The 56,203-nt window shown below is 64.7% G+C and carries 52 protein-coding genes and 1 pseudogene (1 of these 53 only partly in view); 28 read left to right on the top strand and 25 right to left on the bottom strand.

Annotation, left to right across the window (positions count from 1 at the left end; all coding sequences use genetic code 11):
- Both B3E91_RS15865 and B3E91_RS15870 read left to right on the top strand, forming a co-directional pair.
- A partial coding sequence (locus B3E91_RS15865) for a DUF4129 domain-containing transglutaminase family protein (protein WP_287030419.1) occupies positions 1-906 on the top strand: 906 nt, incomplete at its 5' end.
- A 105-nt stretch (positions 907-1,011) separates the two neighbouring features.
- Complete coding sequence (locus tag B3E91_RS15870) at positions 1,012-1,809, top strand: acyl-CoA thioesterase (RefSeq protein ID WP_287030421.1); 798 nt, start codon at positions 1,012-1,014, stop codon at positions 1,807-1,809.
- A gap of 12 nt (positions 1,810-1,821) precedes the next feature.
- Here B3E91_RS15870 and B3E91_RS15875 read toward each other — a convergent pair whose 3' ends face one another.
- From B3E91_RS15875 to B3E91_RS15885, 4 genes and pseudogenes are all read right to left on the bottom strand, one after another.
- Positions 1,822-2,169, bottom strand: coding sequence for an Mpo1-like protein (locus B3E91_RS15875; protein ID WP_286784983.1), 348 nt, complete (start codon positions 2,167-2,169; stop codon positions 1,822-1,824).
- A 102-nt stretch (positions 2,170-2,271) separates the two neighbouring features.
- Complete coding sequence (locus tag B3E91_RS22320) at positions 2,272-3,156, bottom strand: methyl-accepting chemotaxis protein (protein ID WP_414708279.1); 885 nt, start codon at positions 3,154-3,156, stop codon at positions 2,272-2,274.
- A pseudogene (locus tag B3E91_RS22325) lies at positions 3,142-3,750 on the bottom strand (HAMP domain-containing protein); the annotation flags it as partial. The pseudogene B3E91_RS22325 and the gene B3E91_RS22320, both read right to left, overlap by 15 nt.
- Before the next feature lie 140 nt (positions 3,751-3,890).
- Positions 3,891-4,727 carry a TatD family hydrolase gene (locus B3E91_RS15885; RefSeq protein ID WP_287030424.1) on the bottom strand — a complete coding sequence of 279 codons (837 nt, stop codon included), beginning with the start codon at positions 4,725-4,727 and terminating at the stop codon, positions 3,891-3,893.
- A 184-nt stretch (positions 4,728-4,911) separates the two neighbouring features.
- Between B3E91_RS15885 and B3E91_RS15890 the strand changes: the two genes are divergently transcribed.
- Entirely contained in the window at positions 4,912-6,330 is a 1,419-nt protein-coding gene (locus tag B3E91_RS15890; RefSeq protein ID WP_287030425.1) for a transglycosylase SLT domain-containing protein, read from the top strand.
- 1 nt (position 6,331) lies between these two features.
- Here B3E91_RS15890 and B3E91_RS15895 read toward each other — a convergent pair whose 3' ends face one another.
- Entirely contained in the window at positions 6,332-6,748 is a 417-nt protein-coding gene (locus B3E91_RS15895; protein WP_287030426.1) for a lipase secretion chaperone, read from the bottom strand.
- A gap of 430 nt (positions 6,749-7,178) precedes the next feature.
- Here B3E91_RS15895 and B3E91_RS15900 point away from each other — a divergent pair, with 430 nt between their 5' ends.
- A complete protein-coding gene (locus B3E91_RS15900; RefSeq protein WP_090231009.1) occupies positions 7,179-7,487 on the top strand; it encodes a hypothetical protein in 309 nt (102 codons plus the stop codon).
- A 22-nt stretch (positions 7,488-7,509) separates the two neighbouring features.
- On the opposite strand, the gene greB is transcribed toward B3E91_RS15900, so the two are convergent.
- The 3 genes from greB to B3E91_RS15915 are packed head-to-tail and all read right to left on the bottom strand — an operon-like array spanning position 7,510 to position 11,235.
- Positions 7,510-8,007 (bottom strand): transcription elongation factor GreB, encoded by a 498-nt coding sequence (greB, locus tag B3E91_RS15905; protein ID WP_273231566.1) that lies wholly within the window; start codon positions 8,005-8,007, stop codon positions 7,510-7,512.
- A 40-nt stretch (positions 8,008-8,047) separates the two neighbouring features.
- Entirely contained in the window at positions 8,048-10,552 is a 2,505-nt protein-coding gene (locus B3E91_RS15910; protein ID WP_287030427.1) for an ABC transporter permease, read from the bottom strand.
- On the bottom strand, positions 10,552-11,235 hold the full coding sequence (locus tag B3E91_RS15915; protein ID WP_287030428.1) for an ABC transporter ATP-binding protein: 684 nt from the start codon (positions 11,233-11,235) through the stop codon (positions 10,552-10,554). The genes B3E91_RS15910 and B3E91_RS15915 overlap by 1 nt, the downstream gene beginning before the upstream one ends.
- 10 nt (positions 11,236-11,245) lie before the next feature.
- On the opposite strand from B3E91_RS15915, the gene B3E91_RS15920 reads away from it, so the two are divergent.
- From B3E91_RS15920 to B3E91_RS15930, 3 genes are all read left to right on the top strand, one after another.
- Complete coding sequence (locus tag B3E91_RS15920) at positions 11,246-11,851, top strand: arylesterase (RefSeq protein WP_287030430.1); 606 nt, start codon at positions 11,246-11,248, stop codon at positions 11,849-11,851.
- 67 nt (positions 11,852-11,918) lie between these two features.
- Positions 11,919-12,200: a hypothetical protein gene (locus B3E91_RS15925; protein WP_273231561.1), complete on the top strand. Its 282-nt coding sequence runs from the start codon at positions 11,919-11,921 to the stop codon at positions 12,198-12,200.
- An 88-nt stretch (positions 12,201-12,288) separates the two neighbouring features.
- Entirely contained in the window at positions 12,289-13,245 is a 957-nt protein-coding gene (locus B3E91_RS15930; RefSeq protein WP_287030432.1) for a L,D-transpeptidase family protein, read from the top strand.
- 111 nt (positions 13,246-13,356) lie between these two features.
- Here the strand turns inward: B3E91_RS15930 and B3E91_RS15935 are convergent, their stop codons facing one another.
- Complete coding sequence (locus B3E91_RS15935) at positions 13,357-13,608, bottom strand: Lpp/OprI family alanine-zipper lipoprotein (protein ID WP_090231002.1); 252 nt, start codon at positions 13,606-13,608, stop codon at positions 13,357-13,359.
- 537 nt (positions 13,609-14,145) lie between these two features.
- Here B3E91_RS15935 and B3E91_RS15940 point away from each other — a divergent pair.
- Positions 14,146-14,427 carry a GNAT family N-acetyltransferase gene (locus B3E91_RS15940; protein ID WP_090231001.1) on the top strand — a complete coding sequence of 94 codons (282 nt, stop codon included), beginning with the start codon at positions 14,146-14,148 and terminating at the stop codon, positions 14,425-14,427.
- A gap of 58 nt (positions 14,428-14,485) precedes the next feature.
- On the opposite strand, the gene B3E91_RS15945 is transcribed toward B3E91_RS15940, so the two are convergent.
- Together B3E91_RS15945 and B3E91_RS15950 are read right to left on the bottom strand one after the other, a co-directional pair.
- Positions 14,486-15,562 carry a 3-deoxy-7-phosphoheptulonate synthase gene (locus B3E91_RS15945; RefSeq protein WP_273231558.1) on the bottom strand — a complete coding sequence of 359 codons (1,077 nt, stop codon included), beginning with the start codon at positions 15,560-15,562 and terminating at the stop codon, positions 14,486-14,488.
- Between the two features lie 155 nt (positions 15,563-15,717).
- Positions 15,718-16,143 (bottom strand): PilZ domain-containing protein, encoded by a 426-nt coding sequence (locus B3E91_RS15950; RefSeq protein WP_287030435.1) that lies wholly within the window; start codon positions 16,141-16,143, stop codon positions 15,718-15,720.
- Here B3E91_RS15950 and B3E91_RS15955 point away from each other — a divergent pair.
- The 4 genes from B3E91_RS15955 (at position 16,142) to cysB (ending at position 19,187) form a co-directional block, all read left to right on the top strand.
- Positions 16,142-16,525: a thioredoxin family protein gene (locus B3E91_RS15955; RefSeq protein WP_287030437.1), complete on the top strand. Its 384-nt coding sequence runs from the start codon at positions 16,142-16,144 to the stop codon at positions 16,523-16,525. The two genes, B3E91_RS15950 and B3E91_RS15955, sit on opposite strands and share 2 nt — an antisense overlap.
- Positions 16,525-17,478, top strand: coding sequence for a putative 2-dehydropantoate 2-reductase (locus B3E91_RS15960; protein WP_287030438.1), 954 nt, complete (start codon positions 16,525-16,527; stop codon positions 17,476-17,478). The genes B3E91_RS15955 and B3E91_RS15960 overlap by 1 nt, the downstream gene beginning before the upstream one ends.
- A gap of 114 nt (positions 17,479-17,592) precedes the next feature.
- Complete coding sequence (locus tag B3E91_RS15965) at positions 17,593-18,093, top strand: universal stress protein (protein ID WP_286784974.1); 501 nt, start codon at positions 17,593-17,595, stop codon at positions 18,091-18,093.
- A gap of 119 nt (positions 18,094-18,212) precedes the next feature.
- A complete protein-coding gene (gene cysB / locus B3E91_RS15970; RefSeq protein WP_090230995.1) occupies positions 18,213-19,187 on the top strand; it encodes an HTH-type transcriptional regulator CysB in 975 nt (324 codons plus the stop codon).
- Between the two features lie 57 nt (positions 19,188-19,244).
- Here cysB and B3E91_RS15975 read toward each other — a convergent pair whose 3' ends face one another.
- Positions 19,245-19,865 (bottom strand): phosphoadenosine phosphosulfate reductase family protein, encoded by a 621-nt coding sequence (locus tag B3E91_RS15975; protein ID WP_282343043.1) that lies wholly within the window; start codon positions 19,863-19,865, stop codon positions 19,245-19,247.
- Between the two features lie 150 nt (positions 19,866-20,015).
- Between B3E91_RS15975 and thrH the strand changes: the two genes are divergently transcribed.
- Positions 20,016-20,633 (top strand): bifunctional phosphoserine phosphatase/homoserine phosphotransferase ThrH, encoded by a 618-nt coding sequence (gene thrH / locus B3E91_RS15980; RefSeq protein WP_273231548.1) that lies wholly within the window; start codon positions 20,016-20,018, stop codon positions 20,631-20,633.
- A gap of 27 nt (positions 20,634-20,660) precedes the next feature.
- Here thrH and pabB read toward each other — a convergent pair whose 3' ends face one another.
- A complete protein-coding gene (gene pabB, locus B3E91_RS15985) occupies positions 20,661-22,004 on the bottom strand; it encodes an aminodeoxychorismate synthase component I (protein WP_287030440.1) in 1,344 nt (447 codons plus the stop codon).
- A 208-nt stretch (positions 22,005-22,212) separates the two neighbouring features.
- On the opposite strand from pabB, the gene B3E91_RS15990 reads away from it, so the two are divergent.
- Together B3E91_RS15990 and B3E91_RS15995 are read left to right on the top strand one after the other, a co-directional pair.
- On the top strand, positions 22,213-24,912 hold the full coding sequence (locus B3E91_RS15990; RefSeq protein ID WP_287030441.1) for a LuxR C-terminal-related transcriptional regulator: 2,700 nt from the start codon (positions 22,213-22,215) through the stop codon (positions 24,910-24,912).
- Positions 24,909-27,629 carry a LuxR C-terminal-related transcriptional regulator gene (locus B3E91_RS15995; RefSeq protein ID WP_287030442.1) on the top strand — a complete coding sequence of 907 codons (2,721 nt, stop codon included), beginning with the start codon at positions 24,909-24,911 and terminating at the stop codon, positions 27,627-27,629. Before B3E91_RS15990 ends, B3E91_RS15995 begins: the two co-directional genes overlap by 4 nt.
- 30 nt (positions 27,630-27,659) lie before the next feature.
- Here the strand turns inward: B3E91_RS15995 and B3E91_RS16000 are convergent, their stop codons facing one another.
- The 3 genes from B3E91_RS16000 to B3E91_RS16010 are packed head-to-tail and all read right to left on the bottom strand — an operon-like array spanning position 27,660 to position 30,718.
- Entirely contained in the window at positions 27,660-28,640 is a 981-nt protein-coding gene (locus B3E91_RS16000) for an alpha-L-glutamate ligase-like protein (protein WP_286785021.1), read from the bottom strand.
- 6 nt (positions 28,641-28,646) lie between these two features.
- Positions 28,647-30,176 (bottom strand): inactive transglutaminase family protein, encoded by a 1,530-nt coding sequence (locus tag B3E91_RS16005; protein ID WP_287030444.1) that lies wholly within the window; start codon positions 30,174-30,176, stop codon positions 28,647-28,649.
- 5 nt (positions 30,177-30,181) lie between these two features.
- Positions 30,182-30,718, bottom strand: coding sequence for an ATP-dependent zinc protease (locus B3E91_RS16010; RefSeq protein ID WP_090231088.1), 537 nt, complete (start codon positions 30,716-30,718; stop codon positions 30,182-30,184).
- Positions 30,719-31,010: 292 nt separating this feature from the next.
- Between B3E91_RS16010 and B3E91_RS16015 the strand changes: the two genes are divergently transcribed.
- From B3E91_RS16015 to prpF, 5 genes are all read left to right on the top strand, one after another.
- A complete protein-coding gene (locus B3E91_RS16015; protein WP_273231543.1) occupies positions 31,011-31,742 on the top strand; it encodes a GntR family transcriptional regulator in 732 nt (243 codons plus the stop codon).
- A complete protein-coding gene (gene prpB, locus B3E91_RS16020; protein ID WP_273231542.1) occupies positions 31,739-32,623 on the top strand; it encodes a methylisocitrate lyase in 885 nt (294 codons plus the stop codon). Before B3E91_RS16015 ends, prpB begins: the two co-directional genes overlap by 4 nt.
- 79 nt (positions 32,624-32,702) lie before the next feature.
- A complete protein-coding gene (gene prpC, locus B3E91_RS16025) occupies positions 32,703-33,866 on the top strand; it encodes a bifunctional 2-methylcitrate synthase/citrate synthase (RefSeq protein WP_090230985.1) in 1,164 nt (387 codons plus the stop codon).
- A gap of 5 nt (positions 33,867-33,871) precedes the next feature.
- On the top strand, positions 33,872-36,484 hold the full coding sequence (acnD, locus tag B3E91_RS16030; protein ID WP_287030485.1) for a Fe/S-dependent 2-methylisocitrate dehydratase AcnD: 2,613 nt from the start codon (positions 33,872-33,874) through the stop codon (positions 36,482-36,484).
- Positions 36,485-36,586: 102 nt separating this feature from the next.
- Complete coding sequence (prpF, locus tag B3E91_RS16035; protein ID WP_287030451.1) at positions 36,587-37,774, top strand: 2-methylaconitate cis-trans isomerase PrpF; 1,188 nt, start codon at positions 36,587-36,589, stop codon at positions 37,772-37,774.
- 35 nt (positions 37,775-37,809) lie between these two features.
- Here prpF and B3E91_RS16040 read toward each other — a convergent pair whose 3' ends face one another.
- Positions 37,810-38,448 (bottom strand): LysE family translocator, encoded by a 639-nt coding sequence (locus B3E91_RS16040; RefSeq protein ID WP_273231538.1) that lies wholly within the window; start codon positions 38,446-38,448, stop codon positions 37,810-37,812.
- Positions 38,449-38,477: 29 nt separating this feature from the next.
- Complete coding sequence (gene ppsR, locus B3E91_RS16045) at positions 38,478-39,296, bottom strand: posphoenolpyruvate synthetase regulatory kinase/phosphorylase PpsR (protein WP_090230983.1); 819 nt, start codon at positions 39,294-39,296, stop codon at positions 38,478-38,480.
- Positions 39,297-39,459: 163 nt separating this feature from the next.
- On the opposite strand from ppsR, the gene ppsA reads away from it, so the two are divergent.
- The 8 genes from ppsA (at position 39,460) to B3E91_RS16085 (ending at position 47,446) form a co-directional block, all read left to right on the top strand.
- Positions 39,460-41,832 carry a phosphoenolpyruvate synthase gene (ppsA, locus tag B3E91_RS16050; RefSeq protein ID WP_282343539.1) on the top strand — a complete coding sequence of 791 codons (2,373 nt, stop codon included), beginning with the start codon at positions 39,460-39,462 and terminating at the stop codon, positions 41,830-41,832.
- A 68-nt stretch (positions 41,833-41,900) separates the two neighbouring features.
- On the top strand, positions 41,901-42,911 hold the full coding sequence (locus tag B3E91_RS16055) for an alpha/beta fold hydrolase (RefSeq protein ID WP_287030457.1): 1,011 nt from the start codon (positions 41,901-41,903) through the stop codon (positions 42,909-42,911).
- 132 nt (positions 42,912-43,043) lie between these two features.
- Positions 43,044-43,532, top strand: coding sequence for a ribonuclease E activity regulator RraA (rraA, locus tag B3E91_RS16060; RefSeq protein ID WP_090230980.1), 489 nt, complete (start codon positions 43,044-43,046; stop codon positions 43,530-43,532).
- A 27-nt stretch (positions 43,533-43,559) separates the two neighbouring features.
- Positions 43,560-44,558: a zinc transporter ZntB gene (locus B3E91_RS16065; protein ID WP_287030487.1), complete on the top strand. Its 999-nt coding sequence runs from the start codon at positions 43,560-43,562 to the stop codon at positions 44,556-44,558.
- Between the two features lie 53 nt (positions 44,559-44,611).
- Positions 44,612-44,854 (top strand): CrfX protein, encoded by a 243-nt coding sequence (locus B3E91_RS16070; protein ID WP_090230979.1) that lies wholly within the window; start codon positions 44,612-44,614, stop codon positions 44,852-44,854.
- A 2-nt stretch (positions 44,855-44,856) separates the two neighbouring features.
- Positions 44,857-45,681 carry a mechanosensitive ion channel family protein gene (locus B3E91_RS16075; protein WP_090230978.1) on the top strand — a complete coding sequence of 275 codons (825 nt, stop codon included), beginning with the start codon at positions 44,857-44,859 and terminating at the stop codon, positions 45,679-45,681.
- A gap of 91 nt (positions 45,682-45,772) precedes the next feature.
- Complete coding sequence (gene sigX / locus B3E91_RS16080) at positions 45,773-46,363, top strand: RNA polymerase sigma factor SigX (RefSeq protein WP_273231533.1); 591 nt, start codon at positions 45,773-45,775, stop codon at positions 46,361-46,363.
- 108 nt (positions 46,364-46,471) lie between these two features.
- On the top strand, positions 46,472-47,446 hold the full coding sequence (locus B3E91_RS16085; RefSeq protein WP_090230976.1) for an OmpA family protein: 975 nt from the start codon (positions 46,472-46,474) through the stop codon (positions 47,444-47,446).
- Positions 47,447-47,627: 181 nt separating this feature from the next.
- Here the strand turns inward: B3E91_RS16085 and fabI are convergent, their stop codons facing one another.
- The 7 genes from fabI to B3E91_RS16120 all read right to left on the bottom strand — a co-directional run.
- Positions 47,628-48,422 carry an enoyl-ACP reductase FabI gene (fabI, locus tag B3E91_RS16090; RefSeq protein ID WP_273231531.1) on the bottom strand — a complete coding sequence of 265 codons (795 nt, stop codon included), beginning with the start codon at positions 48,420-48,422 and terminating at the stop codon, positions 47,628-47,630.
- Positions 48,423-48,426: 4 nt separating this feature from the next.
- Positions 48,427-50,064: an ABC transporter ATP-binding protein gene (locus B3E91_RS16095; protein ID WP_287030460.1), complete on the bottom strand. Its 1,638-nt coding sequence runs from the start codon at positions 50,062-50,064 to the stop codon at positions 48,427-48,429.
- Between the two features lie 6 nt (positions 50,065-50,070).
- Positions 50,071-51,090: an ABC transporter permease gene (locus B3E91_RS16100; RefSeq protein ID WP_273231527.1), complete on the bottom strand. Its 1,020-nt coding sequence runs from the start codon at positions 51,088-51,090 to the stop codon at positions 50,071-50,073.
- A 1-nt stretch (position 51,091) separates the two neighbouring features.
- Positions 51,092-52,177: a microcin C ABC transporter permease YejB gene (locus B3E91_RS16105; protein WP_282343554.1), complete on the bottom strand. Its 1,086-nt coding sequence runs from the start codon at positions 52,175-52,177 to the stop codon at positions 51,092-51,094.
- Positions 52,178-54,028 carry an extracellular solute-binding protein gene (locus tag B3E91_RS16110; protein WP_287030463.1) on the bottom strand — a complete coding sequence of 617 codons (1,851 nt, stop codon included), beginning with the start codon at positions 54,026-54,028 and terminating at the stop codon, positions 52,178-52,180.
- The gene (locus tag B3E91_RS16115) at positions 54,025-55,854 is read right to left on the bottom strand and encodes an extracellular solute-binding protein (RefSeq protein ID WP_287030465.1); all 1,830 of its coding nucleotides are present in this window, start codon (positions 55,852-55,854) and stop codon (positions 54,025-54,027) included. The genes B3E91_RS16110 and B3E91_RS16115 overlap by 4 nt, the downstream gene beginning before the upstream one ends.
- A 104-nt stretch (positions 55,855-55,958) precedes the next feature.
- Positions 55,959-56,203 carry the 3' portion of a lytic transglycosylase domain-containing protein gene (locus tag B3E91_RS16120; RefSeq protein WP_287030466.1) on the bottom strand. The gene runs 1,324 nt beyond the window's last position, so the window shows 245 of its 1,569 coding nt (coding positions 1,325-1,569); the start codon falls outside the window, past its right edge; the stop codon is at positions 55,959-55,961.

A 56,203-nucleotide genomic window follows, 5' to 3' on the forward strand; every position in this document is an offset into this window, starting at 1 on the left:
GACCCGCAGGCATTGGTGCAGGCGCTGCTGCAGCATTTCAATCAGGAACCCTACGTTTACACGCTGAAACCGCCGCCGACCGGTGTGGATGGCATCGATGCGTTCCTCTTCGATACCCGCCGCGGTTTCTGCGCGCACTACGCGGGCGCCATGACCTTCGTCCTACGCGCGGCCGGCATTCCGGCACGCGTGGTGGCGGGCTACCAGGGCGGCGAGGTGAATCCGGCCGGCAACTACATCTCGGTCCACCAGTTCGACGCCCACGCCTGGGTCGAGTACTGGCTTCCCGAACGCGGCTGGGTGAGCGTCGATCCCACGTTCCAGGTCGCCCCGACCCGTATCGAACAGGGCCTGGAGGAGGCGGTGGCCGGAGAGCGCAGCTTCCTGCAAGGCTCGCCGTTCTCCGCGTTGCGCTACCGCTCAATCGGCTGGATGAACCAGCTGCGCCTGTCCTGGGACAACTTGAACTACGGTTGGCAGCGCTGGGTGCTGGCGTACCAGGGCGAGGAGCAGGCCAATCTGTTGCAGCGATGGTTCGGCGCCTTCGATACACGTCTGCTGCTGATTGCCCTGATCGGTGGCGGTGGGCTGATTCTGTCGGCGGTGGCGCTCGGGCTGTTGAAACCCTGGCGTCGCGAACGCGATCCGCAGCAGCGGGTGTTTCTGGGCTTCGAGCGTCTGCTGGCGCGCCACGGCTTGCGCCGGGCGCGGGGCGAGGGGCCGCGTGCATTCGCCGAGCGTGCCGCCACGGCGCTGCCGCAACAGGCCGAAAGCATCCGCGCGTTCCTTCGCATCTACGAGGCGCAGCGTTATGCCGGCAGGCCCGCCGCCGTCGGCGAACTGCGTCAGGCACTCACCGGCTTGCGTCGGCGCCTGCCCTGGCGGTTCACCCGCAGCACCCGCTGAAGCGCCGATCAGCCAGCGCAATTGGCGCTTCAGCCTTGTCTGCCGCCCGCATCCATCCCCTAAGATGCATCCCTTTCCAGGTCGCAGTGCAATGATGAGGTGAGCATGACCCTGTTCGAACTGATCCAGGCTGTACGCACGGACCCGAACAACATCCAGGTTCCCAAGGAGTGGGGCCAGGGCCGCGCCGGCTTCGGCGGGCTGGCGGCCGCGCTGGTCTACGAGGCGATGCGGGCGAAAGTGCCGGAAGGCCGGCCGCCGAGATCGCTGGCGATCACCTTCGTTGGCCCTTTGGTCTGCGAGAAGCCGGTGCGCTTCGAGGCGGAGGTGCTGCGTGAGGGCAAGGCAGTGAGCCAGGTGCTCGGTCGCGCCGTTCAGGATGGCCAGGTGGTGACGCTGGTCCAGGGCAGCTTCGGCGCGTCCCGCGAGTCCGCGGTGAATGTTCCGGCATTGCCGGCTCCGGCCATGAAACCGGTCGAGGAGTGCCCGGAGCTGCCCTACATCAAGGGGATCACACCGGAATTCGGCCGTCACCTGTCGATGCGCTGGGGACTCGGCGGCTTTCCATTCAGCAACAATCCGTCTCGGGAAATGGGCGGCTGGGTGCGTTTGCGCGGTGAGATCGATGAGTTGCCGGTGAACGAGGCGCACCTGCTGGCGCTCGTCGACGCCTGGCCGCCGGCGCCGCTTTCCCACCTGCGCAGCCCGGTGCCGGGCAGCTCGCTGACCTGGACCATCGAATTCGTCCAGCCGATACCGCCGCTGACCACCCACGACTGGTGCCTGTACCGCGCCGAAATCGAACATGCCCGTGACGGCTACGGGCACGTCGCCGCTGCACTGTGGACACCCGCTGGCGAACTGGTCGCGTTGAGCCGGCAAACCGTCACGGTGTTTGGCTGAGCGGTCGCGCGTTCAGGGTCGGCGACGCTTCCAGGCACGCCACCAGCCGCCGCTCAGAAGGAAGCGCGGAAAGGTCACGAACTGCTCCAGCAGAACCTCCTGCAGGCATTCCTGATCGGCCTCCACGGATTGTTCCTCCCGCTTGTGCCCCTGGCGCTGCAGCGCCAGCGCGGCGACCAGCCCGATCACCCCCAGCACCACCGGCAACAGGCTCGCGCCCAGCAACCCGGCGAGCAACAGCAGGCTGGCGACGATGAACAGCGGCACGGCGATCAGGTGCAGCAGCAGGTTGGTCGGGTGACGGTGAGTGGCGGCGTAGTCCGGCGTCGAGCGGGACGGGTAGTGCAGGCGCAGGCCCATGGTCGGCATTCCTTGAAGAGATGCCTGAAGTCTAGGGTGCGGCCATGCCGGGCGGCGAATGAGGACTGCCTATGGAGGCCATAGGCAGTTATGCGGAAAGGCTCAGAGCTTCAACTGACGGATCGCACGGCTCAGCTCGCCGGCCAGCGAGGCGATTTCGCTGCTGGTGGCGGCGGAGGAGACGGTCTGCTGCACGGTCTGTTCCGTGACGTCGCGGATGCCCACTACCGAACGGGTCATTTCCTCGGCGACCTGGCTCTGCTGCTCGGCGGCGACGGCGATCTGGGTATTGCTGTCGCGCATCTGCGCAACGGCCTGGGTGATGGCCTCCAGCGCCTCGCCCGCATCGTTGGCCAGCTTCACGCAGTCATCGGCCTTCAGCGAACTTTCCTGCATGAATTCGACGGCGTCGCGGGTTCCAGACTGCAGCGCGCCGATCATGTTGGTGATCTCGTCGGTGGAGTCCTGGACGCGCTTGGCCAGGTTGCGCACTTCGTCGGCGACCACGGCGAAGCCGCGGCCCATTTCGCCGGCGCGTGCGGCCTCGATGGCGGCGTTGAGGGCGAGCAGGTTGGTCTGTTCGGCGATTCCGTGGATAACGCTGACCACGCTGCTGATCTTCTGGCTGTCGGCCGCCAGCTGCTGAATCATCTCGGCGGTCTGTTGTACGCCGGTGGAAAGCCCGGAAATCGACTGTTTGACCCGGCCTACAACATTCTGCCCGGCGCCGGCCAACTGGTCGGCCGAGCGCGACTGATCGCGGGTGTCGGCGGTGTGCTGGGCGATGTGGTGAACGGTGGCGGACATCTCGTTGATCGCGGTGGCGGCCTGGTCGGTCTCGCTCTGCTGGCCGAGCATGCCCTGGCGCACCTCACTCATGCTGGTGGCGAGGCTGCCCGCGCCCTCGTCGAGGCGCGAAGCGGCCTGGGCGACGGTGCAGACTACACGCTGGTAACCCGCCTGCATGGCGTTGAAGGCGCTGGCCATGCGGCCGACCTCGTCCTTGCCTTCGAGCGGCACGCGGGCAGACAGATCGCCGCTGCTTTCGACGTGCAGCATCACGTCCTTGAGCATGTTCAGGTGGCTGAGCAGGAAACGGATGAGCAGTTGCGAGGCGGCCAGCAACAGCAGCATCAGCACGGCCACGGCAATGGCATAGGCCGGAGCGCGTTCGATGAAGATATCCAGCAGGCTCGGCGCCCGCGCCAGCAGCGCGACGCGCGCGCCATTCAGGTCGATCACCTGGGCGCCGATCAACGGCTGGTCGCCGAACAACGAATCGTGCGGCAATTCGATCCAGCCGTTGGCGCGGGTCAGTTCGGCGCCGAGGTTGTTCTCCAGGCGGGGCGGCGCGTCCTTGCTGAAGCTCAGCAGGCTGGAAGAGGTAGGCAGGGGCTGCTGCGCCGGCCAGCTGGCGACGATCCGGGCCTGCTCCTGGGCATGGCGCTGCGCGTCGACGCTGCGACCACCCTGTTCCAGGTGCATCGCGTAGAGCACCACCAGCAAGGTGGTGAGGAACGACACTGCATTGAGCGCCCAGAATTTGTACTTCAGAGAAAGGTCGCGAATCCAGACACCCATGGCGTTCTTCTTCTATTCAAAACTGATCGATTGGCAGTGCCAGTATTTTGCCAGCAATGGCTCGTTGGCTGCTGACGATGGTCAAGCCGTCATGACAGGTTAACGGCGGCTAAACCTCAGGCTTGAGGATAGCGACCGATTTATCTCGGCGGCAGCGGAAGGCGGAAAAACTCTCGCGCACAAGCGCTGCTGTGCTCCGCCAGGAGCGCTGGCGACTCCTCGCGGTGGCGCGCCACCACGCCGAGCACTTCGCCGAGATAGCCTGGCTCGTTTCGGTTGCTCTTGGGTTTGGGCCGCAGGCTGCGTGGCAGCAGGTAGGGCGCGTCGCTCTCCAGCATCAGGCGGCCGCGGGGCACTTCGCGCACCAGCGGTTGCAGGTGCAGGCCGCGGCGTTCGTCGCAGATCCAGCCGGTGATGCCGATGTGCAGATCCAGGTCGAGATAACCGAACAGCGCGCGTTTCTCGCCGGTGAAGCAATGCACCACCGCGGCGGGCAGACGATCGCGATAGTCGCGGAGGATTTCCAGCAGCCGCTGGCTGGCGTCGCGTTCGTGCAGGAACACCGGCAGGTTCAGTTCCACGGCGAGGGACAGCTGCTCCTCCAGCGCCTTTTCCTGCTGCGGCCGCGGGGAGAAGTCGCGGTTGAAGTCCAGCCCGCATTCGCCGACGGCGCGCACACGCGGATCGCCGAGCAGCACGCGCAGCTGGCTCGCGCTGTCGGCGGACCACTGGCTGGCGTCGTGCGGGTGCACGCCGGCGGTGGCGAACAGGCGAACGGCATCCGGGTCGAGCGTCTCGCACAGCAGCAGCGCTTTTTCGCTCTCCTCGACGCTGGTGCCGGTCAGCACCAACTGGCTCACACCGGCCTCGTAGGCGCGATCCAGCACGGCTTCACAGTCACTCGCGAAACTCGGATGGGTCAGGTTGACGCCGATGTCGATCAGCTCGTGGGGCCGCGTATCAGGATCTTTACTCATCTAATATCTTCAATAAAAACATAGTGATAAGAATATTACTTAATGTGCTTTGCCCTGTCGGGCTGGCGCCTTTGCACGGCCTGTGAGACTCTCGCCGATCGAGTGGGCGGCTACGGCCGCCGACAGTCTCTCATTCCTGGACGGCTGGAGCCCCTGCATGCAGGCGTTCCGGCCGGGAGATCCGATGACGCGAGCGTTGCTCCTTCTTCTCGGCCTTCTGGCCCTGGCTCCGCTGCCTGCCGCAGCGCGCCTGGCGGGTCAGGCCGAGAACTGGCAGCCGCAGAGCGACGTGCGCGATCTCGCCGATATACGCCGCAGCGGCGTGCTGCGCGTGCTGGTGAACCAGAGCCGCAACACCTCCGGCGAGGTCGCCGGAGAGTCCATCGGCGTGGAGTACAACCGCCTGCGGGCCTTCGAGCAATACCTCAATCGTAACGCCCGCGATGGCAGGACGCTCAGCCTTAAGCTGATTCCGCGGGCCAAGGATCAGTTGTTCGGTGCCTTGCAGCGCGGCGAGGGCGACCTGGTTGTGCCAGGCGAACTGATGGGGGTGCGCAACGAGCGTGGCGTCAGCGCCAGTACCGCGGTCATCGACAAGGTGCCTCTGGTGCTGGTCGCGCGCGCGGGCAATCGCCGTTACCAACGGGTCGACCAGCTGGCCGGGCGCACCGTCGTCCTGCCCGCCGGCAGCGCGGCCGGGGAGGCGCTGGGCAAGGTGAATCAGGAGCTGGCCCGGCGCAAGCAGAAGCCGATCCTCATCGAATGGGTGGACCCGTCGCTGGCGGTGGAGGACGTGCTGGAGATGGTCCAGGCCGGCATCTATCCGCTCACCGTGGTCGAACGCCCGATTGCCGAGCGCTGGGCCAAGGTGTTGCCGAAGCTGCGCGTCGACCGCAACATCGCGCTGGGCGACGAGGGCCAGGTGGCGTGGTTCGCCAGCCACGATGCGCCCATGCTGCGCGCCAGCGTCGATCGCTTCCTGCAGGGCTATCGCGCACCGGCGAACGGCGACGCCACGTTCCAGCGTGTCTATCGCAGGCTCTACCAGGTACACGATCCATTGGCGCGCAGCGAGCGGCAGCGCCTGGAGAAGGTGCGTCCGGTGCTGCAGCGCTACGCCGATCAGCATGAGTTCGACTGGCTGAGCCTTGCTGCGCTGGCGTTCAAGGAATCGACCCTCAACCCGGCAGCGCGTGGCGCCAGCGGCGCGGTGGGGCTGATGCAGATCACTCCGGCGGCGGCACGCACGGTGGGGGTCGACAATGTGCAGTCGCTGGACAACAACGTGCAGGCGAGTGCGAAGTACCTGGCGATGCTGCGCCGCCAGTACTTCAACAGTGGCAGGCTCGATGAGCGCGAGCGGATGGCGTTCGTGCTCGCCGCCTACAACCTCGGCCCGCAAAGGGTCCAGGGGCTGCGTGCGGAAGCCAAGCGCCGCGGGCTCAACCCCAATCAGTGGTTCTTCCAGGTGGAGCGCGTGGCCGCCGAGCAGGTGGGCATGGGCGTGGTCAGCTACGTGAATGCGGTAAACAAGTATTTCCTCGCCTACCAGCGCGAGCGCGAACGGCTGGAGCCGCGGCGCACCGCGCTGAGCGCCAACTGACTCAGCGATTACCGCCGCTACGGGCCAAGGCGAGTTGCTCGGACGCTTCCAGCCAGCGTATCTCGTCGGCGGCGAAGGACGCCTCGGCCAGTCGCCGGATCGCCACCGCGCGTTCTCCCTGATCGAGTTGCTCGTTCAGCTCGATACGCGCCTTCGATTTGCGAAACGACTGCAGCCGGTGATCCCAGCGCTGAGCCTGTTCGAGCTCGGCACGCTGCTCGGCGTTCGACAGGCCCCCGCTGTTCTGTTGCAAGGGTGCGGAGTGCAGCGTGGCGGCCAGGCACACCGCAGTCAGCAGCAACACCGGCAGAAGGCGGCGAGCGGCCGTCGGTTTCGCGCGGGAGGCAAGCGCAAATCTTGGCGCCGTTCGATAAGGGCGATGCTCCGCTGGCGAAGCGACGCTGAGGTGCTTCTTCATGGATGGCGACCGATTTCGCGACGCGTCCCCATGGCGCGTCTGCCACCCTGGCATCGCAGGATGCGTGCCACGTGGCGTGTTTTAAGGCCCGATGCCTCTATGACGCGGTCCCTGGCGGCATGGCCAAATGCTGGCCAGGCCGCGCGCCAGACAACCGGTTGTTACGAGGTGGAACGCCATGTGCGGCGAGGGTTGCAGCATTACCCGCGTATGCGCCGCTTTGGTTAACGCCCGATGGTTCAGGGTGACCTGCGGGTCGTCCGGCGGTTGACAGTGGCGGGCGCGGTTCTCTAGCATTTCACCCCTGCGCCGATTTAGTCAGCTACTTGCGGGGCGCCGGGGGCCGAAGGCTTCGAAATACCGCTAAAGCGCTGGTTCGGTGATGCCTCTCGCCGCTGCCCAGCGGACCCCGAGGCAGAGATTAATAGACGTGATTCCTTCTCCTTCCAATCTGCGCCTGGCCCCGATCACCTCGAGGCTGCTGCCGCGCAACCCCAAGATCCTTCTCGCCGGCGACAACCAGCCGCGACTGCTGCGCTACCTCGATGGCTGGCCGAAGGATCGCAACAAGGCCTGCAACTTCCTCATCCAGTTCGTGCGTGCCGACGAATCCCTGGCCGACCTCGCCAGCGACAGCTTCGATTTCGCGGTGCTACCTGCGCCGGATGCGAAGAACCTGGAAGCCTGCATACATGAACTGACCCGCGTCGCGCGGCAGGGACTGATCACCCGGCGCTGAGGTCAACGAGTTCGCCGCGTGCTCACGGATAGTCGATGGCGACGATGTACCAGGTCTTCTCGCCGGTCGGGGTATGGACCCTGACTTCCGCGTCCAGCGCCTTGCCGACCAGCGCGCGGGCCAGCGGCGAATCGATGCTGATCAGGTTCTGCTTCAGGTCCAGTTCGTCCGGGCCGACGATCCGGTAGCGCGACTCGACGCCATCCTCGTCCTCCAGCGTCACCCAGGCGCCGAAATACACCTTGCCGGCATCGGCAGGGCGCGCATCCACCACCTTGAGACTTTCCAGGCGCTTGGTCAGGAAGCGCACGCGGCTGTCGATTTCGCGCAGCATCTTCTTGCCGTAGGTGTACTCGGCGTTTTCCGAACGATCGCCCTGCGCGGCGGCTTCGCTCACCGACTGGGTGACCTGCGGCCGACGCACGTGCCACAGCTCGTGCAGTTCGGCGCGCAGGCGTGCCTCGCCTTCGGGGGTGATCAGTGGGGTTCCGGCGGTGCGCGGTGGGCGATAGCGGCTCATGGGGTTCGTGGCGAGGGTTGGGGCGCGGAGTCTAGCAAGCTCAACCCTCGCGCAGAACGGTCAGCGGGCTGGCATTCAGTGCGCGACGGGTGCCGATCACGCCGGCGCCGCCAACCAGCAGCGCACCGATCATCGGCAACAGCAGCAGCCACGGATGCCGATGCCAGGGCAGGTCGAAGACCAGCCGGTAGAGCAGGGCGCTGACCAGTTCGCAGCCGAGCGCGGCGAGCACGCCCGCGCAGCCGCCGAGCAGGCCGAACTCCGCGCGGCGGGCCTTCAGCAGCAGCGACCGACTGGCGCCCAACGCGCGCAGCAGCGCGCCCTGGCGGATACGCTCGTCCAGCGTCGATTGCAGGCCGGCAAAGAGCACCGCGAGACCGGCGGCGAGAACGAACAGCAGGACGAACTCCACCGCCGCGGTGACCTGCGCGAGGATGCTGCGCAACTGCGCGAGCAGCGCCTCGACCTGCAGCAGCGTTACGGCCGGGAACTGCCGGGCGAGCCCGACCAGCGCCTTGTCGTTGCCGGGCGGCAGATAGAAGCTGGTCAGGTAGGTGGCCGGCAGATCCTGCAGCGTGCCGGGCTGGAAGATCATGTAGAAGTTCGGCTGGAAGTTGTCCCAATGCACGTCGCGCAGGCTGGTGACCTGGGCCTCGCGCTCCAGCCCACCGATGTTGAAGCGCAAACGGTCGCCAAGTTTCAGGCCGAGGCTTTCGGCCAGCTGGGTTTCCACCGACAGGCCAGGCAGCCCGCCGGCCGGTAGTGCGTCCCACCAGGTGCCGGCGGTGAGCGTGTTGTCGCTGGGCAGGTCCTGCGCCCAGGTCAGGCTGAGGTCGCGGCGCACCGCGCGATCGCCCTGGGTGTCCTTGCTCACGAGTTCGCGCACCGGCTCGCCGTTGATCGTCAGCAGGCGACCGGGAATGATCGGGAACAACGGGGCCGGATGCGGCGACAGCTCGGCAAGGCGTGCGGCGAAGGCATCCTTGTCGGCGGGCAGCACGTTGAGCGCGAAGTGGTTCGGCGCGTTCGCCGGCAACTGGTTCTGCCAGGTGTCCAGCAACTCGCCGCGCAGCAGCGCGATCAAGGACATCGCCAGCAGGATCAGCCCGAAGGCCAGCGCCTGGCCGGCCGCGGCGAGCGGATAGCGCAGCAACTGGCCAAGACCCAGTCGCCAGGGCAGCGAAGCCTTCGCCAGCAGCCGACGGAGTCCGCGCATCGCCAGCAACAACAGGCCGCCGAGCAACAGCGCCGCGGCGATTCCGCCCCCGAGCAGGGCGAAGGTGAGCATCAGGTCGAGGCTCATCCGCCACATGATCAGGCCAAGGGCGAGCAAGGCGGCGCCGTAGATGAACCAGGAACTCGGGGCCACCGGAAGCATGTCGCGGCGCAGCACGCGCAGCGGCGGAACGCGACCGAGTGCCGCCAATGGCGGCAGGGCGAAGCCGGCGAGGGCGACCATGCCGGTAGCGATCCCCGCCAGCGCCGGCCACACGCCACCTCCTGGAAGGGTGGCTGGCAGCATGCCGCGCAGCAGATGGAACAGCGCGTACTGGGCCAGCCAGCCGAGCAGCGCGCCAAGCGTGCAGGCGAGCAGACCGACCAGCGCCAGTTGCAGCGCATACAGGCCGAGCGTGCTGCGGCGCGACAGGCCGAGGCAGCGCAGCAGCGCGCTGGCATCGAAGCGCCGCGCGGCGAAGCGTGCGGCGGACAGCGCCACCGCGACACCGGCGAGCAGCACGGCTGCCAGGCTGGCGAGGTTCAGGTAGCGTTCGGCGCGACCGAGGGCATTGCCGATCTGGCGATTGCCGTCGCGGGCATCTTCCAGGCGCTGGTTGGGCTGCAGTTGCGGGGTCACCGCATCGCGGTAGCGCGCCAGCGCCTGGCTGTCGCCGCGCCAGAGCTCGCGGTAGCGCACGCGACTGCCGGGCTGGATGATGCCGGTCGCGGCGAGGTCGTCGATGTGCATCAGCACGCGTGGCGTCAGGCTGTAGAAGTCGGCGCTGCTGTCCGGCTCGTAGGTCAGCACGCGGGTCAGGTGCAAAGTCTTCTCGCCGACGTCGATGGAGTCACCGATCTTCAGGTCGAGTGCGGCGAGCAACTGGCTCTGGACCCAGGCTTCGCCGGGTTTCGGGCCGCCGCCGGCGCGTTCCTCTGTGTAGGGCTCGGCGGCGCTCTTCAGTTCACCGCGCAGCGGGTAGGCACTGTCCACCGCCTTGACGCTGGACAGCTGGATACCGCTGTCCGTGGCGATCACGCTGGAGAATTCCACTGCCTGGGCGTGGTCCAGGCCGAGCGCAGTGCCGGCCTCGACCTGCTCCGGGGACGCCGGCGAGGAGCCGCGCAGTACCAGATCGGCGCCGAGAAATTCGGTGGCGCGCATCAGCATGGCGCCGTTCAGCCTGGCGCCGAAATAACCGATGGCGCTGCTCGCCGCCACGGCGACCAGCAAGGCGAAGAACAGCACGCGCAATTCCCCGGCACGGGCATCACGCAGCGACTGGCGCCAGGCCAGGGCGAACAGGCGGGTCAGGGGCAGGCGTTTCATCAGGGCTCCCGACGATCCACCAGTAGGCCGCCCTCCAGGCGGATCGCGCTGCGGCAGCGCTGCGCCAGGCGTTCGTCATGGGTGACCAGGACCAGCGTGGTGCCGTTTTCCTGGTTCAGCGTGAAGAGCAGGTCGCTGATGTGCGCGCCGGTGTGGCTGTCCAGGTTGCCGGTGGGTTCGTCGGCGAACAGCACATCCGGTTCGGCGGCGAAGGCGCGGGCAATCGCCACGCGCTGCTGCTCGCCGCCGGAAAGCTGCCGTGGGTAGTGGGTGAGACGCTGGCCCAGGCCGACGCGGTCGAGCAGGTCGCGGGCGCGTTCACGGGCATCACGACGGCCGTCGAGTTCCAGCGGCAACATCACGTTCTCCAGCGCGCTCAGGCTGTCGAGCAATTGGAACGACTGGAAGACGAACCCGACGTGATCGGCACGCACCTGGGCGCGCTGGTCTTCGTCTAGATCGTTGAGGCTGTTCCCGGCCAGCGTCACTTCACCTGAACTGGGCAGATCGAGCCCGGCGAGCAGGCCGAGCAGGGTCGATTTGCCGGAGCCGGAGCTGCCGACGATGGCCATGCTGTCGCCGGGCTGAAGATCGAGGGAGAGGTCGTGGAGGATGGTCAGCGCGCCTTCCGCGCTGGGGACCACTTTGCTAAGGTTCTGCGCTTTGAGAATGCTTGCGCTCATGGAGAATCCAATGCCTACGTGGTTTTTCGGTACCGCCATCGCCTTGCTGCTGTGGGCCCAAGGGGCGACTGCCGGCACCCTGCTGGTCGTCGGCGATAGTATCAGCGCGGGTTTGGGACTGGATACCAGCCAGGGCTGGGTCGCCCTGATGGAAAAACGCCTGCAGCAGAAGGGCGTGGATCATCAGGTGGTGAACGCCTCGATCAGCGGCGACACCAGCGCCGGCGGGCTTTCCAGGCTTCCCGCGCTGCTCGCCGAACACAAGCCGGAGCTGGTGATCATCGAGCTTGGCGGCAACGACGGGCTGCGCGGCCAGCCCCCCCTGCAATTGCAACAGAATCTTGCCGCCATGATCGAGAAGTCCAAGGCCAGTGGTGCTCGCGTGCTGCTGCTGGGCATGCGCCTGCCGCCGAACTATGGCGGGCGCTACAACCGCAACTTCGAGCAGGTTTTCGCGACGCTGGCCGAGCAGGAGAAGGTGCCGATGGTGCCGTTCTTCCTCGAAGGCGTCGGCGGCGTGCCGGGGATGATGCAGGCGGACGGCATCCATCCGGCGGCGGTGGGTCAGCCGCGCATGCTCGACAACCTTTGGCCGACCCTGGAACCGCTGCTTTAACGCGCGGCGCCATCTTTTCCGCGCGGGGCCTTTCGGCTAAGGTGGCGGCCCCGTTCTGGAGCCCCCGATGCCGCGTCCCGCCTGGTCTCTGCATGCCTATCAACTGATCGAGCCGGACGAACAGCTCGACCTGTTCGCCTGTCGCGAGATACGCCTGCATATCGTCGAACGCCAACTCGAATTGAGCGGGCATGCCGATCGCACCCTGTGCGGTGGTTTGTTGCCGGCCATGCCGCGCTGGCGGAGCATGGAAAGGGCCGCGCTGCACGATCGGCGCCTGTGCGTGCACTGCAAGGCCATGCTGCAGCAGCACCGGCGCGGTAGCCGCCCCGAATGGCCGATGGCCTGAGGTCGGGCCGCCCCGAGGACTCCCCGAGGCAGAGGCCTGCGTGTACAATTTCGCCTCTTTCCCGTCATACCCCTCAAGGATTTTTCGGATGTCGTCGCGCGTTCCTGCGGTCGCCTGCTCATTGTTCGTCACCGCGCTGAGTGTCGCGGGTTCCGCCTTCGCACTGGAGCTGCCCCTGCCGCCGCCGGGTGAGGACGTGGTCGGGCAGATTCAGGTGGTCACCGCCAAATACGAGGACACCTTCGCCGACGTCGGCGAGGCCAACGACCTCGGCTACCTGGAAATGGTCGCCGCCAACCCCGGTGTCGACCCGTGGCTGCCGGGCGCCGGCACCGAAATCATCCTGCCGACGCGCTTCATCCTTCCGCCCGGTCCGCGCGAAGGCATCGTCATCAACCTCGCCGAGTACCGCATGTACTACTACCCGAAAGGTGAGAACGTGGTGCACACCTACCCGCTGGGCATCGGTCGCGAGGGCTGGGGTTCGCCGATCACCTTGACCAAGGTGACCGCCAAGACCGCCAACCCGGCCTGGTATCCGCCGGCCTCGATCCGCGCCGAACACGCCGCCGAGGGTGACCCGCTGCCGGCGGTGGTGCCGCCGGGACCGGACAACCCGCTGGGTCCGTTCAAGTTCAGCCTGAGCCTGCCCGGTTACCTGATCCACGGTTCCAACAAGAAGTTCGGCATCGGCATGCGCGTCAGCCACGGCTGTTTCCGCATGCTCAACCAGAACGTGCTGGAGCTGGCCAAGATGGCGCCGGTGGGCACGCCGGTACGCATCATCAACGAGCCCTACAAGTTCGGCGTCAGCGGCGGAAAGATCTATCTCGAAGCCCATCAGCCACTGGATGACCACGGTGACCCTTCGCACGTCGACAAGCACACCGCGGTGATTAACACGCTGCTGCAGCGTCAGGACATCGCCGCCAACCAGCAGATGGACTGGGAAATCGTTCGCGAGGTGGTGGCGGCCGAAGACGGCCTGCCGATCGAAGTCGCCGAGAGCGTCCTGCACGCCGCGAGCCTTCCCGGCGTTCAGTGATCTCTCTGACAAAAAAAGCCCCGCCGTGCATTGCCGGCGGGGCTTTTTATTGGGCAAATCGCGGGCATTAAAAAGCCGACCCAGGGGTCGGCTTCGATAGTCCGGAGACTATTACTTGCGGCTGGCTTTTTCCAGCATACGCAGAGCGCGCTCGTTGGCTTCGTCAGCAGTTTGCTGAGCCTTCTGAGCAGCGGCCATGGCGTCGTCGGCTTTGCGGTAGGCTTCGTCGGCACGAGCCTGAGCGCGAGCAGCGGCGTCTTCGGTGGCGGTCAGACGGGCTTCAGTTTCTTTGGTGACGCTGCTGCAACCGGTAGCCAGAACTGCGGCCAGAGCCAGAGCAGAGAATTTCAGAACGTTGTTCATCGTGTTCCCCTTAAGGTGGACAATCTATTCAAGCAATTTCCCGAACCAGGAAATTTGCGGGCTATATGTTACCTATAACTTGGGCCAAGTAAACGCGGCAAGCGCAAGGTATAGGTAGTTTTTTGAAGAAGTTGCGCAGAGAATGCTCTTGGCGCCTTTTTTTGTATAAAAAACAACCAGCTGGTGTTCTTCCCAGATATCCGCCCAGTCCGCGGACACTATGTGGCGATGACACTTTTCATTCGCCTAATAGGCAATAGCCAGGGATTCTCCAGCACGTCAGACTGGCCGAGCGATCTCTCCAGTCCTGAAAACGCCCCCGGTACAACTCCGCGGAGGGTCGCCGTGATCCTCCCGCGTACTGTCGAGTGCACCGTCGGGCATATCGACTATTCACTTGGCCGGCATCGGAGTGTTACAAAGCCAGAACGCCGAGGCATCAACGCCTGTCGAAGTGGCAACGACCGGTCACAGTCTCCGCCAGAATAAGATCAATAAGATTCGGACCCGCCCACGAGGTCCGCCGAGGAGTAAGCAATGAGCGAGGCATTATCCATCCGGCATGACCAGACGGCTCATCAGTTCGAGATCATCGTGGATGGTAATCGAGCCTACTTGGCATACATGGACCTGGGTAAACAGACGCTGGACATCTACCGCACCTTCGTCCCCAACGCCCTGCGTGGACGCGGTATCGCCCTGGCATTGACCGAGCACGCGCTGGCCTACGCCGAGCGCATCGGCTATTCGGTGATCGCTTCCTGCTCCTACGTCGAGCGCTACATGGAGCGTCAGGAGAAGCTCAAAGCCAAGGAGTGAAGCGGGTCCAGACACGAAAACGCCGGGCAATGCCCGGCGTTTTTCATTTCCCGACCGCTCAGCCGCGCTGGCGTTTGGGCAGCACGTCCTTGAGCTTCGCGTGCATCCCCAGCAGGGTTTTCTCGGTGGTGTCCCAGTCGATGCACGCATCGGTGATCGACACCCCGTACTTCAGGTCGCACAGGTTCTTCGGGATCGACTGGTTGCCCCAGCCCAGGTGACTTTCCACCATCAGGCCGACGATGGAACTGTTGCCCTCGACGATCTGGTTGGCGACGTTGTCCATCACCAGCGGCTGCAGCGCCGGGTCCTTGTTGGAGTTGGCGTGGCTGCAGTCGACCATCACGTTCGGGCGGATCTTCGCCTTGGTCAGTTCCTGTTCGCAGATCGCCACGCTCACCGAGTCGTAGTTCGGCTTGCCGTTGCCGCCGCGCAGCACCACGTGGCCGTAGGCATTGCCCTTGGTGGTGACGATGGAGACGCCGCCCTGCTGGTTGATGCCGAGGAAACGGTGCGGGCTGGAAACCGATTGCAGCGCGTTGATCGCCACGGTCAGGCCGCCGTCGGTGCCGTTCTTGAAGCCGACTGCCGAGGACAGGCCGGAAGCCATTTCCCGGTGGGTCTGTGATTCCGTGGTGCGGGCGCCGATGGCCGACCAGCTGATCAGGTCCTGCAGGTACTGCGGCGAGATCGGGTCGAGGGCTTCGGTGGCGGTGGGCAGGCCCATCTCCGCCAGGTCCAGCAGCAGCTTGCGACCGATGTGCAGGCCGTCCTGGATCTTGAAGGAGTCGTCCAGGTAAGGATCGTTGATCAGGCCTTTCCAGCCGACCGTGGTGCGCGGCTTCTCGAAGTACACGCGCATGACCAGATACAGGCTGTCCGATACCTTCGCGGCAAGCGCCTTCAGCCGTTCGGCGTACTCGTGGGCGGCCTTGATGTCGTGGATCGAGCAGGGCCCGACCACCACGAACAGACGATGGTCGCGGCCGTCGAGGATATCGCGGATAACCTGCCGGCCATGCGCCACGGTACGTTGAGCCGCTTCGCTGAGAGGGATTTCGCGCTTGAGTTGATCAGGGGTGATCAGGGTTTCGTTGGAGGCAACGTTAAGATCGTCGATCGGTAAATCAGCCATCGTGCTTTTCATCAGGTCGGGTCGTCGGAGCGCGGCTTTCGAGCCGCTCGCGTTCCCCTGCGAGGCGGATCACCGAGGGTCGAGCGCGGGGGGAACGGAACCTTACCGCTTAGGCGGAAGCGAGACAATGGGCGATGCGCCTGCGCGGACCAGCGTCAGTGGCGGTCGAAGCTGTCGCGGGAGAACTCCTCGGCATGGGCGCTCATCCATTCCTGGGCGACGTCCTCGATGCCTAGTTGGGTACCCAGCTGTTCCTCGCGCTCGCGCCGATAGCGCTCGATCTGGCAGACCTGCTGCACCATCCGCGCCTTGAACAGGGTGTCCTCGTCGATGAAGGTGATGCCCACCAGGTAGCCGGTGGCTTCCTTTTCGCACCAGGCGATCACGCCGTTGCAGGTGGCGTCGTCGCCGAACAGGGGGATGCGCAGTTCGATCGGCGTGCCGTTCTGCAGGCGCTCCGTGCAATTGCACGCCACCCCGCCAAGGCTGATATTGTTCAGCCGCTGTCGCGGCAGGCGCTCCTGGTCTCGCAGCTTCAAATCGATGGGCATGTCGCTGGGGTGACGTAAGAACCGGCGCATGGACGACTCCTGGGATGACACGACGATGGCTGCTGAAGACAGTATAAGAGCCCAGCTCGAGTTGACAGACTTCGACGCGGATCACCGCCTGCTCGAACTGTCCGGCATTTCGCTGCTGGTATTCACAAGCATCGGTTGTGCCAGTTGCCGCTGGGTGCGTCGCGAGTTGCCTGGCATGGCGTTGCCCATCGAGCGCCTGTGCTGGGTGGACGCTGGCGAAAATGGCGGGCTGGTGGAGCGCTATGGTGTTTTCCACTTGCCGGCGCTGTTCGTGATCCGCGACGGCCAGTTCTTTGGCGCATTGCAGGCGCGACTCGAACGCGCTTCCCTTGTTTCAGCCCTGGACGCGGCGTTGGCCGGTCCCGCAGAGGAGCTTCCCTGATGAGCGAAATCCATCGTCCACGCATCGGCATCATCGGCACGGGCGCCATCGGCGGCTTCTACGGCCTGATGCTCGCGCGCGCGGGCTACGACGTGCATTTCCTGCTGCGCAGCGAGTTCGCTGCGGTGAGCGAGCGCGGCCTGCGGGTGGATAGTGCTGTGCACGGCGAACTGCTGCTCAACCCTGTGCAGGCCTACCGGGAGGCTGCGCAGATGCCGCCCTGCGACTGGTTGCTGGTCGGTGCCAAGACCACCAGCAACGCCGACCTCGCGCCACTGATCGCTCAGGCGGCTGCGCCGGATGCCAGGGTGGTGATGTTGCAGAACGGCCTGGGGGTCGAGGAGGCGTTGCGCCCGCTGTTGCCCGAAGGGCTGCACCTGATCGGCGGGCTCTGCTACATCTGCGCCCACCGTCGTGCGCCGGGGGAAGTGGTGCATCAGGCCCTGGGCGGGGTCAACCTCGGCTATCACTCGGGGCCGGCGATCGACGCGGCCGAGCAACAGGCGATCCTCGAAAGCGGCTGCGAAATGTTCCGCCAGGCGGGGCTCGAATCCACCGCGATGGCCAACCTCGACCAGGCGCGCTGGCAGAAGCTGGTGTGGAACGTGCCCTACAACGGGCTCTCGGTGCTGCTCGATGCCGGAACCGAGGCACTCATGGGGCAAGCGGACAGCCGCGCGCTGATTCGCTCGATCATGCTGGAGGTGGTGCAGGGCGCCGAGGCCTGCGGCCATGCGATGCCGCCCGGTCTTGCCGACAAGCTGCTGGTCATGACCGAACGGATGAGCGATTACCTGCCGAGCATGTACCACGATCATCTGTCCCGCCGCCCGCTGGAGCTGCCGGCCATCTATGTAGCGCCGCTCGCCGCGGCGGAGGCCAAGGGGCAGGACATGCCCTGTACGCGCGCGCTGTATCAGGCGCTGAGCTTTCTGAGCGCGGGGCGCGTCTAGCGCCTTTCTGCGAGCAGAATGGGTTCGGATTGTCGACGGTCGACCGAGGCATGCCATTTTCATATCCGCTGCTAAGCTGTGGCGAGGCCCAATTCGCTCGCAGTCGGAGGGCATATGATCCGGACCATTCTCTACGCCACGGACCTCGGTCTATACGCGCCTTACGTGTTACAGCATGCGGTTTCCCTGGCCCAGGCCTACAAGGCCGAGCTCTACGTGGTGCACGCGGTGGAACCCATGGGACTGTTCGCCGAGTCGGTGCTGCAGACCTACCTGGACAAGGACACGCTCGAACGCCTGCGCACCGATGGCCTGGACGTGGTCATGTCGAACATCCAGCAGCGCGTACTGGAAGGCTTCCGCGACGAAATGGGCGAAGCCTACGGAAACCTGGACCTGATCCGCACGGTGCGGGTGATCCGCGGCGACCCGCCCCAAGTCATCCTCGAACAGGCCCGTGAACTGGCGGTGGATGCAGTGGTGCTCGGTGCGCACAGCCAGGACAGCTGCAACGGTACTTCCCTCGGGCGCACCGCCACCTGTGTGATGCAACTGGCCGAGGTGCCGGTCTACCTGGTGCCGATGTTGCAGACGCGGGCGCGGGCGGATTTTTGAAATAGCGCGCACTAAATGTGAGCGTGCCTATAAAAATCGTCTAGCTTTACACCCTCAACTAATAATATGGTTATAAAAACCTGCCGATGGGCAGCGGAAGAACCACCTGAGGGACAGCCATGAAGCTTCAGCAACTGCGCTACATCTGGGAAGTCGCCCATCACGACCTGAACGTGTCGGCCACGGCGCAGAGCCTGTACACCTCCCAGCCGGGGATCAGCAAACAGATCCGCCTGCTGGAGGACGAACTGGGCGTTGAAGTCTTCGCTCGCAGCGGCAAGCATCTGACGCGCGTGACACCGGCGGGCGAGCGGATCATCACCACCGCGGGCGAGATCCTGCGCAAATGCGAGAGCATCAAGCAGATCGCCCAGGAATTCTCCAACGAGAAGAAGGGCACGCTGTCCATCGCCACCACCCACACCCAGGCGCGCTATGCGTTGCCTCCGGTGATCAGCAGCTTCATCAAACAGTACCCGGACGTCACCCTGCACATGCAGCAGGGCACGCCGCTGCAGATCGCCGAAATGGCCGCCGACGGCTCGGCCGATTTCGCCATTGCCACCGAGGGCCTCGAACTGTTCGGCGACCTGGTGATGATGCCGTGCTACCGCTGGAACCGCTGCGTGATCGTGCCCAAGGGCCATCCGCTGACCAAACTGCCCAAGCTGACCCTCGAGGGGCTCGCCGAGCAGCCGCTGGTGACCTACGTGTTCGGCTTCACCGGCCGTTCCAAGCTCGACGAAGCCTTCAGCCACCGCGGGCTGACGCCCAAAGTGGTGTTCACCGCGGTGGACGCCGACGTGATCAAGACCTACGTGCGCCTGGGGCTGGGCGTCGGCATCGTTGCCCACATGGCGGTCGACGAGAAACTCGATGACGACCTGGTCGCGCTGGACGCCAGCCACCTGTTCGAGTCCAGCGTGACCAAGATCGGCTTCCGTCGCGGCACCTTCCTGCGTGGCTTCATGTGCGACTTCATCGAGAAGTTCGCCCCGCACCTCACCCGCGACGTGCTGGCCAAGGCGGTGCAGTGCCACAACAAGGCCGAAATGGACGAGCTGTTCAAGAACGTCGAGCTGCCGGTCTACTGAGTGTCCGCGCCATGAAAAAAGCCTCCCGCTGGGAGGCTTTTTTCGTTCCGCCAGGGATCAGTGGCTCAGGTGCAGCCCGCACTCGCGGTTGTCTTCGCCCTTGGTAGGGTCGAAGTAGTCGAACTCGTTGGGCAGGTCGTAGCGGGTCAGGTACTGGTAGAGGTCCTTAGACGTCCAGTGCAGCAGGGGCGCGACCTTGATCAGGCCGTCCGGGTTCAGGCTGATCGGCTGCATCGCCGCGCGTACGGCCGTGTCGGTGGCGCGCAGGGCGGTGAACCACACCTGCGGCGCGGTTTCGCGCAAGGCGCGGGCGAAGGGCTCCAGCTTGACCTCCTCGGTGAACGCCGCGTGACGCGGATCGTCCAGCGCCGGCGTGGCGCCTTCGACGGCTTCGCGGTGCGCGCGCGAGCGTTTCGGCAAGTAGATGCTCAGGTTGAGGTTCAGCTTGCGGCAGATTTCGTCGGCGCACCGGTAGGTGGCGTCGGTGTTGTAGCCGCTATCCATCCAGATCACCGGGATGTTCGGGTCGACGCGGCTGACCATGTGCAGAATCACCGCCTCGAAAGGCCGGAAATTGGTCGTGCAGATGGCCGTCTTGCCAAGGCCCAGCGCCCATTCCACGAGCTTCTCGGCGTCGTGGCCGAGTTCGGCATTGAGGGTGTCCAGATCGAGGCTCATGGCAGGCTCCTGTGATTGGGCGCGGTTCGCGAAGGAGGGCGATGGTACCAGCGCCGCCGCGCGCCAACCACCGCTCCGCGGTTCGATAGCCTTCGCCTGGGCTGGCTGCTAAAGTGCCGCCCCTTCGATAAGCAGTCTTTGGAGACTCCTGTGGAAATCGCCTGTCTCGACCTGGAAGGGGTTCTGGTACCGGAAATCTGGATCGCGTTCGCCGAACAAACCGGTATCGACGCGCTCAAGGCCACCACCCGGGACATTCCCGACTACGACGTGCTGATGAAGCAGCGCCTGCGCATCCTCGACGAGCACGGCCTGAAACTCTCCGACATCCAGAAGGTGATCGCCACGCTGCAGCCGCTCGAAGGCGCGCGCGAGTTCATCGACTGGCTGCGCGAGCGTTTCCAGGTGGTGATTCTCTCCGACACCTTCTACCAGTTCTCCCAGCCGCTGATGCGCCAGCTCGGCTTCCCGGCGTTGCTCTGCCACAAGCTGGTGGTGGACGAGAGCGACCGCGTGGTCGGCTACGAATTGCGCCAGAAGGACCCCAAACGCCAGTCGGTGATCGCTTTCAAGAGTCTCTACTACCGCGTGATCGCGGCTGGCGACTCCTACAACGACACCGCGATGCTCGACGAAGCACATGCCGGCATCTTGTTCCATGCGCCAGAGAACGTCATCCGCGAGTTCCCGCAGTTCCCCGCCGTGCATACCTTCGAGGCCCTCAAGCAGGAGTTCCTCAAGGCCTCCAATCGCAGCCTGACGCTGTAATTCCCGCCTGCCTGTGGCGGGCGACCGCTACAGGGCTTCCAGGGTGCGCAGCAGCACGCGCACCTTGGTCTTGGATTCCTCGTATTCCGCCTGCCAGTCCGAGTCGGCGACGATGCCGCCGCCGCCCCAGCAACTGACCTGACCATCCTTGACCAGCAGGCTGCGGATGGCAATCGAGCTGTCCATCTCCCCGCGCACGTCCAGATAGAGCAGCGAGCCGCAGTAGATCGAGCGGCGTGTCGGCTCCAGCTCGTCGATGATCTGCATCGCGCGGATCTTCGGTGCGCCGGTGATCGAGCCCCCAGGGAAGCAGCCCGCGAGCAGGTCGAGCGCATCGCGGCCTTCGGCCAGCTCGCCGCGTACCGCGCTGACCAGGTGGTGCACGTTCGGGTAGCTTTCCAGCGCGAACAGCTCGGGCACCTTCACCGAGCCGATGCGGCAACTGCGGCCGAGATCGTTGCGCAGCAGGTCGACGATCATCAGGTTTTCCGCGCGGTCCTTGTCGCTCGCCAGCAGCTCGCGGGCCTGTCGCTCGTCTTCGGCGGACGTCGCGCCGCGCGGCCGTGTGCCCTTGATCGGCCGGGTTTCCACCTGGCCCTGGCTGAGTTGCAGGAAGCGTTCGGGCGAGAGGCTGAGGATCGCGCCGCCGCCCGCCAGCGCCTGGTAGGCGGCGAACGGAGTGGGGCAGGCACGGCGCAACGCGCGGTAGGCCAGCCAGGGTTCGCCCTGGCACGGCGCGCGAAAGCGCTGGGCGAAGTTCACCTGGTAGCAGTCTCCGGCCGCTATGTAGGCCTGGATGCGGGCAATCGCGGAACGGTACTGCTCGGCGTCGATATCGGCGCGAAACGCGGCGCGCAGCGAGAACGGCTCAGGCTCGGACGTCGTGGGCTGCTCGAACAGGCGGCACAGCCGCTGGCGTTCGGACTCGGCCAGTGCCGGGTGAAACAGCAATTGGCTGGTGCCGAGTTGGTGATCGCTGATCAGCGCCCAGGCGTACAGGCCGAGGGCCGCCGTGGGCAGGTGCAGATCGTCCTGCGCCTGGCTCGGCAGGCGCTCCAGGCCGCGCCCGAAATCGTAGCCAAGGTAGCCGATGAGTCCGCCGGCAAAGGGCAGTTCGACGCCCGCCGGCAGCTCGGCCGGGGCCAGTTCGGCCAGGGCCTGGCGCAGGCGCTGGAGAAAGGCTTCGGCCGGCTCGTCGGCGGCAGGCGTGAATTCCGCCAGCGGCCAGGCACTGAGGATGTCGAAGCGTCCGCGCTCGGCATCCGGACGCCCGGCGTCGAGCAGCACGGCTCCCGGCGCGTCGCAGATCGAGGCGAAGAAGGCGGACGGGTCGGCGCGGTAACCGAGGGCGTGGAGGGAACAGGTCGACATGAGGAGGGGTCAGACGGGCACGGGAGGCGATTGTAGTGCCGCCGTACGCATGATCCTAGCCGCCAGGGGCTTCTTCGGCGGCTGCTGGGGTCGGTTGAGGCTTGATTCGCGGCGATGCGGCTCGCGGTGAGGCCTCGACAGCCCCTAGAATGTCGGAGTCCGAGGAGTATGACTCCGACTAACAACCATAAGGACGAGGACCCAGGCCGTGGACGCAGTTCTAGATCCAGCCTCAAGCAGTCTGTCGCGCTCGAAGCTGTTGCCACCGCAACCGTCCGCGAGCCTTCCCCGGCCCCATCTCCAGGCCCTTCTCGGCGCACCCCCCGCGCGGCTGGTGCTGTTCTGCGCCCCCGCGGGCTTCGGCAAGACCACCGCGCTGGCCGAGCTTGCGGCGTCGCGCAGCGCCGAGGGCTACGCCAGCGCCTGGTATTCCCTGGGCGAAGGCGACGATGATCCACTGCATTTCCTGACTCAGCTGATCGCGGCATTGCGCAGCGCTTTTCCGGGCATCGGCGCCGATGCGCTGAGCTACCTGCGCAACACCATGCAGGTGCCGGTGGCCGCGGTGGTGGAAAGCCTGCTGGCGGACCTGTCCGAGCAGCGGCAGCCGCTGCTGCTGGTGATCGACGACGTGCATCTCATCCAGGACCCCGACCTGCTGGCCGCGCTCAATCGCATGGTGTTGCTGGGGCCGACCGGATTCGTCCTCGCCCTTGGCAGCCGCTCTCTGCCCGCGCTGCGTCTGGCCAGCCTGCGCGCCAAAGGGTTGTTGCTGGAGATCGGCAGCGACGAGTTGCGCCTCAGCCTGGAGGAAACCGGCGAATACCTGCGCGGCGCCGGGCTCAGCGTGGATACCGCCACCGTTGCGGCGCTGCATGCGCAGACCGAGGGTTGGCTGGCCGGTGTACACCTCGCCAGCCTGTGGCTGCACAACCGTTCCGATGACGCACCGATGCCCCGCAACGTCAGCGAACTGGCGGTCGGCGACTACCTGTTGAGCACCGTATTCGAGCAACTGCCGGAGCCGCTGCAGGAGCAACTGCTGGCGCTGGCGGTGGCCAACCAACTGAGCGGCGAACTGGCCGGAGCACTCACCGGCTGCGACGATGGGCAGGCCTTGCTGGAGGAACTGGAGCAGCGCCAGCTGTTCCTCGAACCGCTGGATCGCGCCCGGCACTGGTACCGCTTCCACCACCTGTTCGCGGACTTCCTCCGCGCGCGCCTGCGCCAGCGCGACCCGGAACGCCTCAAGCACCTGCATTTCAACGCCAGCCTGTGGTTCACCAACCATCACATGCAGAACCTGGCGATCGAGCACGCCTGCCTCGCCGAAGACCCGGAAATGCTTGCTGCGCTGGTGGATGGCTGCGGACTGGAGCTGATCAACCGCGGTCAGCTCAGCCAGATCTACCGCTGGCGCCAGCAGATTCCCGACGCCATTGCCGAGCGCTACCCGGTGCTGGTGTTGGCGACTGTCTGGGAGAAGGCGGCCGGCCAGTCGTTGCCCGAGGCCAAGCGCCTGCTCGACGAACTCCTGCAACGCTGGGACGCGGGCGAAGGCGCGCCGTTGCAGCAGGGTTACCTGGCTGCCATGGCGGTGAAGGCGCTGATCGCGCTGCAGAAGGACGAACTTGCGCTGTGCGTGGAACTGGCCGGCAAGGTCGAAGCGCGGCTGGGTCAGCACGCGGCGTTCCTCGAGGTGGCACTGCTGCTTGTCGGCGCGCTGGCGCAGGTGATGCTCGCCCGTCCCGAAGCGGCGCGGCACCTGCTCGCGCTGGCGCAGCAACGCAATCACTTTCTCGAGGGCCGCTACCTCGCGATGCAACTGAGCAACGTCGAGGTGCTGTTGGCCTTGGAGCAGGGCTGCACGCGGCAGGCGCAGCTGCTTTCCGAGCGCCTGCGCGGGCGGCTGATGCCGTGGTTCGGCGACAGGTCCCGCGCGCTGGCGCTGCCCGCCATCACCGAGTCACTGATCGCCTACCAGCAGGCGCGTTACGACGGCCTCGAGGAGCGCCTCGGACGCGCGCTGCGCCAGGTCGATGTGATCAACCCGATCGACCTCTATGCCCAGGGCCTGCTGTTCCTCTCGCGCCTCCAGCGCGCCCGCAACCAGACCCGCGAGGCGCTGGAAAGCCTGGTGCTGCTGCAGGGACTCGCGGTGCGCAACCAGTCCTGGCGCTTCCAGGCACAGGCGGTGGCGGACGAGATCGCGCTGATCCTGCAGCAACCGGCAGCGGACCGCATCCGCCGCGCCGAGCAGCGCTTGAAAATCCTCGACTGGGAGCGTCATGCCGCGCATTACGCCGCGCAGCCGTTCAATCCGGTGCGCTGGAGCCTGGGCGTTAGCCGCGTGCGCCTGCAACAGGCGCGCGGGCAATACAGCGAGGCGTTGCACGAGATCGCCCAGTTGCGTGAGCTGCTGCAACCCGGCTGGCATGGCGTGCAGCGCCTGCGCCTGGAGATGCTCGCGGCACTCAGCCACCAGCGGCTGGGCTATCAGGAGCGGGCGTTGAGCACGCTCGTGCAATGCCTCATCGACGCCGAGCGCGAAGGGCTGCGCAGTCTGTTCATCGAGGAGGGCGAGGCCATCCGGCAGATGCTCCAGCAGCTCGAAGTCACCGAGCGCCAACCGGCGCTGCAGGGTTTCATTCGCGGCCTGCTGACGGTCTGGCCGGGCAGTCCCGCGCGCGAAACGATCGAGTCGCCGGGCGATGACCTCACCGATCGCGAGATGGAGGTCATCCGGCTGGCCGCCACCGGCATGTCCAACGAAGAAATTGGCGTTCGCCTGGCGCTGGCGCTGGGCACGGTGAAATGGCACCTGCACAACATCTACGACAAGCTCAAGGTGCGTAACCGCACCCACGCGATCCGCCGCGCCCGCGAACTGGAGTTGCTCGACGCATGAATGGCCCACTGGCTCAGGTATCCGGATTTCCGCTGCTGCGCACCAAGCTGGCGCCGCTGGACCGCGGGCAGCAGGCGCAGCTGGCACGCAGCGCGCTGGTCGAGCGTCTGTTCGCCGCCCGCGAGCGGCGCCTGCTGATCGTCAGTGGGCCGGCGGGCTACGGCAAGAGCACGCTGCTGGGCCAGTTCGCCGGGCGCCTGGCGGCGTCCGGCGAGTGCGTCGCCTGGCTTTCCTGCGACGAGTCGGACAGCCCGCCGGAGCGCCTGCTGCGCTATCTGATCGCCGCCATCGGTGCGGTCTGCCCCGGCTTCGGCAGCCGCGCGATGGGGCTGCTCAACGATCAGGCCAACTGGCCGGAAGAGGCCCTGCTGGAGGCGCTGATCGCCGACCTGAAGACACTGGAGCGCCCGCTCTACCTGCTGCTGGACGATTTCCACCGGCTCCGCCATCCGTTCCTCGGCAAGGGCGGACGCTACCTGCTGGAGCGCCTGCCGGAGCACGTCCACCTGGTGGTCAGCACCCGTTTCGGGCCGCTGTTCATCGAGGACGATCCGGTGCTCAAGGCGTCGGTGTTCTGGATCAAGGCCGAGGACCTGCGCTTTTCTCGCGACGAGATGGCGCGCTATTTCTCCGAGGTATGCGTGCTCGAGCTGGACGACGCGCAGCTCAAGCAACTGGGTAAACGCTGCGAAGGCTGGATCACCGCTCTGCATCTGGCGGCACTGGGCATGCGCCGGCAATCCGATCGGGCGCGTTTCATCGCCGATTTCTCCGGGACCGAGCGGACGCTGGCGGACTACCTGGAGGAAGACGTGCTCGAGGGCCTGCCGCAGTCGCTGCTGGCGTTCCTCGAGCAGACCTCGCTGCTAGACGAGTTCAGCGCCGAGCTGTGCAACGCCCTGACCGGGCGCCGCGATGCGCTGGACATGCTCCTGCGCCTGCAGAGCGAGCAGTTGTTCGTCATCGCACTGGACGAGCGCGGCGAGTGGTTTCGCTATCACCCGCTGTTCGGCGAATTTCTCCAGGGCCGCCTGGACAAGCGCGGCGACAGCACCAACCTGTTGCAGGCTGCGGCGCGCTGGTGCGAGAGCAACGAGCAATCGGAACGGGCCATCGGCTACGCGCTGCGCGCCCGGGACTACCCGCACGCGGCCGACCTGCTGGAGCGCAAGGGCGCCGGGCTTATCGCCGGTAACCGCGTGTACGGCGTGCTGAAGCGGCTCGAACAGGTGCCCGCCGAGGAAATCCGCGAGCATCCGGTGTTCCAGATCTTCTATGCCTGGCAGCTGGCTTTCGAGCAGAAGTACGCGGAGGCCGAGGCCCTGATCGAGGAGGTCAGCACGCGCCTGATGCAGGGGCAGGGCAGGCCGATGCACTACGGCCTGGCCGAGCTGTTAGCGGCGGCGCAGGTGCTCAAGGCGCTGGTGATGCTCTATCAGGACAAGCTGGAAAGCTGCCTGAAGGTGTCGCGCTACTGGCTGAAACTGGCGCCGGAGAACCAGACGGTGTTCCGCGCCAGCCTGTTCTGCGTGCAGGCTGCCGCTTTCGGTCTGCTGGGCGACTACGGCGAGGCGGCCAGCTCGATCGCCCGGGTGCATGAGAACCTCAAGGAGGTGAACAGCGAATACCTGCTGGCGCTGACCAGCCTGATCGAGGCGCTGATCTGCAAGGAAAGCGGCGAGCTGGAACGTGGTCGTTCGATCGCCGAGGCGGCGCGCGGCCGGGTCGAACGGGTCTTCGGCGCCAACAGCCGGGTAGGCGGCCCGCTGGCGCTGGCCTATGCCGATCTCCTGTACGAACAGGATCGGCATGCGTCGATCCTCGGCGAGCTGCCGGCGGCGAACACCTGGCGCGATGTGGCGACGCCGCTGGAGCTGTTCAGTCGCGGCCAACTGGTGATGGCGCGGACGCGGTTCTTCTCCGGCGATACCCGGCAGGGGCTCGGGCAGCTGGATGCCTGGCTCACCGGCTTGCAGGGCTCGGGGCACGAGCGCGTGCTGGCGCTGGGCATGGGCTGCAAGGTGCAACTGCTGCTGTGGCAGCGCCAGCTTGGCGAGGCCGAGCGCATCTGCCTGCAGCTGGCGCGCCTCATGGAGGGTCTGCCGGCCGAACGCTATCCCGACGCCTGCACCGCGCTGGCCCTTTCACAGGCGCGCCTGGCGCTCAGCGAAAGGCGCCCGGAGAAGGCCCAGGCCGTGCTGGAAAGCAGCCTTGCCGGCGAAGCGGCCGAGCACCAGCGCGATCGTCGGCTGCGTCTGTCGCTGCTGCTGGCGGTGGCGTACTGGCGCAAGGGCTATCTGGAGAAAGCCTTCGCGTTGTTCCAGGTTCATCTGGAAGACGCCTGGAGCCGGGGCTACCGCCGCGCCTTCCAGGACGATGCGCTCTGGCTGTTGCCGCTGTGGGAGGCCTGGAAGGTGCAGGAGCCGCTGCGTGCGAGTGCCTGGGAAGGGCTCGGCGAGCTGCTGCGCGGGCAGTTCGCGCGGCTCGGCATCGACCCGGACACGATCGACGAAAACCAGGACGTCAGCTACCGCGAGCAGGAAATCCTGCGTTTCGTCGCCGCCGGCATGTCCAACCGCGACATCGCCCAGGCCGTGCACCTCTCCGAGGCGACGATCAAATGGCACCTGCACAAGCTGTTCGCCAAGATGGGCGTGCGCAGCCGCACCCAGGCGGTGCTCAAGGGCAAGACGCTGGGCCTGATCAGCGAAGGCTGAGAGGGCCGGCGCCGCGGGGCGCCAGCGGGTTCAGTCCTTGTTCGGCACGTGGCCGAACAGCGATTGCGCGAAGCGCACGCGCTCTTCCGGACTTTCCTGAACGTCCTGCTCGGCCAGTTGCGCGAGGTGCGCCTCGACGGCGTGGGTGCGCAGCGTCAGGCCGCAATCGTTGGCGATCTGGATGTTCAGGCCGGGGCGGGCATTGAGTTCGAGGATCAGCGGGCCCTTGTCCTGGTCCAGCACCATGTCGACGCCGATGTAGCCCAGGCCGCACAACTCGTAGCAGCCGGCCGCCAGGCGCATGAAACCGTCCCAGTTCGGCAGTTGCACGCCGTCCACCGCGTTGGTGGTGTCCGGGTGCTTGGTGATCTTGGCGTTCAGCCAGGTGCCCTTGAGGGTGATCCCGGTGGCGAGGTCGACGCCGACACCGATCGCGCCCTGGTGCAGGTTGGCCTTGCCGCCGGATTGCCGGGTCGGCAGGCGCAGCATGGCCATCACCGGGTAGCCCATCAGCACGATGATGCGGATGTCCGGCACGCCTTCGTAGCTGATGCTCTTGAAGATCTGGTCCGGGGTTACGCGGTATTCGATCAGTGCGCGGTCGCGGTGGCCGCCGAGGGAGTACAGCCCGGTGAGGATGCTGGAAATCTGGTGCTCGATTTCCTCGTGGCTGACGATCTTCCCGGATACCGTCTTGTAGCGGTCCTCGAAACGGTCGGCGATCACCAGAATGCCGTCGCCGCCGGCGCCCTGGGCCGGCTTGATCACGAAATCGGTGCGCTCGCCGATGATCTCGTCGAGCTTGTCGATTTCCTTCTCGGTGGTGATCACCCCGTACATTTCCGGCACGTGGATGCCGGCCTCGATGGCGCGCTGCTTGGTGATGATCTTGTCGTCGACGATCGGGTACAGGCTGCGCTTGTTGTACTTCAGCACGTAGTCCGCGTTACGCCGGTTGATGCCCATGATGCCGAGCGCTTCCAGGGCCTTCCATCTCTTCCACAGACCGATCATGGCTCAATCCTTGAGAAAGGCTTTGAAGCGGAACAGCTCGGTCAGGCGGTAGCCGCGGTAGCGACCCATCGCCAGCATGAAGCCGACCATCACCAGCAGGATCGCCGGGAAGGTGAACACGAAGTAGACCAGCTGCGGCACCATCATCAGCAGGTGCGCCAGGGTCGCGGCGAACAGCGTGCCGATCGCCACCTTCATCGCGTGGCCGGCGCCGCGCTCTTCCCAGGTGATCGACAGGCGCTCGATGGTCATGGTCAGGATCACCATCGGGAACAGCGCCACCGACAGCCCGCGCTCCAGGCCGAGCTTGTGGCTGAGCAGGCTGATCACCGCGATCAGCGCCACGACGAAGGTCAGCACCACCGACAGCCGCGGCAGCATCTGCAGCTTCAGGTGTTCGAGGTAGGAGCGCAGCGACAGGCCCAGCGCGGTGATCAGGGTGAACAGCGCGATGCCGAAGCCCAGCTGCGTCTCGCGGAAGGCCAGGGCGATCAGCACCGGGGTGAAGGTGCCGAGGGTCTGCAGGCCGATCAGGTTGCGCAGGATGAGGATCACCAGCACGCCGATCGGGATCATGATCATGATCTGGTAGGTCTGCTGGGTCTGCAGCGGCAGGCCGTAGAGCGAGTATTCGAGAAAGTCGACGTCGGTGTTCTCGTCGGTCAGCTTGGCCAGGCGGATGGCGTTCATCTCGCTGTTGTTCAGGGTGAAGTTGACCTGGATCTTCTTGCCGCCATCCAGCGTCACCAGCGGCTCGTCGCCGGTCCACCACATCAGGCGGTCAGCCGGCAGGCCCTGTTCGCCGGTCTCCGGGTTGAAGTACAGCCACTTGTCGCCGTTGAAGCTGCGCAGCCAGAGTTCCGGGTTCTGCGGTTGGTCGGCGATCAGGCGGAGGGTGTGCACGCGCTCCATCGGCACGTGGGCGATGGACAGCAGCAGGTCGACCACCTTGGCCTTGTTGACGGTGGACTGGTCGCCGCCCAATAGCAGCTTGACGTTGTCGTCGTTGACGTTGTTGACCCGCTTGATGGTCTCGCCGACGAAGGTTTCGACGTCCGCCGAATGCTGGCGAATCGGCGCCATCAGTGCTTCGGCGGCGATCTTCTCGGGCCCATCCACGGGGATCTGCTCGTCGCGGAAGATCGGCCCCTTGGGCTTGAGTTGCTCGCCGCTGTAGCGCTTGGTCAGTACCAGGCGGTAGTAGAGCGTCTGGTTTCCCTTGGCACGGCGCGCCGACCAGGTCACCTTCCGGTTGTCGCCGGTGCGGTTGATGCTCACGCCATAGTTGTTGGAGATGAAGCTCTCGTTGAGGCTGACGTAGTTCTGGTTCAGCGGCGGAACGAACATCTGCACCTTGACCGGCTCATGCGGCGTGGCGACGAACTCGACCTTGGCATCGATGTTCCACAGATCGTCGGTTTCGTCCTCGGTTACCGGGATGCCGAGGATGAAGATCTGGTAAGCCGTAATCAGAACGCCCAGCGTCACCAGCACGGTGATCAGGACTTTCAGATGCAGGGTAAGAGAGCGCATGGGGTCTACTCGGCAGAGATTGAGTCGGCACATCCGGGCTTGCCGGCGGCGTACTTGAGGCTGGGGTCGACCAGCGCATCGAAGCGCTTGAGCGCCTCGGAGCCGATCAGGAGCGGGTATTCGAAGGCGCTGCGGTCGGTGAGATTGACCTCGATGTCGCGCCGGGCGCGGCCCATGCAGACACTCAGCTCGATCACCGGGCGCGCGGTGTAGGTCTTGCCCTGTTCAGGATCGTAGTCGCCCGAGCGGCGCTTGATCTTGCTGATCCGCGCCAGCGGTCGCTCGATGGGATGGGCATGGGCGTCGTCGATGGCGAGGTAGAAGCGTACCCAGGATTCGCCGTCGCGCTTGAAGCGCTGGATGTCCCGGGCGCTGAGTGAGGCGGTCTTGGCGCCGGTGTCCAGCTTCGCCGCCACTTCCAGATCCAGTTCGGCGAGGCGCGCGTGCTCGTTCAGGCCGTACACGGTCTTCTCACCGGCGAAACCCGCGTCGGGCGCAAGGAACAGGCAGAAGAGGGAAGGAGCGAAGGGCTTGAATCTCATACGTCCTGGATGATCGCGGCGGCGGGTCGGCATGACCGGCGGGGGGCTGGAGCCTTTGTTCTCGGGGCTCGCGGGCATGGCGGGCATCATTCCTGGGCAGCGCAAGCGGTGGGCATTCTAGCATGCTGATTTTCTGCGGTGACAGACGCAAATAGGCCGCAGCAGCGGTGGTTCTGGCCATGGCGTCTTTCGGTCATTCCGAAAGATTGTCAACAATCCGATGATCGCGTTTGACTGAATAGGGTCTTCAAGCGTAATTTTGCTCGAACCAAACCTTGCTGGTGTCGACAATATGCTGGAAGCCGCCGATATCAATCCAACCGTTGCGGACGAGTCGGAAACCCTTTCCGAACACGTCTTCCGGCGTATCCAGGCGGCCATCGTCAAGGGCGAGATCGCTCCTGGCAGCAAGATCTCCGAGCCGGAGCTGGCCCGCGTCTACGGCATCAGCCGCGGCCCGTTGCGCGAGGCGATCCACCGGCTGGAAGGCCAGCGCCTGCTGGTGCGCGTGCCCCACGTGGGTGCTCGCGTGGTTTCGCTGAGCTACGCCGAGTTGATCGAACTCTACGAAATCCGCGAATCTCTCGAAGGCATGGCCTGTCGCCTGGCCGCGGAGCGCATGAGCCAGGCAGAGATCGACGAGCTGCGCCAGGTGCTGGACATGCACGAGCGCGACGAGGCGTTCCAGGCCGGGCTGGGCTACTACCAGCAGGAGGGCGACTTCGATTTCCACTACCGGATCATCCAGGGCAGCGGCAACCGCACGCTGACGCAGATGCTCTGCGGCGAGCTCTACCAACTGGTGCGCATGTACCGCATCCAGTTCTCGGCGATACCCAATCGCCCGCGCCAGGCCTTCACCGAACACCACCGCATTCTCGACGCCATCGCCGATGGTGACGGAGAGCTCGCCGAACTGCTGATGCGCCGTCACATCGCCGCGTCCAAGCGCAACGTCGAGCGCCATTATCCCAGCGCCCATCCGGGCACCCAGGAAACAACGACAACAAGAGGTCAGCCATGAGTCATGTATCTGCCGGGCAACGTTTCCGTGACGCCGTAGCCAGCGAGCACCCGTTGCAGGTGGTCGGGGCAATCAACGCCAACCACGCGCTGCTGGCCAAGCGTGCCGGCTTCAAAGCGATCTACCTGTCCGGTGGCGGCGTGGCGGCGGGCTCGCTGGGGGTTCCCGACCTCGGCATCACCGGTCTCGACGACGTGCTCACCGACGTGCGCCGGATCACCGATGTCTGCGACCTGCCGCTGCTGGTGGATGTCGACACCGGCTTCGGCTCCTCGGCGTTCAACGTGGCCCGCACGGTCAAGTCGATGATCAAGTTCGGCGCCGCCGCGATCCACATCGAGGATCAGGTGGGTGCCAAGCGCTGCGGTCACCGGCCGAACAAGGAAATCGTTTCCCAGCAGGAAATGGTCGACCGCATCAAGGCCGCGGTGGATGCACGCACCGACGACAGCTTCGTGATCATGGCGCGTACCGATGCGCTGGCGGTCGAGGGCCTGGAGTCCGCGCTGGAGCGTGCCGCGGCGTGCGTGGAGGCGGGGGCCGACATGGTCTTTCCCGAGGCGATCACCGAGCTGGACATGTACAAGCTGTTCGCCGAGAAGGTCCGTGCGCCGATCCTCGCCAACATCACCGAATTCGGTTCGACCCCGCTGTACACCACGCAGGAGCTGGCCGGCGCCGATGTTTCCCTGGTGCTCTACCCGCTGTCGGCCTTCCGCGCGATGAACAAGGCGGCGGAAAACGTCTACACGGCGATCCGCCGCGACGGCACCCAGAAGAACGTGGTCGACACCATGCAGACGCGCATGGAGCTGTACGAGCGCATCGATTACCACGCCTTCGAGCAGAAGCTCGATGCGCTGTTCGCCGCCAAGAAGTGACCGATCGGGCCGCGTATCGAGCAGGCGGCACCGATGAACAACAAGAACATCAACCGGATCAGATGAGGAACAACCCGCGATGAGCGCAACCCAAGAGACGACCACGCCGGGCTTCAAACCCAAGAAATCGGTGGCCCTGAGTGGCACCGCCGCCGGCAACACCGCCCTGTGCACCGTCGGCCGTACCGGCAACGATCTGCATTACCGCGGCTACGATGTACTCGACTTCGCCAACCGCTGCGAATTCGAGGAAATCGCCCACCTGCTGGTGCACGGCAAGCTGCCCAACGTGGCCGAGCTGGCCAGCTACAAGGCCAAGCTCAAGGCGCTGCGTGGCCTTCCGGCAGCGCTCAAAGCCTCGCTGGAACAACTGCCGCCGTCGGCGCACCCGATGGACGTGATGCGTACCGCCGTCTCGGTGTTGGGCTGCGTATCGCCGGAGAAGGACGACCACAACCATCCCGGCGCTCGCGATATCGCCGACAAGCTGATGGCCTCCCTGGGGTCGGCGCTGCTGTACTGGTACCACTTCAGCCACAACGGCAAACGCATCGACGTGGAAACCGACGATGACTCCATCGGCGGCCATTTCCTCCACCTGCTGCACGGCGAAAAACCGCGCGAGTCGTGGGTGCGTGCGATGCACACCTCGCTCAACCTTTACGCCGAGCACGAATTCAACGCCTCCACCTTTACCTCGCGGGTAATTGCCGGCACCGGTTCGGACATCTATTCCTGCATCGCCGGCGCCATCGGCGCGTTGCGCGGTCCGAAACACGGCGGCGCCAACGAGGTGGCCTTCGAGATCCAGAAGCGCTACGACAATCCGGACGAAGCCGAGGCGGATATCCGTGCCCGCGTCGAGAAGAAGGAAGTGGTGATCGGCTTCGGCCATCCGGTCTACACCGTGTCCGATCCACGTAACAAGGTGATCAAGGAGGTCGCCCGCGAACTCTCCGTCGAACAGAAGAACAGCAAGATGTTCGACATCGCCGAGCGCCTGGAAACCATCATGTGGGACATCAAGAAAATGTTCCCCAACCTCGATTGGTTCAGCGCCGTGAGCTACCACATGATGGGCGTGCCCACCGCCATGTTCACGCCGCTGTTCGTCATCGCCCGCACCTCGGGCTGGTCGTCCCATGTGATCGAGCAGCGCATCGACGGCAAGATCATCCGCCCGAGCGCCAACTACACCGGTCCCGAAGACCTGAAGTTCGTGCCGCTCAAGGATCGCCCATGATCAGCATGAACACGAAGTACCGCAAAAACCTGCCGGGCTCTGCACTGGACTACTTCGACACCCGCGAGGCAGTCGATACCATCGCGCCCGGCGCCTACGCCAAATTGCCGTACACCTCGCGGGTGCTGGCCGAACAACTCGTCCGGCGCTGCGACCCGGCGCTGCTCACCGATGCGCTGAAGCAGCTGATCGAGCGCAAGCGCGATCTGGACTTCCCCTGGTACCCGGCGCGCGTGGTGTGCCACGACATCCTCGGCCAGACCGCGCTGGTGGACCTGGCCGGCCTGCGTGACGCGATTGCCGACAAGGGCGGCGACCCGGCGAAGGTCAACCCGGTGGTGCCCACCCAGTTGATCGTCGACCATTCGCTGGCGGTGGAGTACGCCGGCTTCGACCCCGATGCGTTCGAGAAGAACCGCGCCGTGGAAGAGCGCCGCAACGAGGACCGTTTCCACTTCATCGAGTGGACCAAGACCGCGTTCAAGAACGTCGACGTGATCCCCGCCGGCAACGGCATCATGCACCAGATCAACCTGGAGAAAATGAGCCCGGTGATCCAGGCGCGCGACGGCGTGGCCTACCCGGACACCTGCGTCGGTACCGACAGCCATACGCCGCACGTGGATGCCCTGGGCGTGATCGCCGTCGGCGTTGGCGGGCTGGAGGCGGAAACCGTGATGCTTGGTCGTGCCTCGATGATGCGCCTGCCCGACATCGTCGGCGTGGAGCTCACCGGCAAGCGCCAGCCCGGCATCACCGCGACCGATATCGTGCTGGCGATCACCGAGTTCCTGCGCAAGGAGCGGGTGGTCGGCGCCTACGTGGAGTTCTTCGGCGAAGGTGCCAACAGCCTGTCCATCGGCGACCGCGCGACCATCTCCAACATGTGCCCGGAATACGGCGCCACGGCCTCGATGTTCTACATCGACCAGCAGACCATCGACTACCTCAAGCTCACCGGCCGCGAACCGCAGCAGGTGGCGCTGGTCGAGCAGTACGCCAAGCTCACTGGCCTGTGGGCCGATGCTCTGGTGACCGCCGAATACGAGCGGGTGCTGCGCTTCGACCTGTCCACCGTGGTGCGCAACATGGCCGGTCCGAGCAACCCGCACAAACGCCTGCCGACCTCGGCGCTGCAAGAGCGCGGCATTGCCGGCGAAACCTTGTTGGCCGCCGCCAAAGTGGAAGAGAGCGAAGGCCTGCTGCCCGATGGCGCGGTGATCATTGCCGCCATCACCAGCTGCACCAACACCTCCAACCCGCGCAACGTGGTGGCCGCCGGCTTGTTGGCGAAGAAGGCCAATGCGCTGGGCTTGCTGCGCAAACCCTGGGTGAAGACCTCGTTCGCGCCGGGCTCCAAGGTGGCCAAGCTGTACCTGGAAGAGGCCGGCCTGCTCAGCGAGCTGGAACAGCTGGGTTTCGGCATCGTCGCCTACGCCTGCACCACCTGTAACGGCATGTCCGGCGCGCTGGACCCGGTGATCCAGCAGGAAATCATTGACCGCGACCTGTATGCCACCGCCGTGCTGTCGGGTAACCGCAACTTCGACGGCCGCATTCACCCGTACGCCAAGCAGGCGTTCCTGGCCTCGCCGCCGCTGGTGGTCGCCTACGCCATCGCGGGAACCGTGCGCTTCGATATCGAGCAGGACGTGCTCGGTCACGATCAGGCCGGCAACCCGGTAACCCTCAAGGACCTGTGGCCGAGCGACGAGGAAATCGACGCCATCGTCGCTGCCTCGGTGAAGCCCGAGCAGTTCCGCCAGGTCTACATCCCGATGTTCGACCTGGGCACCTTCGCCGAAGCGGAAAGCCCGCTATACGACTGGCGTCCGCAGTCCACCTACATTCGCCGTCCGCCGTACTGGGAAGGCGCGCTGGCCGGCGAACGCTCGCTCAAGGGCATGCGCCCGCTGGCGTTGTTGCCGGACAACATCACCACCGATCACCTGTCGCCTTCCAACGCGATCATGCCCGACAGCGCGGCCGGCGAGTACCTGGCGAAAATGGGCCTGCCGGAGGAGGACTTCAACTCCTACGCGACCCACCGCGGCGACCACCTGACCGCCCAGCGCGCCACCTTCGCCAACCCCCAGCTGGTCAACGAGATGGCCGTGGTCGACGGCCAGGTGAAGAAGGGTTCGCTGACCCGTATCGAGCCCGAGGGCAAGGTCACCCGCATGTGGGAAGCGATCGAGACCTACATGGCGCGCAAGCAGCCGCTGATCATCGTGGCCGGCGCCGACTACGGTCAGGGCTCGTCGCGGGACTGGGCCGCAAAGGGCGTGCGCCTGGCCGGCGTGGAAGCGATCGCCGCCGAAGGGTTCGAGCGTATTCACCGCACCAACCTGGTGGGCATGGGCGTGCTGCCGCTGGAATTCAAACCCGGCACCAATCGCCTGACCCTGGGCCTGGATGGTACCGAGCTGTACGACGTGCTCGGCGAGCGCACCCCGCGTGCAACCCTGACGCTTGTGATCACCCGCAAGAACGGCGAACGCCTGGACGTGCCCGTGACCTGTCGTCTGGATACCGCCGAGGAAGTGTCGATCTACGAAGCCGGCGGCGTTTTGCAGCGTTTCGCCCAGGACTTCCTGGAAGCGACCGCGACGGCTTAAAACGCGATCCCGTAGGGTGCGCCGTGCGCACCACGGGCCACGAGGTCTGTACCGGTGCGCACGGCGCACCCTACGAACCTTAGATTTCTCAGGAAACAGGCCATGTCTCACGCAGCGCAAATCAAGATTCCCGCCACCTACATGCGTGGCGGTACCAGCAAGGGCGTGTTCTTCCGTCTGCAAGACCTGCCCGCCAGCGCACAGGTGAAGGGCGAAGCCCGCGACCGGCTATTCATGCGCGTGATCGGCAGCCCAGACCCCTATGCCGCACAGATCGACGGCATGGGTGGTGCCACGTCCAGTACCAGCAAGTGCGTGATCCTGTCGAAAAGCAGCCAGCCGGATCATGACGTCGACTACCTCTACGGCCAGGTTTCCATCGATAAGGCCTTCGTCGACTGGAGCGGCAATTGCGGCAATCTTTCTACCGCCGCGGGCGCCTTCGCCCTGCATGCCGGCCTGATCGACCCGGCGCGCGTGCCGGACAACGGGGTCTGCGTGGTGCGGATCTGGCAGGCCAACATCCAGAAAACCATCGTCGCCCACGTGCCGGTCAGCGCCGGCCAGGTGCAGGAGACCGGTGACTTCGAGCTGGACGGGGTGACTTTTCCGGCCGCGGAGATCGTGCTGGAGTTCCTCGATCCGTCGGACGACGGCGAGGAGGGCGGTTCGATGTTTCCCACCGGCAATCTGGTAGACGACCTCGAAGTCCCCGGCGTGGGAACCTTCAAGGCGACGATGATCAGCGCCGGCATCCCCACGGTGTTCGTCAACGCCGATGACATCGGTTATCAAGGCACCGAACTGCGCGAGGACATCAACGGCGATCCCGCGGCGCTGGCGCGTTTCGAAGCCATTCGTGTCGCCGGGGCGCTGCGCATGGGGCTGATCAGGACAACGGCGGAGGCGGCGACGCGCCAGCACACCCCGAAGGTCGCGTTCGTCGCCAAACCCAAAAGCTACGCGGCGTCCAGCGGCAAGGCCGTGCAGGCCGGCGATGTCGACCTGCTGGTGCGTGCATTGTCGATGGGCAAGCTGCATCACGCCATGATGGGCACCGCCGCGGTGGCCATCGGCACCGCGGCAGCAATCCCCGGCACGCTGGTGAACCTGGCCGCTGGCGGAGGCGAGCGCACCGCGGTGCGCTTCGGCCATCCCTCCGGCGTGTTGCGCGTAGGGGCGGAGGCGATGCGAATCGACGGCGAATGGGTGGTGAAGAAGGCCATCATGAGCCGCAGTGCGCGGGTGCTCATGGAAGGCTGGGTGCGCGTGCCGGGCGACGCGTTCTGAGTGCTGTTCGGGCGTCCGCTATTGGCCGACCGACCTCAGAGGCGGCTGGTGCCCAACAGCAGGCCGCCAGCGCCCATATAGAAGGCACCGGTGGTCTTGTTCAGGCGAATCACGCCCTTGCTGGTCTTCACCAAACGGCGGATTTGCAGCCCGAACAGCGCGTAGACCACCGAGGCGCAGTATTCGGCGAGCAGGTAGGTGGTGCCGAGGTAGAGGAACTGCTCGGTGGCCGGCTGATCCGGCTTGATGAACTGCGGGAAGATCGCGGCGAACAGCAGGATCGCCTTGGGGTTGCTGATGCCGATGAGAAACTCCTGCAGCATCAGCCGCCAGACGCTCCGCTGCTGGCTTGCGGATTGAGTACCCTCGAGCATGTCCAGCCCGCTGAAATCACGGCTGCGCCAGGCGACGATACCGAGATAGAGCAGGTAGGCGGCGCCGATCCACTTGATGGTGGTGAAGGTGGCTTCCGACGCCAGCAGCATCGCGCCCAGGCCGATCGCGGAAATCGTCAGGAAGATCGCGAACGCCAGTACCCGGCCACTGGTCGCCAGCACGGCAGCGCCTACGCCACGTCGAATGCCGTTGTTCAGCGCGCAGAAGTTGTTGGGCCCTGGCATCAGCGAAATGAGCAGTGCAACGGGGGCGAAGAGTACGGCGTCCATCAGGGTCATGTGGGCAGGTCCGGGATGTGCGTTGGGCGTTACTTCAGGCGGCGTTCGACGCCTTTTTCCACGAGGATCTTTGCCGAAATCTCTTCCACCGAGAAATGAGTGGAGTTGATGAAGGCGATGTTTTCCCGACGAAACAATGCCTCGACTTCGCGCACTTCGAACTCGCACTGGGCGAAGCTGGCGTAGCGGCTGTTCGGTTTGCGCTCATGGCGGATCGCGGTGAGCCGGTCGGGGTCGATGGTCAGGCCAAACAGCTTGTGCTTGAACTGCTTCAGCGCCGGCGGCAGTTGCAGGCGCTCCATGTCTTCTTCGGTCAGCGGATAGTTGGCGGCGCGGATGCCGAACTGCATGGCCATATAGAGGCAGGTGGGGGTTTTGCCGCAGCGCGACACGCCGACGAGGATCAGATCGGCCTTGTCATAATAGTGGGTTCGCGCGCCGTCGTCGTTGTCCAGGGCGAAGTTCACCGCCTCGATGCGCTCCATGTAGTTGGCGCTGTGGGCGATGGAATGGGATTTGCCTACCGAGTACGAGGAGCTGGCGATCAGCTCGTGTTCGAGGGGCGCAAGGAAGGTGGAAAAGATGTCGATCATGAATCCGTTGGATTTTGCCAGGATGTCACGGATTTCTTGGTTAACTATGGTGTCGAAGATGATCGGACGGGCGCCATCCCGATCTGCCGCATCGTTTATTTGCTGTACCATTGCGCGCGCTTTTTCGACGCTATCGATGTACGGTCTGGTGAGTTTGTGAAAGGTGATGTTCTCGAATTGCGCCAACAGACTCTGGCCGAGCGTTTCGGCAGTGATGCCGGTGCCATCGGAAATGAAGAAAGCGGTTCGTTTCATTGCGCTCAGGCCTTAAGGTAGGAACGATTCTTGGCTATCATGGCGCCCGGTTTCAGGGGCCTGCCGAAGGGCATTGTCACTTATTTCCATGGGGTGGGCCACAAGGCTGGAGCCGCGGAATCCGCCCCGCAGGAGCTTTTCAACTTTCAGTGGAGAGATCACCTTGGTCGAGTACGTAATTTCCCTCGATAAGCTCGGCAATCACGATGTCGAGCGGGTAGGGGGCAAAAACGCCTCCCTGGGCGAAATGATCAGCAACCTCGCCGGTGCCGGTGTATCGGTGCCCGGCGGTTTCGCCACCACGGCCCAGGCCTATCGCGACTTCCTCGATCTCAGCGGGCTCAACGATCGTATCCACGCCATCCTCGACTCACTGGATGTCGACGATGTCAACGAACTGGCCAAGGCCGGCGCGCAGATCCGTCAGTGGGTCATGGAAGCCGAGTTTCCCGAGCAGCTCAACGCCGATATCCGCACCGCCTTCGCCGAAATGGCCGGTGGCAACGAGAACATGGCGGTTGCCGTGCGCTCCTCGGCTACTGCAGAAGACCTGCCGGACGCCTCATTCGCCGGCCAGCAGGAAACCTTCCTGAACATCCGCGGCGTCGAGAACGTGATCCGCGCAGCGAAGGAAGTCTTCGCCTCGCTGTTCAACGACCGCGCCATTGCCTACCGCGTCCACCAGGGCTTCGACCACAAGCTGGTCGCGCTCTCGGCCGGCGTGCAGCGCATGGTTCGCTCTGAAACCGGCACCGCGGGCGTGATGTTCACCCTCGACACCGAATCCGGCTTCCGCGACGTGGTATTCATCACCGGCGCCTACGGCCTCGGCGAGACCGTCGTCCAGGGCGCGGTCAATCCCGACGAATTCTACGTCCACAAGCAGACCCTCGAAGCCGGTCGTCCCGCCATCCTGCGCCGCAACCTGGGCAGCAAGGCGATCAAGATGATCTACGGCGACGAAGCCAAGGCCGGCAAGTCGGTCAAGACCGTCGACGTCGATCGCGCCGATCGCGCGCGCTTCTGCCTCTCCGACGAGGAAGTCAGCAACCTGGCCCGCCAGGCGCTGATCATCGAGAAACACTACGGCCGCCCGATGGACATCGAGTGGGCGAAGGATGGCGACGACCAGCAGCTGTACATCGTCCAGGCCCGTCCGGAAACCGTTAAGAGCCGCGCCAGCGCCACCGTGATGGAGCGCTACCTGCTGAAGGAAAAAGGCAAGGTGCTGGTCGAAGGCCGCGCCATTGGCCAGCGCATCGGCGCCGGCCCGGTCAAGGTGATCAAGGACGTGTCGGAGATGGACAAGGTCCAGCCGGGCGACGTGCTGGTCTCCGACATGACCGATCCGGATTGGGAACCGGTGATGAAGCGCGCCAGCGCCATCGTCACCAACCGCGGCGGGCGCACCTGCCACGCGGCGATCATCGCTCGCGAGCTGGGTATTCCGGCGGTGGTCGGTTGCGGCAACGCCACCCACCTGCTGACCGACGGCCAGCGCGTCACCGTGTCCTGTGCCGAGGGCGACACCGGCTTCATCTTCGAGGGCGAACTGGGCTTCGATATCAAGAAGAACTCCGTGGACGCCATGCCGGATCTGCCGTTCAAGATCATGATGAACGTCGGCAACCCGGACCGCGCCTTCGACTTCGCTCAATTGCCGAACGCCGGTGTGGGCCTGGCCCGCCTGGAATTCATCATCAACCGGATGATCGGCGTGCACCCCAAGGCGCTGCTGAACTTCGCCAGCCTGCCGGCGGACATCAAGGAAAGCGTCGAGAAGCGCATCGCCGGTTACGACGATCCGGTGGATTTCTACGTCGAGAAGCTGGTCGAGGGCGTCAGCACCCTGGCTGCCGCGTTCTGGCCGAAGAAAGTCATCGTTCGCCTGTCCGACTTCAAGTCCAACGAGTACGCCAACCTCATCGGCGGCAAGCTCTACGAACCGGAAGAAGAGAACCCGATGCTGGGCTTCCGTGGTGCTTCGCGCTACATCAGCGAGTCGTTCCGCGATTGCTTCGAGCTCGAATGCCGGGCGATGAAGAAGGTCCGTGAAGTCATGGGTCTGACCAACGTCGAGCTGATGGTGCCGTTCGTACGCACCCTGGGCGAGGCGTCCCAGGTGATCGACCTGCTGGCCCATTACGGCCTCAAGCGTGGCGAGAACGGGCTCAAGGTCATCATGATGTGCGAGCTGCCGTCCAACGCGCTGATGGCCGACGAGTTCCTAGAGTTCTTCGACGGTTTCTCCATCGGTTCCAACGACATGACCCAGCTGACCCTGGGGCTGGACCGCGACTCCGGGATCATCGCGCATCTGTTCGATGAACGTAATCCGGCCGTCAAGAAGCTGCTCGCCAGCGCCATCGCTGCCTGCAACAAGGCCGGCAAGTACATCGGCATCTGCGGCCAGGGTCCTTCGGACCATCCGGACCTGGCGAAATGGCTGATGGAGCAAGGCATCGAGAGCGTCTCGCTGAACCCGGACTCGGTGCTCGACACCTGGTTCTTCCTTGCCGAGGGCCAGCAGGCCTAAGGTTTCGTAACGATACGAAGAGGGCGGGTGCACACCCCGCCCTTTTTTGTGCACGAAGTAAAAGCACCATGCAAAGCAGTAGCGAACTGTTCCCCGTAGCGCTGATTAGCGCGGAGTTGCGGGGCGACCTGACCGAAGATGTCTATCGCCTGAAACCCAACAACAGTCCCGACCAGAGCGTGGAACTGGCACTGACCCGGCTTGGCCTGCTACGCGCCGGCACGACCCGTGGCCTGCCGGTGATCCTGCTGCACGGCAGCTTCTCCAACCGACGCTTCTGGTTTTCGCCCAAGGGCATCGGCCTGGGGGCCTATCTGGCGCGCGCCGGATTCGATGTGTGGATCGCCGAAATGCGCGGGCATGGGCTTTCGCCGCGCAATCTGACCTACGCGCGCAACCGCGTGGCGGATTACGCCCGTTACGACCTGCCGGCGATCGCCGACTTCGTCATCGAGCAAACCGGTCGCGTGCCTCACTGGCTGGGCCATTCGCTGGGGGGCATCAGCCTGGCGGCGGCGGTCGGTGGCGGCTATCTGGACGATGGGCGAGCCGCGACCCTGGCGCTGTTCGGCAGCCAGGTCAGCCAGTCGCACTGGGCACTGAAAATCCCGCCGGTGGAGTGGGTCGCCCGTTCGCTGCTCAAGCATTTCGGCGGCGTATCCGGCGCTCGCTCGATGCGCGGTCCTGAAGACGAACCCGCCGGGCTGCTGATCGAGAGTCTGCGCTGGCATGGCCTGTTCGGCCGGTTTGGCGAGAAGGGGCGCGACTGGCTGGCCGGCCTCGCCGAGGCGCGCATGCCGACGCTGATGGTAACGGCCGAGGGCGATCGCCAGGATCCGCCGTCGGCCTGCCAGGCGCTGCTGGAGCGTTTTGGCTCGGAAAACCGCGTCTACCTGTGCCTCGGGCCACAGACCGGTTTCAGCACGGACTTCGGCCATGTGCAAATGCTGGTGAGCAAGGCGGCGCAGGAGGAGGTCTACCCGCTGGTCTCGCACTGGCTGCAGCACCGGGCGTTGCCGGCGCGCCAGCCGTCTACAGTGGATACACCGCTGTCGCAGCGTTCCGTGTCCAGCAGTTAACCGTTAAAATATGACGCAACGGCGCTTCCCGGTCACGACCGCGAAGTTCGCCCGTCTCGTCGACGGAAGAGGCTGGGGTCAGGCGATGGCCCGACCAGCGCACTCCGGTCAACAATCCCAAGGAGGTTCACCATGCAATATGTCACTCCCGATCTGTGCGATGCCTATCCCGATCTGGTCCACGTGGTCGAACCCATGTTCGCCAACTTCGGCGGCCGCAATTCCTTCGGTGGCGAGATCGTCACGATCAAGTGCTTCGAAGACAACTCGCTGGTCAAGGAGCAGGTCGATCTGCCAGGCGTCGGCAAGGTGCTGGTGGTCGACGGTGGCGGCTCGCTGCGGCGTGCGCTGCTGGGCGACATGCTCGCCGAGAAGGCGGCCAAGAACGGCTGGGAAGGCTTGGTGATCTATGGCTGCGTCCGCGATGTCGATGTACTCGCCGAGACCTACCTCGGCATCCAGGCGCTGGCCAGCCATCCGATGAAGACCGACAAGCGTGGCATCGGCGATCTCAACGTCGTGGTCACCTTTGGCGGCGTCACCTTCCGCCCGGGCGAGTTCGTCTACGCGGACAACAACGGCATCATCGTTTCCTCCAAAGCGTTGCCCATGACGGAGTAAGACCTGGTGGTCGATGCAGTACCGGAACTGGCGGCAAACGAAGACGAAACGACGCAGTACGGGTTGATCCACGCGCTGATCCTGGACGGCAAGGGGCGCGCCCGCCCGATCGACTATGCGCAGTTGGAGGCCCTCCAGCTTGGAGACGAAGAAAGCGTCTGGCTGCACTGGCATCGCCACCATCCGCAGTCGCAGGCGTGGCTGCGCAATGACAGTGGCCTGAGCGATTTCGCCTGTGATCTCCTGCTCGAAGAGAACACCCGGCCGCGGCTGCTGCCGCTGCCGGGCGACGAGCTGCTGGTGTTCCTGCGCGGGGTCAACCTGAACCCCGGAGCCGAGCCGGAGGACATGGTTTCCCTGCGCATCTTCGCCGACTCCCGCCGGGTGATTTCCTTGCGCCTGCGCTCGCTGCGCTCCACCGATGAACTGTTGCAGCAATGGGCTGAGGGAAGAGGGCCGAAGGGCCCGTCCGAGGTCATCCTGCACCTGGCCGACGCCCTGACCGAAAAGGTCGATCAACTGATCGAGTCGTTGTCCGAAGAAGCCGATGCGATGGAGGAGTCGACCGCGGCAGGGGAAAGCTACACGGAGCAGGGGCGTGTCCTGCTGCTGCGCCGCCGCGCCGCGAGCCTGCGCCGCTTCCTGTCGCCGCAGCGGGAGATCTTCACCCAGCTCGCGCGCAACCATCTGCCCTGGTTCGCCAATGACGATGGCGACTACTGGAACGAGCTGAGCAACCGCCTGGTGCGTTATCTCGAGGAACTGGAGCTGATCCGCGAGCGCGGCCATCTGATCATCGAATCCGAACAGCGTCGCATGAGCGAGCGAATGAACCGCACCATGTACCTGCTGGCGATCATCACCTGCTTCTTCCTGCCGATGACTTTCCTCACCGGGCTGCTCGGTATCAACGTCGGCGGCATTCCCGGCGCGGACAGCCGCTACGGTTTCGTCGGCGCCTGCGCGCTGATGGCCATTCTTGGTGTGTCGCAGTGGTGGATCTTTCGTCGCCTGCGCTGGCTGTGATGTGACTCGGTAGCGCAACGTCGCGTCTAGCCGAGAGATCATCCGAGGTACGTATGCACGACCCTTTCGAAGAATCCCTGCGCGATATGCTCAAGGGCTCGTCGTCCTCACGTGATGACGATGCCTGCCTGGACCGCGTATTGAAGACCGCCAACCGCCAGGTTGGCGTCGGCGATCTGTTCAGCCTGGCGGGCCACTGGTTCGAGGCGCTGATGATCGCCCTCAACAGCGGCGCGGCGAACGTCTCGCCGCGTAGCCGCCGTTCCTCACCCGACCGCACCGATAAGGCTGATTGAAGATGGAATTCGACCCTTGGACACAGAGCCTCGTTAACGCCATGAGCACCATGTGGGGCTCGGTCGCGGCGTTCATCCCGCGGCTGTTCGGTGCGCTGGTGGTCGTGCTGCTTGGCTTCATCGTCGCCAAGCTGCTCGATACCCTGTTGTCGAAGCTGCTGGCGAAGATCGGCCTGGACCGCCTGATGGCCGGGACCGGCCTCACCAAGCTGCTCGGCCGCGCGGGTATCCAGGTGCCGGTATCGACGCTGATCGGCAAGATCGTCTACTGGTTCGTTTTGCTGGTGTTCCTGGTTTCGGCGGCGGAATCGCTGGGGCTGGAGCGGGTATCGGCAACGCTGGACGTGTTCGCCCTTTACCTGCCCAAGGTCTTTGGTGCGGCGCTGGTGCTGCTGTCCGGCGTACTGCTGGCGCAACTGGCCAGCAGCCTGGTGCGTGGCGCGGCCGAGGGTGTCGGTCTCGACTACGCCAATGGCCTGGGTCGGGTGGCGCAGGCGATGGTCATCATCATCAGTATCTCGGTGGCGATCGGCCAACTGGAAATCAAGACCGACCTGTTGAACAACGTGATCGCCATCGTGCTGATCTCGGTCGGTCTGGCCGTGGCACTGGCGCTGGGGCTCGGCAGTCGCGACATCGCCAGCCAGATCATCGCCGGCATCTACGTGCGCGAACTGTATGAAGTCGGTCAGGACGTGCGCATCGGCGATATCGAAGGTCAGATCGAAGAGATAGGCACCGTGAAAACCACCTTGCTGGACGCCAATGGCGAACTGGTTTCCGTGGCCAACCGGATTCTCCTCGAGCAGCGGGTCAGTAGCCGCTAAGGGCGCAATCCCTGCTAATGTATGCCGCCGCCGGACGGTCCCCAGGGGACCGCGGAGGCTGCTATCGATCTGACTGTCGGCCCGACTTGTTTTGAACAAAACCCAATCTGCTCCCCAGCGCTACGACCCCCGCGAGCTAACCGATGAGGAATTGGTACAGCGCGCTCATGCCGAACTGTTCCATGTCACCCGTGCTTATGAGGAACTGATGCGGCGTTATCAGCGCACCTTGTTCAATGTCTGCGCGCGCTATCTGGGTAACGACCGGGATGCCGACGATGTATGTCAGGAAGTGATGCTCAAAGTGCTCTACGGCCTGAAGAACTTCGAAGGCAAGTCGAAGTTCAAGACATGGCTTTATAGCATTACGTATAACGAATGCATCACCCAGTATCGCAAGGAGCGTCGTAAGCGGCGCCTGCTCGACGCCCTTAGTCTCGACCCGCTCGAAGAGGCCTCGGAGGAGAGGGCTCCGAAGGTTGAAGAGCGCGGCGGGCTTGACCGCTGGCTGATTCATGTCAACCCGATTGACCGAGAAATCCTGGTGTTGCGCTTCGTCGCGGAACTCGAGTTTCAGGAAATTGCCGACATCATGCATATGGGGCTGAGCGCGACAAAAATGCGCTACAAGAGGGCGCTGGATCGGCTCCGTGAAAAATTTTCGGGCATTTCCGAAACTTAGTGGGGCAATAAGCTCTCATATGGTCAGGCCCGCTCTGGTAAACTATTGCCAAGTTAGCGAGCATCGGCCTGCTGGCTTATTCATCACACTTGATGGGGATTTAAACGGATGAAACTCAAGAACACCTTAGGCGTTGTCATTGGCTCTCTGATAGCCGCGACTTCTGTTCACGCGCTGGCCCAGGGCCAAGGCGCTGTCGAGGTGGAAGCTTTCGGTAAGAAGTACTTCACCGACAGCTCTAAAGACGCTTCGAACGCCAAACTGTTTGGCGGTTCGGTCGGCTACTACCTGACCGACGACGTCGAGCTGGCTCTGTCCTACGGCGAGTACCACGACATTCGTGGCGATAGCGACACTGGCAGCAAGAACATCAAGGGCAACCTGGCTTCCCTCGATGCCATCTACAACTTCGGTACTCCGGGTGTAGGCCTGCGTCCGTACGTTTCCGCCGGCCTGGCTCACCAGAGCATCGGTCAGGCGACTCGCGGCGGTCGTGACCACAGCACCTTCGCCAACGTCGGTACCGGCGTGAAGTACTACTTCACCGAAAACTTCTTCGCTAAAGCCAGCGTCGATGGCATGTACAACATCGACCGCGGCGAAACCGAGTGGATGGCTGGCGTAGGCGTCGGCATGAACTTCGGTGGCGGTGCTCGCGAAGTCGCAGCGGTCGAGCCGGCTCCGGCTCCAGCCCCGGCTCCGGTCGCCCAAGAGCCGGAACCGGCTCCTGAAGTAGTTCGCGTCGAGCTCGACGTGAAATTCGACTTCGACAAGGCCACCGTGAAGCAAGACAGCTACGGCGACATCAAGAACCTGGCTGACTTTATGAACCAGTACCCGCAGACCACCACGACCGTTGAAGGCCACACCGACTCCGTCGGCACCGACGCCTACAACCAGAAGCTCTCCGAGCGTCGTGCTGCTGCCGTCAAAAACGTGCTGGTCAACCAGTACGGCGTAGCCGGCAACCGTGTTGACTCCGTCGGTTACGGCGAGTCGCGCCCGGTAGCTGACAACGCGACCGAAGCCGGCCGTGCCGTCAACCGTCGCGTAGAAGCCGAAGTAGAAGCCCAGGCCAAGTAAGCCTCGGGATTCTGCCGAGCCGCTCCGGCTGTTCGGCAGAAGAAAAAAGCCCGCCTCGAAAGAAGCGGGCTTTTTTGCGTCTGTCGATCGGGAAACCGGTTGGTTTCGCTGCGAGCAAATCAAAACGCCCCGGCGTTCGGGGCGTTTGCTCAGGATCGATCAGCAGCGATCGGTCAGGCCATCACTCTTCGATGTTGCCCATCGCGGTGGTGTTGAAACCGCCGTCGACGTAGAGGATTTCACCGCTGATGCCCGAGGCCAGATCGGAGCAGAGGAACGCGCCGGCGTTGCCCACTTCGTCGATGGTGACGTTGCGGCGCAGCGGGGTCTGTTTCTCGTTGGCCGCGAGCATCTTGCGGAAGCTCTTGATGCCGCTTGCTGCGAGCGTACGGATCGGGCCGGCAGAGATGGCGTTGACGCGCGTGCCTTCCGGGCCGAGGCTGCCGGCCAGGTAGCGGACGCCGGCTTCCAGGCTCGCCTTGGCCATGCCCATCACGTTGTAGTTCGGCATGGTGCGCTCGGCGCCCAGGTAGGAGAGCGTCAGCAGGCTGCCGTTGCGGCCCTTCATCAGTTCGCGACCGGCCTTGGCCAGGGCGACGAAGCTGTAGGCGCTGATATCGTGGGCGATCTTGAAGCCTTCACGGGTGGTGACCTCGGTGAAGTCGCCGTCGAGCTGGTCGCCCGGGGCAAAACCTACCGAGTGGACGATGATGTCCAGGCCGTCCCATTTCTTGCCCAGCGCTTCGAAGACCGAGGCGATTTCCTCGTCGTTGGCGACGTCGCAGGGGAAGCACAGCTCAGGGTTGGAGCCCCAGCCGGCAGCGAACTCCTCGACGCGGCCCTTGAGCTTTTCATTCTGATACGTGAAGGCGAGTTCGGCGCCTTCGCGGTGCATGGCGGCGGCGATACCCGAGGCGATCGAGAGCTTGCTGGCGACACCAACAATCAGTACGCGCTTACCGGCGAGAAAACCCATGTGCTTATCCTCTTTCTTGGTTTGGCGACGGTTGCGGGGCCAGAAAGGCGGCCTCCAGCAACTGCCGTGTATAAGGGTGCTGCGGGGTGGCGAAGACTGCATCCGCCGGGCCGCGTTCAACCACCTGACCCTGCTTGAGCACCATCAACTGATGACTCAGCGCCTTGACCACCGCCAGATCGTGGCTGATGAACAGGTAGGTCAGGTTGTACTTGGCCTGTAGCGATCGAAGCAACTCCACCACCTGACGTTGAACCGTCCGATCGAGCGCCGAAGTGGGCTCGTCGAGCAGGATCATCGCCGGTTTCAGCACCAACGCGCGGGCAATGGCGATTCGCTGCCGTTGCCCGCCGGAAAACTCGTGGGGGTAGCGGTGCCGGGTTTCCGGGTCCAGACCTACCTCCTTGAGCGCGTCGATGATTGCCTGTTCCTGTTCAGCCTCGTTGCCCATGGCATGAATCCGCAAGCCTTCGCCGACGATCTGAGCCACCGACATGCGGGGGCTGAGACTGCCGAACGGGTCCTGAAAGACCACCTGCATCTGCCGCCGCAGCGGGCGAACCTGCTGCTGGGTCAGTTGATCCAACGGCTGGCCCTGGAAACGAATCGAACCCTGGCTCGCGATCAGACGCAGGATCGCCAGACCCAGCGTCGACTTGCCCGAACCGCTTTCGCCGACGATCCCCAGCGTCTGGCCTTTCGGCAGACTGAAATCGACTCCGTCCACTGCCTTGATGTGATCGACGGTGCGCTGCAGCAGCCCTTTCTTGATCGGGAACCACACGCGCAGGTCTTGCACTTCAAGCAGCGGCGGCCCTGGCGGATTGGCGGCTGCCTCCCCACGGGGCTCGGCGCAGAGCAGTTCACGCGTGTACGGATGCTCGGGCGTCTGGAACAGTTTTTCACACGACCCCTGTTCGACGATGCGTCCGCACTGCATGACACATACGCGATGCGCTATTTGCCGAACCAGGTTCAGATCGTGGCTGATCAGCAGAAGCGCCATGCCCAGGCGCGCCTGCAATTCCTTGAGCAGGTTGAGGATCTTCAGCTGCACGGTGACGTCCAGCGCGGTGGTCGGCTCGTCGGCGATCAGCAGTTCCGGCTCGTTGGCCAGGGCCATGGCGATCATCACGCGCTGCCGTTGCCCGCCGGACAACTCGTGCGGATAGGCTTTCAGGCGCTTGTGCGGATCGACGATGCCGACCAGCTCGAGCAGCTCCAGCGTGCGCTTTGTCGCCGCCTTGCCGCGCAGGCCCTTATGCAGGGTGAGCACCTCGTTGACCTGCTTCTCGATGCTGTGCAGCGGGTTCAGCGAGGTCATCGGCTCCTGGAAGATCATCGCGATGCGGTTGCCGCGGATGTGCCGCAGACGCTGTTCGCTCTGGGCCAGCAGGTCCTGGCCGTCATAGAGGATCGAGCCGGCGGGATGCTGGGCGAGCGGGTAGGGCAGCAGGCGCAGGATCGAGTGCGCAGTGACCGACTTGCCGGAGCCGCTTTCGCCGACCAACGCCAGGGTCTCGCCCTTGCGGATGTCGAAGCTGACGCCTTCGACCACGCGCTGGCACTGATTGCCGGCGACGAACTCGACGGCCAGGTCGCGCACTTCGACGAGGTTCTGGGGTGACGATATCTCGCTCATGAAGCGCTATTTCCTCGGATCGAATGCATCGCGCGCGGCCTCGCCGATGAACACCAGCAGGCTCAGCATCAGCGCCAGTACGGCGAATGCGCAGATACCCAGCCAGGGTGCCTGCAGGTTGGATTTGCCCTGCGCCACCAGTTCGCCCAGTGACGGCGAACCGGCCGGCAGGCCGAAGCCGAGGAAATCCAGGGCGGTGAGGGTGCCGATGGCGCCGGTGAGGATGAAGGGCATGAAGGTCATGGTGGAAACCATGGCATTGGGCAGGATGTGACGGAACATGATCGCGCCGTTCTGCATCCCCAGTGCCCGCGCCGCACGGACGTACTCGAGGTTGCGCCCGCGAAGGAACTCGGCGCGCACCACGTCCACCAGGCTCATCCAGGAAAACAGCAACATGATGCCCAGCAGCCACCAGAAGTTCGGCTGCACGAAGCTGGCGAGGATGATCAGCAGATAGAGCACCGGCAGCCCGGACCAGACTTCCAGGAAGCGTTGCCCGAGCAGATCGACCCAGCCGCCGTAGAAGCCCTGCAGCGCACCGGCGAACACGCCGATGATCGAACTGAGGATGGTCAGGGTCAGGGCGAACAGCACCGAGATGCGAAAGCCGTAGATGATCCGCGCCAGCACGTCGCGGCCCTGGTCGTCGGTGCCCAGCCAGTTGGCCGCGGAGGGCGGTGCCGGAGCGGGCACGGCGAGGTCGTAGTTGATCGCGGCATAGTCGAAGGGGATCGGAGGCCAGATCATCCAGCCGTCCTTTTCCTCGATCAGTTCACGGATGTAGCGGCTCTTGTAGTTGGCCTCCAGCGGGAATTCGCCGCCGAACGCGGTTTCCGGGTAGCGCTTGGCCACCGGGAAATACCACTCGCCGTCGTAGCGCACCACCAGCGGCTTGTCGTTGGCGATCAGCTCGGCGCCCAGGCTCAGGCCGAAGAGGATGAGGAACAGCCAGAGTGACCACCAGCCACGCTTGTTGGCCTTGAAACGCTCGATGCGGCGACGATTGAGAGGAGAAAACGTCATCTCATTTCTCCCGGCTTTCGAAGTCGATGCGCGGATCGACGAGGGTGTAGGTGATGTCGCCGATCAGCTTCACCAGCAGGCCCAGCAGGGTGAAGATGAACAGGCTGCCGAAGACCACCGGATAGTCGCGGTTGAGCGCGGACTCGAAGCTCAGCAGGCCGAGGCCGTCGAGGGAAAAGATCACCTCGATCATCAGCGAGCCGGTGAAGAACATGCCGATGAACGCCGACGGGAAGCCGGCGATGATCAGCAGCATGGCGTTGCGGAACACATGGCCGTAGAGCACGCCGGTGCGCGAAAGCCCCTTGGCCCGGGCGGTGACCACGTACTGCTTGTTGATCTCGTCGAGGAAGCTGTTCTTGGTCAGCAGGGTAAGGGTGGCGAAGTTGCCGATCACCAGCGCCGACACCGGAAGCGCGAGGTGCCAGAAATAGTCGAGGATCTTGCCGCCCCAGCTCAACTCGTCGAAGTTGTTGGAGGTCAGCCCGCGCAGCGGGAACCAGTCGTAGTAGCTGCCCCCGGCGAACACCACGATCAGCAGGATGGCGAAAAGGAACGCCGGGATCGCATAGCCGACGATGATCGCCGAGCTGGTCCAGACGTCGAACGCGCTGCCATGGCGGGTGGCCTTGGCGATGCCCAGCGGGATCGACACCAGGTACATGATCAGCGTGCTCCACAGCCCGAGCGAGATCGACACCGGCATCTTCTCGACGATCAGGTCGGTGACCTTGGCGTTACGGAAGAAGCTCTCGCCGAAATCCAGCTGCGCGTAGTTCTTCAGCATGATCCAGAAGCGCTCCGGCGCCGACTTGTCGAAGCCGTACATCTTCTCGATCTCGGCGACCAGTTCGGGGTCGAGCCCCTGGCCGCCGCGGTAGTTGGAGTGCCCGCCGGAAACCTCAGATCCGCCGCCGGAAATCCTCCCGGTGGCGCCGCCGGCAGCGGCGTCGAAGCCTTCGAGCTTGGCGATCATCTGTTCGACGGGCCCGCCCGGTGCGGCCTGGACGATGATGAAGTTGATCAGCAGGATGCCGAACAGCGTCGGCAGGATCAGCAGCAGGCGGCGAACTATGTAGGCGAGCATCTAGTGCGCTTCCTGCTCGGCCGGTGCGCCGTCGGTTTCGGGCGTGACCGCATTTTCGCCCGGCTTCTGCCACCAGGTCATCATGCCGAAGTCGTACAGCGAGGTGGTTTCCGGGTGTGCGAGGCGCGTCCAGTAGGCCACCCGCCAGGTGTCGACGTAGTAGTTCGGCACCACGTAATTGCCCCATTGCAGCACGCGGTCCAGCGCACGGCAGTGGAGGATCAGGCTCTTGCGCGAGTCGGCGCGGATCAGCCCCTCCACCAGCGTGTCGATGGCCGGGTCGCGCAGGCCGATGAAGTTGCGGCTGCCGGGGCTGTCGGCGCTGCGCGAATGCCAGAACTCCATCTGCTCGTTGCCCGGTGAATTGGACTGGCCCCAGGTGGCCGGGACCATGTCGAAGTCACGCGAACGCAGCCGGTTGATGTACTGCGAGACGTCGACCCGGCGGATCTGCAGGTCGATGCCCAGTTCGGCGAGGTTGCGCTTGAACGGCAGGATGATCCGCTCCAGGTTCGCCTGCGCGGTGAGGAACTCGAACGCCAGCGGCTTGCCGTCCGGGCCGACCATCTTGTCGTTCTCGATCTTGAAGCCGGCCTCGGTGAGCAACTGGTAGGCACGGCGTTTCTGGTCGCGGATGATTCCGCTGCCGTCGCTGACCGGGGGGGCGAAGACCTGGGTGAACACCTCGTCGGGAATCTTGCCGCGCAGGGGCTCGAGGATTTTCAGCTCGTCGGCGTCCGGCAGCGCCGTCGCGGCCATCTCCGAGTTCTCGAAGTAGCTCCGGGTGCGCTTGTAGGAGCCGAAGAACAACTGCTTGTTGGTCCACTCGAAGTCGAACAGCTGGGCGATCGCCTCGCGCACGCGGCGGTCCTGGAACACCGGCCGGCGGATGTTGAAGGCGAACGACTGCATGCCCGCCGGGTTATGGTTGACCAGGTTTTCCTGGACGATCTTGCCGGCGCGCAGGGCCGGGCTGTCGTAACCCGTGGCCCAGTCCTTCGCCGAGTACTCCAGGTTGAAATCGAACTGGCCGGCCTTGAAGGCCTCCAGCGCCACCGAGGAGTCGCGGTAATAGTCGACGTTGATCGCGTCGAAGTTGTAGTAGCCGCGGTTCACCGGCAGGTCCTTGCCCCACCAGTCCTTGACCCGCTCGTAACGGATCGAACGCCCCGGATCGACCTTGGCGATGCGGTACGGGCCGCTGCCCAGTGGCGGTTCCAGGCTGCTCTTGGCGAAATCGCGGGTCGCCCACCAGTGCTTCGGCAGCACCTGAAGCTGGCCGAGGATCAGGGGCAGCTCGCGATTGCCGGGGTGCTTGAAGTCGAAACGCACGCGCTGCTTGTCCTCGACGACCACCTTGTCGACGTCCGCGTAATAGTGGCGATACATCGGGTCGCCCTTGTCCACCAGCGTCTGGAAGGTGAACTCGACGTCCTCGGCGGTGACCGGCGTGCCGTCGTTGAAGCGTGCCTTGGGGTTCAGGTAGAAGCGCACGAAGCTGTTGTCCGGCGCCTTTTCGATCTTCTCCGCCAGCAACCCGTACTCGGTGAAGGGCTCGTCCGGGGAGTGGTAGGTGAGCGTGTCGTAGATCAGGCCGAGCTGATCCGCCGAGTTGCCCTTGGGGATGAACGGATTGAGGCTGTCGAAACCGTTCAATCCGGAGAGGCGGAGGATGCCGCCCTTGGGCGCATCCGGGTTCACCCAGGCGAAGTGCTTGAAGTTCGCCGGGTACTTCGGCGCTTCGTCGTACAGCGTGATCGCGTGCTGGGGGCCGGCGCAGACGGTGCCGGCCAGCGCCAGCAGCAGCGCGCCGCAGCCGAATCGACGAAGTGCGCTCAGGGTATTGCTCATCGGGAATTCTCCGTGGGCTTCAGCCACCAGGCGCGCAAGCCGAGGGTGTAGGGCGGCGTGGTGACGAAGGCGAAGCGATTGCGGTACGCGATGCGATGATAATCGATGTACCAGTTCGGAATGCTGTAGTGCTGCCAGAGCAGGACCCGGTCAAGGGCGCGGGCGGCGGCCTGCTGCTGGGATTCGGTGCCGGCGGCGAGCAGGCTTTCGAGCAGCCCGTCGACCACTGGGTTGGCGACGCCGGCATAGTTGCGGCCACCCTTGAGCGCCACCTGGCTGGAGTGGAAGTACTGCCACTGCTCCAGGCCGGGGCTGAGGGTCTGCGGCAGGGTCAGCAGGATCATGTCGTAGTCGTACTGGTCCAGGCGCTGCTTGTACTGCGCGCGGTCCACCGTGCGCAGACTGACGTCGATACCGATGCGGGCGAGGTTTTCGGCGTACGGCTGCAGAATGCGCTCCAGATTGGGATTGACCAGCAGGATCTCGAATCGAAGGGGCCTGCCGTCGGCATCCAGCAGGCGTTGCCCGGATAGCCGGTAACCGGCTCCGGCCAATAGACCGAGCGCACGGCGCAGGGTTTCCCGCGGGATGCCACGCCCGTCGGTGTGCGGAACATCGAACGGCTCCTCGAAGAGCTTCTCCGGCAACTGCGCGCGGTAACGCTCCAGCAGCTGGAGCTCGGCGTCGGTGGGCACGCCGGTGGCCGAGAAGGCGCTGTTGGGGTAGTAGCTCTCCGCGCGCCGGTAGGCGTCGTTGAACTGGGTGCGATTGGCCCACTCGAAGTCGAACATCAGGCCCACGGCCTCGCGCACGGCGATGTCGGCGAACGGCGCACGGCGACTGTTCATGAACAGCGCCTGGGTCTGGGTCGGGATCTTGTGCGGGATTTCCGCGCGCACCACCGCGCCCTGTTCCACGGCCGGAAAACGATAGCCGTTGGCCCAGTTCTTCGCCTGATGCTCGATGTAGATATCGAATTCGCCGGCCTTGAACGCCTCGAAGGCGATATGGCTGTCGCGGTAGAACTCCACCTCAACGCGATCGAAGTTGTACTTGCCGCGGTTCACCGGCAGGTTCTCGCCCCACCAGTTGGCGACCCGCTCGAACACCAGCCGGCGCCCCGGAGAAACCCGGGTGATGCGATACGGCCCGCTGCCCAGCGGCGCTTCGTAGGTGGTGGCGGTGAAGTCTCGGTCCTTCCAGTAGTGCTGCGGCAGCACCGGCAACTCACCCAGGCGCAGGATCAGCAGCGGGTTGCCCGCGCGCTTGAAGACGAAACGGATGCGCTGGCGACCGAGAATGTCGACGCGCTCCACTTCCTGCAGGCTGGTGCGGTACTGCGGATGGCCCTTCTTGCGCAGCAAGCGGTAGGAAAACGCCACGTCGTAGGCGGTTATCGGCACCCCGTCGTGGAAGCGCGCCTCCGGGCGCAGGTTGAACACCACCCAGCTGCGGTCCTCGTTGTATTCCACGCTCGAGGCGATCAGTCCGTAGCTGGACGCCGGCTCGTCGCCCGACGGGTCATAGTCGCCGGTGCCGGCAAGCAGCGTTTCGTTCAGCTCGCTGACCCCGTAATCGAGGAAGTCCGCGGTGCCCGACGGCGGGCTGCCCTTGAGGGTGTAGGGATTGAGAGTGTCGAAGGTGCCGGACGCCATCACCCGCAAGGTGCCGCCCTTGTGCGCTTGCGGATTCACCCAGTCGAAGTGGTTGAAGTCGGCCGGATACTTGAGCGTTCCGAACTGCGCATAGCCGTGGCTGACGCTGATCGCGGCGAAGGCCGGCGTGCAGGTCATGAGGCCGAAGAGCAGAGAGAGAAGAAAACGCATCAGGCGGGAAATCCGATCCAGGACGACGGCACGTGGAATGGGGATCGGTACAGTAGCAGCTTGCCTCCCTCGGCCGGAAGGCGCGGAGGCGTGGCGCGCGCCAATCAGTTCGAGAGGCGCAGGGTCAGCGTCTGGCCGGGTTTGAGCGACTGGCCACTTTGCGGGTTCCAGCGCTTCAGGCTATCGACTTCGACATTGAAGCGCTTGGCGATCTGGTGCAGCGAGTCGCCTTTCTTCACCTTGTAATAGGTTGCCTTCACCGGGCCGCCGGCGGACGCCAGTTGCAAGCCGCCGCCTTGCAGGGCGAGCGTCTGGCCCACCTTGAGGTCCTTGCCGGCGAGCTTGTTCC

The organism is Pseudomonas sp. UBA6310, assembly GCF_002438225.1.
GTDB lineage: Bacteria > Pseudomonadota > Gammaproteobacteria > Pseudomonadales > Pseudomonadaceae > Pseudomonas_O > Pseudomonas_O kuykendallii.

Bases quoted from the DNA above. Each gene is read 5' to 3' on its own strand.
- B3E91_RS15870 (WP_287030421.1), top strand. From the start codon at position 1,012: ATGACCCTGTTCGAACTGATCCAGGCTGTACGCACGGACCCGAACAAC.
- B3E91_RS15875 (WP_286784983.1), bottom strand. From the start codon at position 2,169: ATGGGCCTGCGCCTGCACTACCCGTCCCGCTCGACGCCGGACTACGCC.
- B3E91_RS22320 (WP_414708279.1), bottom strand. From the start codon at position 3,156: ATGGCCAGCGCCTTCAACGCCATGCAGGCGGGTTACCAGCGTGTAGTC.
- B3E91_RS15885 (WP_287030424.1), bottom strand. From the start codon at position 4,727: ATGAGTAAAGATCCTGATACGCGGCCCCACGAGCTGATCGACATCGGC.
- B3E91_RS15890 (WP_287030425.1), top strand. From the start codon at position 4,912: ATGACGCGAGCGTTGCTCCTTCTTCTCGGCCTTCTGGCCCTGGCTCCG.
- B3E91_RS15895 (WP_287030426.1), bottom strand. From the start codon at position 6,748: ATGAAGAAGCACCTCAGCGTCGCTTCGCCAGCGGAGCATCGCCCTTAT.
- greB (WP_273231566.1), bottom strand. From the start codon at position 8,007: ATGAGCCGCTATCGCCCACCGCGCACCGCCGGAACCCCACTGATCACC.
- B3E91_RS15910 (WP_287030427.1), bottom strand. From the start codon at position 10,552: ATGAAACGCCTGCCCCTGACCCGCCTGTTCGCCCTGGCCTGGCGCCAG.
- B3E91_RS15915 (WP_287030428.1), bottom strand. From the start codon at position 11,235: ATGAGCGCAAGCATTCTCAAAGCGCAGAACCTTAGCAAAGTGGTCCCC.
- B3E91_RS15920 (WP_287030430.1), top strand. From the start codon at position 11,246: ATGCCTACGTGGTTTTTCGGTACCGCCATCGCCTTGCTGCTGTGGGCC.
- B3E91_RS15925 (WP_273231561.1), top strand. From the start codon at position 11,919: ATGCCGCGTCCCGCCTGGTCTCTGCATGCCTATCAACTGATCGAGCCG.
- B3E91_RS15930 (WP_287030432.1), top strand. From the start codon at position 12,289: ATGTCGTCGCGCGTTCCTGCGGTCGCCTGCTCATTGTTCGTCACCGCG.
- B3E91_RS15935 (WP_090231002.1), bottom strand. From the start codon at position 13,608: ATGAACAACGTTCTGAAATTCTCTGCTCTGGCTCTGGCCGCAGTTCTG.
- B3E91_RS15940 (WP_090231001.1), top strand. From the start codon at position 14,146: ATGAGCGAGGCATTATCCATCCGGCATGACCAGACGGCTCATCAGTTC.
- B3E91_RS15945 (WP_273231558.1), bottom strand. From the start codon at position 15,562: ATGGCTGATTTACCGATCGACGATCTTAACGTTGCCTCCAACGAAACC.
- B3E91_RS15955 (WP_287030437.1), top strand. From the start codon at position 16,142: ATGGACGACTCCTGGGATGACACGACGATGGCTGCTGAAGACAGTATA.
- B3E91_RS15950 (WP_287030435.1), bottom strand. From the start codon at position 16,143: ATGCGCCGGTTCTTACGTCACCCCAGCGACATGCCCATCGATTTGAAG.
- B3E91_RS15960 (WP_287030438.1), top strand. From the start codon at position 16,525: ATGAGCGAAATCCATCGTCCACGCATCGGCATCATCGGCACGGGCGCC.
- B3E91_RS15965 (WP_286784974.1), top strand. From the start codon at position 17,593: ATGATCCGGACCATTCTCTACGCCACGGACCTCGGTCTATACGCGCCT.
- cysB (WP_090230995.1), top strand. From the start codon at position 18,213: ATGAAGCTTCAGCAACTGCGCTACATCTGGGAAGTCGCCCATCACGAC.
- B3E91_RS15975 (WP_282343043.1), bottom strand. From the start codon at position 19,865: ATGAGCCTCGATCTGGACACCCTCAATGCCGAACTCGGCCACGACGCC.
- pabB (WP_287030440.1), bottom strand. From the start codon at position 22,004: ATGTCGACCTGTTCCCTCCACGCCCTCGGTTACCGCGCCGACCCGTCC.
- B3E91_RS15995 (WP_287030442.1), top strand. From the start codon at position 24,909: ATGAATGGCCCACTGGCTCAGGTATCCGGATTTCCGCTGCTGCGCACC.
- B3E91_RS16005 (WP_287030444.1), bottom strand. From the start codon at position 30,176: ATGCGCTCTCTTACCCTGCATCTGAAAGTCCTGATCACCGTGCTGGTG.
- B3E91_RS16010 (WP_090231088.1), bottom strand. From the start codon at position 30,718: ATGAGATTCAAGCCCTTCGCTCCTTCCCTCTTCTGCCTGTTCCTTGCG.
- B3E91_RS16015 (WP_273231543.1), top strand. From the start codon at position 31,011: ATGCTGGAAGCCGCCGATATCAATCCAACCGTTGCGGACGAGTCGGAA.
- prpB (WP_273231542.1), top strand. From the start codon at position 31,739: ATGAGTCATGTATCTGCCGGGCAACGTTTCCGTGACGCCGTAGCCAGC.
- prpC (WP_090230985.1), top strand. From the start codon at position 32,703: ATGAGCGCAACCCAAGAGACGACCACGCCGGGCTTCAAACCCAAGAAA.
- acnD (WP_287030485.1), top strand. From the start codon at position 33,872: ATGAACACGAAGTACCGCAAAAACCTGCCGGGCTCTGCACTGGACTAC.
- prpF (WP_287030451.1), top strand. From the start codon at position 36,587: ATGTCTCACGCAGCGCAAATCAAGATTCCCGCCACCTACATGCGTGGC.
- B3E91_RS16040 (WP_273231538.1), bottom strand. From the start codon at position 38,448: ATGACCCTGATGGACGCCGTACTCTTCGCCCCCGTTGCACTGCTCATT.
- ppsR (WP_090230983.1), bottom strand. From the start codon at position 39,296: ATGAAACGAACCGCTTTCTTCATTTCCGATGGCACCGGCATCACTGCC.
- B3E91_RS16055 (WP_287030457.1), top strand. From the start codon at position 41,901: ATGCAAAGCAGTAGCGAACTGTTCCCCGTAGCGCTGATTAGCGCGGAG.
- rraA (WP_090230980.1), top strand. From the start codon at position 43,044: ATGCAATATGTCACTCCCGATCTGTGCGATGCCTATCCCGATCTGGTC.
- B3E91_RS16070 (WP_090230979.1), top strand. From the start codon at position 44,612: ATGCACGACCCTTTCGAAGAATCCCTGCGCGATATGCTCAAGGGCTCG.
- B3E91_RS16075 (WP_090230978.1), top strand. From the start codon at position 44,857: ATGGAATTCGACCCTTGGACACAGAGCCTCGTTAACGCCATGAGCACC.
- B3E91_RS16085 (WP_090230976.1), top strand. From the start codon at position 46,472: ATGAAACTCAAGAACACCTTAGGCGTTGTCATTGGCTCTCTGATAGCC.
- fabI (WP_273231531.1), bottom strand. From the start codon at position 48,422: ATGGGTTTTCTCGCCGGTAAGCGCGTACTGATTGTTGGTGTCGCCAGC.
- B3E91_RS16095 (WP_287030460.1), bottom strand. From the start codon at position 50,064: ATGAGCGAGATATCGTCACCCCAGAACCTCGTCGAAGTGCGCGACCTG.
- B3E91_RS16100 (WP_273231527.1), bottom strand. From the start codon at position 51,090: ATGACGTTTTCTCCTCTCAATCGTCGCCGCATCGAGCGTTTCAAGGCC.
- B3E91_RS16105 (WP_282343554.1), bottom strand. From the start codon at position 52,177: ATGCTCGCCTACATAGTTCGCCGCCTGCTGCTGATCCTGCCGACGCTG.
- B3E91_RS16110 (WP_287030463.1), bottom strand. From the start codon at position 54,028: ATGAGCAATACCCTGAGCGCACTTCGTCGATTCGGCTGCGGCGCGCTG.
- B3E91_RS16115 (WP_287030465.1), bottom strand. From the start codon at position 55,854: ATGCGTTTTCTTCTCTCTCTGCTCTTCGGCCTCATGACCTGCACGCCG.